The organism is Paraglaciecola mesophila KMM 241, assembly GCF_000315015.1.
GTDB classification, from domain to species: domain Bacteria; phylum Pseudomonadota; class Gammaproteobacteria; order Enterobacterales; family Alteromonadaceae; genus Paraglaciecola; species Paraglaciecola mesophila.
Map to the genome: position 1 here is coordinate 1 of NZ_BAEP01000077.1, position 57,671 is coordinate 57,671.

At 45.1% G+C, this 57,671-nt stretch carries 53 protein-coding genes and 1 pseudogene (1 of these 54 running past the window's edge); 26 read left to right on the forward strand and 28 right to left on the reverse strand.

Translation table 11 applies throughout. The annotated features are described in order from the left end of the window. The 3 genes and pseudogenes from GMES_RS22890 to GMES_RS19540 form a co-directional block, all read right to left on the reverse strand. Nucleotides 1–279: pseudogene (locus tag GMES_RS22890) on the reverse strand (hypothetical protein); the annotation flags it as partial. A gap of 27 nt (nt 280–306) precedes the next feature. Then, nucleotides 307–1,275 carry an MBL fold metallo-hydrolase gene (locus GMES_RS19535; protein ID WP_006994536.1) on the reverse strand — a complete coding sequence of 323 codons (969 nt, stop codon included), beginning with the start codon at nt 1,273–1,275 and terminating at the stop codon, nt 307–309. Nucleotides 1,276–1,460: 185 nt separating this feature from the next. Further along, nucleotides 1,461–2,186: a CPBP family intramembrane glutamic endopeptidase gene (locus GMES_RS19540; protein WP_006994537.1), complete on the reverse strand. Its 726-nt coding sequence runs from the start codon at nt 2,184–2,186 to the stop codon at nt 1,461–1,463. 112 nt (nt 2,187–2,298) lie between these two features. Between GMES_RS19540 and GMES_RS19545 the strand changes: the two genes are divergently transcribed. From GMES_RS19545 to GMES_RS19555, 3 genes are all read left to right on the forward strand, one after another. Next, nucleotides 2,299–3,198: a LysR family transcriptional regulator gene (locus GMES_RS19545; protein ID WP_006994538.1), complete on the forward strand. Its 900-nt coding sequence runs from the start codon at nt 2,299–2,301 to the stop codon at nt 3,196–3,198. Between the two features lie 690 nt (nt 3,199–3,888). Further along, nucleotides 3,889–7,023 carry a PKD domain-containing protein gene (locus GMES_RS19550; RefSeq protein ID WP_006994540.1) on the forward strand — a complete coding sequence of 1,045 codons (3,135 nt, stop codon included), beginning with the start codon at nt 3,889–3,891 and terminating at the stop codon, nt 7,021–7,023. 116 nt (nt 7,024–7,139) lie between these two features. Continuing rightward, nucleotides 7,140–7,751, forward strand: a complete 612-nt coding sequence (locus GMES_RS19555; RefSeq protein ID WP_006994541.1) for a hypothetical protein — start codon at nt 7,140–7,142, stop codon at nt 7,749–7,751. Nucleotides 7,752–7,829: 78 nt separating this feature from the next. Here GMES_RS19555 and GMES_RS19560 read toward each other — a convergent pair whose 3' ends face one another. Continuing rightward, nucleotides 7,830–10,073 (reverse strand): tetratricopeptide repeat protein, encoded by a 2,244-nt coding sequence (locus GMES_RS19560; RefSeq protein ID WP_193363004.1) that lies wholly within the window; start codon nt 10,071–10,073, stop codon nt 7,830–7,832. A 273-nt stretch (nt 10,074–10,346) separates the two neighbouring features. Between GMES_RS19560 and GMES_RS19565 the strand changes: the two genes are divergently transcribed. The 3 genes from GMES_RS19565 to GMES_RS19575 are packed head-to-tail and all read left to right on the forward strand — an operon-like array spanning nt 10,347 to nt 13,119. Beyond that, nucleotides 10,347–10,649, forward strand: coding sequence for a DUF1330 domain-containing protein (locus GMES_RS19565; RefSeq protein WP_006994543.1), 303 nt, complete (start codon nt 10,347–10,349; stop codon nt 10,647–10,649). Nucleotides 10,650–10,652: 3 nt separating this feature from the next. Beyond that, nucleotides 10,653–11,708, forward strand: a complete 1,056-nt coding sequence (locus GMES_RS19570; protein WP_006994544.1) for a nitrilase-related carbon-nitrogen hydrolase — start codon at nt 10,653–10,655, stop codon at nt 11,706–11,708. Continuing rightward, nucleotides 11,701–13,119, forward strand: a complete 1,419-nt coding sequence (locus tag GMES_RS19575) for an aldehyde dehydrogenase family protein (protein WP_039987866.1) — start codon at nt 11,701–11,703, stop codon at nt 13,117–13,119. The genes GMES_RS19570 and GMES_RS19575 overlap by 8 nt, the downstream gene beginning before the upstream one ends. A gap of 372 nt (nt 13,120–13,491) precedes the next feature. On the opposite strand, the gene GMES_RS19580 is transcribed toward GMES_RS19575, so the two are convergent. The 3 genes from GMES_RS19580 to GMES_RS19590 all read right to left on the reverse strand — a co-directional run bounded on the left by GMES_RS19580 (nt 13,492) and on the right by GMES_RS19590 (nt 15,913). Then, nucleotides 13,492–14,757, reverse strand: a complete 1,266-nt coding sequence (locus GMES_RS19580; protein WP_006994546.1) for an MFS transporter — start codon at nt 14,755–14,757, stop codon at nt 13,492–13,494. Nucleotides 14,758–14,840: 83 nt separating this feature from the next. Further along, nucleotides 14,841–15,146 carry a YciI family protein gene (locus GMES_RS19585; RefSeq protein ID WP_006994547.1) on the reverse strand — a complete coding sequence of 102 codons (306 nt, stop codon included), beginning with the start codon at nt 15,144–15,146 and terminating at the stop codon, nt 14,841–14,843. 11 nt (nt 15,147–15,157) lie between these two features. Next, on the reverse strand, nt 15,158–15,913 hold the full coding sequence (locus tag GMES_RS19590; RefSeq protein WP_006994548.1) for a GntR family transcriptional regulator: 756 nt from the start codon (nt 15,911–15,913) through the stop codon (nt 15,158–15,160). 92 nt (nt 15,914–16,005) lie between these two features. Between GMES_RS19590 and GMES_RS19595 the strand changes: the two genes are divergently transcribed. Genes GMES_RS19595 through GMES_RS19610 form a run of 4 tightly spaced genes read left to right on the forward strand, consistent with a single transcriptional unit; the run spans nt 16,006 to nt 21,573 of the window. Then, nucleotides 16,006–17,355, forward strand: coding sequence for an MmgE/PrpD family protein (locus GMES_RS19595; RefSeq protein ID WP_193363005.1), 1,350 nt, complete (start codon nt 16,006–16,008; stop codon nt 17,353–17,355). A gap of 12 nt (nt 17,356–17,367) precedes the next feature. Next, the gene (locus GMES_RS19600) at nt 17,368–18,747 is read left to right on the forward strand and encodes an MmgE/PrpD family protein (RefSeq protein WP_226990348.1); all 1,380 of its coding nucleotides are present in this window, start codon (nt 17,368–17,370) and stop codon (nt 18,745–18,747) included. A gap of 4 nt (nt 18,748–18,751) precedes the next feature. Next, nucleotides 18,752–20,227 (forward strand): phenylacetate--CoA ligase family protein, encoded by a 1,476-nt coding sequence (locus tag GMES_RS19605; RefSeq protein ID WP_006994551.1) that lies wholly within the window; start codon nt 18,752–18,754, stop codon nt 20,225–20,227. Continuing rightward, on the forward strand, nt 20,227–21,573 hold the full coding sequence (locus tag GMES_RS19610) for an amidase (protein WP_006994552.1): 1,347 nt from the start codon (nt 20,227–20,229) through the stop codon (nt 21,571–21,573). The genes GMES_RS19605 and GMES_RS19610 overlap by 1 nt, the downstream gene beginning before the upstream one ends. A 367-nt stretch (nt 21,574–21,940) precedes the next feature. Here GMES_RS19610 and GMES_RS19615 read toward each other — a convergent pair whose 3' ends face one another. From GMES_RS19615 to GMES_RS19640, 6 genes are all read right to left on the reverse strand, one after another. Further along, complete coding sequence (locus tag GMES_RS19615) at nt 21,941–22,405, reverse strand: GNAT family N-acetyltransferase (RefSeq protein WP_006994555.1); 465 nt, start codon at nt 22,403–22,405, stop codon at nt 21,941–21,943. 186 nt (nt 22,406–22,591) lie between these two features. Further along, nucleotides 22,592–24,145: an amidohydrolase gene (locus GMES_RS19620; protein ID WP_006994556.1), complete on the reverse strand. Its 1,554-nt coding sequence runs from the start codon at nt 24,143–24,145 to the stop codon at nt 22,592–22,594. Continuing rightward, on the reverse strand, nt 24,129–25,295 hold the full coding sequence (locus tag GMES_RS19625) for a M14 family metallopeptidase (protein ID WP_006994557.1): 1,167 nt from the start codon (nt 25,293–25,295) through the stop codon (nt 24,129–24,131). The genes GMES_RS19620 and GMES_RS19625 overlap by 17 nt, the downstream gene beginning before the upstream one ends. A gap of 75 nt (nt 25,296–25,370) precedes the next feature. Beyond that, the gene (locus GMES_RS19630; RefSeq protein ID WP_006994558.1) at nt 25,371–28,547 is read right to left on the reverse strand and encodes a TonB-dependent receptor; all 3,177 of its coding nucleotides are present in this window, start codon (nt 28,545–28,547) and stop codon (nt 25,371–25,373) included. An 86-nt stretch (nt 28,548–28,633) separates the two neighbouring features. After that, the gene (locus GMES_RS19635; RefSeq protein WP_006994559.1) at nt 28,634–29,626 is read right to left on the reverse strand and encodes a FecR family protein; all 993 of its coding nucleotides are present in this window, start codon (nt 29,624–29,626) and stop codon (nt 28,634–28,636) included. Further along, nucleotides 29,623–30,192, reverse strand: coding sequence for an RNA polymerase sigma factor (locus tag GMES_RS19640; protein ID WP_006994560.1), 570 nt, complete (start codon nt 30,190–30,192; stop codon nt 29,623–29,625). The genes GMES_RS19635 and GMES_RS19640 overlap by 4 nt, the downstream gene beginning before the upstream one ends. Before the next feature lie 171 nt (nt 30,193–30,363). Between GMES_RS19640 and GMES_RS19645 the strand changes: the two genes are divergently transcribed. Beyond that, on the forward strand, nt 30,364–30,906 hold the full coding sequence (locus GMES_RS19645) for an NUDIX domain-containing protein (RefSeq protein WP_006994561.1): 543 nt from the start codon (nt 30,364–30,366) through the stop codon (nt 30,904–30,906). 210 nt (nt 30,907–31,116) lie between these two features. Continuing rightward, entirely contained in the window at nt 31,117–31,779 is a 663-nt protein-coding gene (gene tmpT / locus GMES_RS19650) for a thiopurine S-methyltransferase (protein WP_006994562.1), read from the forward strand. Nucleotides 31,780–31,818: 39 nt separating this feature from the next. On the opposite strand, the gene GMES_RS19655 is transcribed toward tmpT, so the two are convergent. The 4 genes from GMES_RS19655 to GMES_RS19670 all read right to left on the reverse strand — a co-directional run bounded on the left by GMES_RS19655 (nt 31,819) and on the right by GMES_RS19670 (nt 35,474). Next, nucleotides 31,819–32,136, reverse strand: coding sequence for a hypothetical protein (locus GMES_RS19655; protein WP_153811092.1), 318 nt, complete (start codon nt 32,134–32,136; stop codon nt 31,819–31,821). After that, nucleotides 32,133–33,194, reverse strand: coding sequence for a YHYH protein (locus GMES_RS19660; RefSeq protein ID WP_006994564.1), 1,062 nt, complete (start codon nt 33,192–33,194; stop codon nt 32,133–32,135). The genes GMES_RS19655 and GMES_RS19660 overlap by 4 nt, the downstream gene beginning before the upstream one ends. Before the next feature lie 136 nt (nt 33,195–33,330). Beyond that, the gene (locus tag GMES_RS19665) at nt 33,331–34,026 is read right to left on the reverse strand and encodes a response regulator (RefSeq protein ID WP_006994565.1); all 696 of its coding nucleotides are present in this window, start codon (nt 34,024–34,026) and stop codon (nt 33,331–33,333) included. Then, nucleotides 34,023–35,474 (reverse strand): ATP-binding protein, encoded by a 1,452-nt coding sequence (locus GMES_RS19670; protein WP_006994566.1) that lies wholly within the window; start codon nt 35,472–35,474, stop codon nt 34,023–34,025. Before GMES_RS19670 ends, GMES_RS19665 begins: the two co-directional genes overlap by 4 nt. 137 nt (nt 35,475–35,611) lie before the next feature. Here GMES_RS19670 and GMES_RS19675 point away from each other — a divergent pair, with 137 nt between their 5' ends. Both GMES_RS19675 and GMES_RS19680 read left to right on the forward strand, forming a co-directional pair. Then, a complete protein-coding gene (locus tag GMES_RS19675) occupies nt 35,612–35,860 on the forward strand; it encodes a hypothetical protein (protein ID WP_006994567.1) in 249 nt (82 codons plus the stop codon). Nucleotides 35,861–35,896: 36 nt separating this feature from the next. Next, nucleotides 35,897–36,241, forward strand: a complete 345-nt coding sequence (locus tag GMES_RS19680) for a hypothetical protein (RefSeq protein WP_006994568.1) — start codon at nt 35,897–35,899, stop codon at nt 36,239–36,241. A gap of 186 nt (nt 36,242–36,427) precedes the next feature. Here GMES_RS19680 and GMES_RS19685 read toward each other — a convergent pair whose 3' ends face one another. Continuing rightward, the gene (locus tag GMES_RS19685; protein WP_006994569.1) at nt 36,428–37,201 is read right to left on the reverse strand and encodes a Rossmann-fold NAD(P)-binding domain-containing protein; all 774 of its coding nucleotides are present in this window, start codon (nt 37,199–37,201) and stop codon (nt 36,428–36,430) included. 299 nt (nt 37,202–37,500) lie between these two features. On the opposite strand from GMES_RS19685, the gene GMES_RS19690 reads away from it, so the two are divergent. Then, on the forward strand, nt 37,501–38,046 hold the full coding sequence (locus GMES_RS19690) for a heme NO-binding domain-containing protein (protein WP_006994570.1): 546 nt from the start codon (nt 37,501–37,503) through the stop codon (nt 38,044–38,046). Then, nucleotides 38,039–39,532 carry a sensor histidine kinase gene (locus GMES_RS19695; RefSeq protein ID WP_006994571.1) on the forward strand — a complete coding sequence of 498 codons (1,494 nt, stop codon included), beginning with the start codon at nt 38,039–38,041 and terminating at the stop codon, nt 39,530–39,532. Before GMES_RS19690 ends, GMES_RS19695 begins: the two co-directional genes overlap by 8 nt. Here GMES_RS19695 and GMES_RS19700 read toward each other — a convergent pair. The 4 genes from GMES_RS19700 to GMES_RS19715 form a co-directional block, all read right to left on the reverse strand. Then, nucleotides 39,510–40,829 (reverse strand): response regulator c-di-GMP phosphodiesterase, NosR family, encoded by a 1,320-nt coding sequence (locus GMES_RS19700; protein ID WP_006994572.1) that lies wholly within the window; start codon nt 40,827–40,829, stop codon nt 39,510–39,512. The genes GMES_RS19695 and GMES_RS19700 overlap by 23 nt on opposite strands. A gap of 34 nt (nt 40,830–40,863) precedes the next feature. Next, nucleotides 40,864–42,579 carry a sensor histidine kinase gene (locus GMES_RS19705; protein ID WP_006994573.1) on the reverse strand — a complete coding sequence of 572 codons (1,716 nt, stop codon included), beginning with the start codon at nt 42,577–42,579 and terminating at the stop codon, nt 40,864–40,866. A gap of 49 nt (nt 42,580–42,628) precedes the next feature. Further along, entirely contained in the window at nt 42,629–43,453 is an 825-nt protein-coding gene (locus GMES_RS19710; RefSeq protein ID WP_006994574.1) for a phosphate/phosphite/phosphonate ABC transporter substrate-binding protein, read from the reverse strand. Nucleotides 43,454–43,528: 75 nt separating this feature from the next. Then, nucleotides 43,529–44,086, reverse strand: coding sequence for a response regulator (locus tag GMES_RS19715; RefSeq protein WP_006994575.1), 558 nt, complete (start codon nt 44,084–44,086; stop codon nt 43,529–43,531). A 153-nt stretch (nt 44,087–44,239) separates the two neighbouring features. Between GMES_RS19715 and GMES_RS19720 the strand changes: the two genes are divergently transcribed. Then, a complete protein-coding gene (locus tag GMES_RS19720) occupies nt 44,240–45,289 on the forward strand; it encodes a putative porin (RefSeq protein WP_006994576.1) in 1,050 nt (349 codons plus the stop codon). 109 nt (nt 45,290–45,398) lie between these two features. Next, complete coding sequence (locus GMES_RS19725) at nt 45,399–47,090, forward strand: EAL domain-containing response regulator (RefSeq protein WP_006994577.1); 1,692 nt, start codon at nt 45,399–45,401, stop codon at nt 47,088–47,090. Here GMES_RS19725 and smrB read toward each other — a convergent pair. After that, nucleotides 47,087–47,647 (reverse strand): endonuclease SmrB, encoded by a 561-nt coding sequence (gene smrB, locus GMES_RS19730; protein WP_006994578.1) that lies wholly within the window; start codon nt 47,645–47,647, stop codon nt 47,087–47,089. The genes GMES_RS19725 and smrB overlap by 4 nt on opposite strands. Before the next feature lie 112 nt (nt 47,648–47,759). Between smrB and prmB the strand changes: the two genes are divergently transcribed. From prmB to cspE, 4 genes are all read left to right on the forward strand, one after another. Beyond that, on the forward strand, nt 47,760–48,689 hold the full coding sequence (gene prmB / locus GMES_RS19735; RefSeq protein ID WP_006994579.1) for a 50S ribosomal protein L3 N(5)-glutamine methyltransferase: 930 nt from the start codon (nt 47,760–47,762) through the stop codon (nt 48,687–48,689). Between the two features lie 70 nt (nt 48,690–48,759). Continuing rightward, the gene (aroC, locus tag GMES_RS19740) at nt 48,760–49,860 is read left to right on the forward strand and encodes a chorismate synthase (protein ID WP_006994580.1); all 1,101 of its coding nucleotides are present in this window, start codon (nt 48,760–48,762) and stop codon (nt 49,858–49,860) included. 8 nt (nt 49,861–49,868) lie between these two features. Continuing rightward, a complete protein-coding gene (locus tag GMES_RS19745; protein ID WP_081974929.1) occupies nt 49,869–51,044 on the forward strand; it encodes an MFS transporter in 1,176 nt (391 codons plus the stop codon). 322 nt (nt 51,045–51,366) lie between these two features. Continuing rightward, on the forward strand, nt 51,367–51,573 hold the full coding sequence (cspE, locus tag GMES_RS19750; RefSeq protein WP_006994582.1) for a transcription antiterminator/RNA stability regulator CspE: 207 nt from the start codon (nt 51,367–51,369) through the stop codon (nt 51,571–51,573). A 126-nt stretch (nt 51,574–51,699) separates the two neighbouring features. Here the strand turns inward: cspE and ansA are convergent, their stop codons facing one another. The 3 genes from ansA to GMES_RS19765 all read right to left on the reverse strand — a co-directional run bounded on the left by ansA (nt 51,700) and on the right by GMES_RS19765 (nt 54,539). After that, nucleotides 51,700–52,707 (reverse strand): asparaginase, encoded by a 1,008-nt coding sequence (gene ansA, locus GMES_RS19755; protein WP_006994583.1) that lies wholly within the window; start codon nt 52,705–52,707, stop codon nt 51,700–51,702. A gap of 101 nt (nt 52,708–52,808) precedes the next feature. Continuing rightward, nucleotides 52,809–53,795, reverse strand: coding sequence for a hypothetical protein (locus GMES_RS22330; protein WP_006994584.1), 987 nt, complete (start codon nt 53,793–53,795; stop codon nt 52,809–52,811). A gap of 6 nt (nt 53,796–53,801) precedes the next feature. Further along, nucleotides 53,802–54,539, reverse strand: coding sequence for a dienelactone hydrolase family protein (locus GMES_RS19765; protein WP_006994585.1), 738 nt, complete (start codon nt 54,537–54,539; stop codon nt 53,802–53,804). A 147-nt stretch (nt 54,540–54,686) separates the two neighbouring features. Here GMES_RS19765 and ppnP point away from each other — a divergent pair, with 147 nt between their 5' ends. The 4 genes from ppnP (at nt 54,687) to GMES_RS22335 (ending at nt 56,848) form a co-directional block, all read left to right on the forward strand. Beyond that, nucleotides 54,687–54,968, forward strand: a complete 282-nt coding sequence (gene ppnP / locus GMES_RS19770) for a pyrimidine/purine nucleoside phosphorylase (RefSeq protein ID WP_006994586.1) — start codon at nt 54,687–54,689, stop codon at nt 54,966–54,968. 40 nt (nt 54,969–55,008) lie between these two features. Next, the gene (locus tag GMES_RS19775; protein WP_006994587.1) at nt 55,009–55,356 is read left to right on the forward strand and encodes a hypothetical protein; all 348 of its coding nucleotides are present in this window, start codon (nt 55,009–55,011) and stop codon (nt 55,354–55,356) included. A gap of 22 nt (nt 55,357–55,378) precedes the next feature. After that, a complete protein-coding gene (locus GMES_RS19780; RefSeq protein ID WP_006994588.1) occupies nt 55,379–56,431 on the forward strand; it encodes a GGDEF domain-containing protein in 1,053 nt (350 codons plus the stop codon). Between the two features lie 93 nt (nt 56,432–56,524). After that, nucleotides 56,525–56,848, forward strand: coding sequence for a hypothetical protein (locus tag GMES_RS22335; RefSeq protein WP_006994589.1), 324 nt, complete (start codon nt 56,525–56,527; stop codon nt 56,846–56,848). Between the two features lie 23 nt (nt 56,849–56,871). On the opposite strand, the gene GMES_RS19790 is transcribed toward GMES_RS22335, so the two are convergent. Continuing rightward, nucleotides 56,872–57,396: a cupin domain-containing protein gene (locus GMES_RS19790; protein ID WP_193363006.1), complete on the reverse strand. Its 525-nt coding sequence runs from the start codon at nt 57,394–57,396 to the stop codon at nt 56,872–56,874. Between the two features lie 188 nt (nt 57,397–57,584). After that, nucleotides 57,585–57,671, reverse strand: the final stretch of a protein-coding gene (locus tag GMES_RS19795; protein WP_006994591.1) for a hypothetical protein. 198 nt of this gene lie beyond the right edge of the window; the window shows 87 of its 285 coding nt (coding positions 199–285); its start codon lies off the right edge, out of view — the gene reads right to left on this strand; its stop codon occupies nt 57,585–57,587.

A 57,671-nucleotide genomic window follows, 5' to 3' on the forward strand; every position in this document is an offset into this window, starting at 1 on the left:
GCTCTGGCCAGAATATTTATCTACTCCGCATAAGAAAGACTGACGCACACAGCGGGACACACAATGGTAATAGGGCGTATCGATTAAACTAATTTGGCTTTTTCGAGGTTGAGGCATAATCCATCTACCTGACAGAATGAAAGACAAATCAAGTGTAGTCCAGCCCTGAAAATTGACCATTTTTATCATGGGTGTCTTTTTTTTCTTTATTTTTATCATGGGTGTCTTTTTTTTCTTTATTTTTTTTCTTTTTTTCTTTTTGCTTTCTTTTTGATTCAAAGAGGAACCGCTTTTACGACTTGTTTCCTATTGCGTGAACCATCGCGCAACATTACTGATAGATTTTTGCAGTAAGCCCATTGGCTGAATCTTAAATTCGTCAAAATCTATTTTTTCGGCTTTGGATGAGCGTTGCAGGGCGGCATTTAGTTTATGTAGATGTGACACTGCTAAATCCAGTTGAGCCTCATTAGGCTGATAAATTGAACCTATTTGATAAATCTTGCCGGGGTTAGCGGTCATTTCTATATGCGCGCCCAAAATGGCACTTATTTTGTGTGACTTTGAGAATTTATCTAGTCTGTCGATGCTAAGTTTATATTCGTCCCAATTTTTTATATAAATCATCCCAGGATACAAAGTATCCCCTGTCAGCAACCATTTGTTTTGGTGATCATAGATAGTTATAGACTCTTCTTGATGTCCGGGGGTTGGTATTATTGTCAACTTGCGGTTACCGAGGTCGATGGTGCTTTGCCCCATAGGCCATTCATTAAAGCCAAAATAGCTCTTCATTTCTTTAGCTGACGGGCCAACCAAAGTTACATTTGACTGATCAGCAAATTGCTCGTCACCTTGATAATGATCACTGTGTCCATGAGAGTGAATGACCAATATATCTCTTTTGGATATAACCTCAGCCCCAGCCGCTTTTTTAATTTCTTCATAAAGAGAAAAACCGTCAGTGTCAGACATTGCTCCGGTATCAAAGACTAGGATCTTTCGTTCACCAACAAGCACATATATAAAGGGAGCTTCAAAGGTTAGACACTTATTTTGACGAAGTATAAAGCTCGATTGATCATGCCTATATACATCAACAGATGCGTCTTGGTTGGTTTTACAATCAACAGAGCCGTGAATCCATTTTTCTTTATTTAATAGGGAGTGACGTTGTGCTGGTGAAGTACTTAAGTTCTCATTCGCGTTGACACCCGCTTCAATAGTACATCCGGATATCAATACCAGTAAAACTGAAACAAGCTTGATTTTCATGTGTAGCCTCTTGAGCAGCTAATGCTGCAATCTAACGAATTTGCTCATAATGTGTAGCAGAAACAAGAATAATGACAAGCGAAGCATTATTCGACGCCTTTTGGCTTACACTATTCCACGTTCAATATTGATTATGTTCATCAGTAACGGAAGCACTAAAATAGCAGCCACTAAATCCTAGAGCGTCAGACTTTCGCATTAAGCAATGGATTATCGTCAGTAGTGCGAAACACTAGGTAGGCTAGCAGTCCTCCATACATATCTATGAGAGCATGCAACGCAATCGCAATCCATATACTTTCTGTAAGCCACGATACCAGCCCTAGCGCTATTCCCATGACACCTGTGCGCAGCACGTGAGGCCATCCTTGGTAATAATGCGCCACACCAAATAGGATACTAGACAACAAAAGTGCAGGCCAAAGCCCTAAAATTGGTGTAAGAAGTTGCCAAAGAAACCCTCGAAAAAGGAGTTCTTCACATATACCGGCAGACAGTGAAAGGCCCCCAGTAAATAACGTTAGCTCTTTCAGGTTTCGCGGCATTAGCCACGCGACGTGGTCTAGTTGTAATCTAATGTTCTGGTGCGTTTCTTTTGTTTTCATCACTGAAAATAGACTAAAGGCAAAATAGCCCATTATCAGTAATAGCCCCGTTGCACCTAACCAGTTGTTGAGACTACCAGCCCACACTAATGAAAGGTCGGCAGAATTCACTTTACCCAAACTCATGCCTGTCAATAAATATAAGGTAGGTATCCACAGCAGGACTATGGTGGAAACATATGCACCCAGCCTTGTTTGTTTACCTGATATAACATCTTGTTGCGCCTTATTGCCTTCCCATAAGCAGTAAATTGGAACGGCTAGGATGACAATCGTCATTGAGAGCGTCCAAATATGTACAGTCATAGATATTTCTCATAGTAGGTAAGAGTGGTGCAAATCGTATTTCACTGACTAAGATAAATAAATAAGTTAATATATAAATATAGATAAACTAAAAGTTTACGGTAATTTCCTTATGCAACTAAGAGAGCTACAGACCTTTGAGCTTGTCGCTCAAGAACGAAATATGACCCGAGTCGCTGTAAAAATGTCTAAAAGCGTCATGGCAGTTAGTAAGCAAATTGCTAATCTTGAGCAGAGTGTTGGCCAAGCTCTCTTTATTCGAACTCGACGAGAACTAAAACTGACTGAATATGGCAGGGAGTTTCTTAAGCGTTGCACCGCATTGAATAACCAACACCGTCAATTGCAGCAGTGGGTGCGATCAACGGAGTTCGAAGTTTCAGGTGAGATCCGTATTCTAACGCAAGCAAATGAAGTCATTACAGAGAATTTCACGCCATGGATAGGCGAGTTTTTACGACAATTTCCTCTTCTCAATGTCGTGTTTGATGTGAAGGAATCCTTGGTTGATATTGCACAGGATGAATATGATGTTTACTGGGGGGTTGGTTCATATTTAGGAGATCGCTTCACCGGATTGAAACGGCGGTCTTTGTACAATGAACGCTATGGTATTTTTGCTTCTCCTGATTATCTGAATACCAAGGGGATCCCAAATACGCCAGATGATCTGGACACACACGATGTGATTGGTTATCTCTATAATGAGCCAAGCAACGTTCTGGTGTTACAGGCTCTTACAGGACAAGTCATACATAAAACGTTAAACTCTCGGGTAAAAGCGGTGGCAGGAATGATCGAGTGTGCACAATCAGGTCTAGGGCTGATAAATGCATTACCTAAGGCAAAACAGATAGAAAACGCCATTGCAGATGGCTCACTTGTGCCAGTAATGGAAGACTATTGGTGGGATCGTGCCGAAGCCTTCATTTACTATCACCAAACTGTTGTTGTTGAACCAAAAGTGCGGGCTTTTATCGATTTCTTTCTTAATAAACGACCACAGTGGTAGTAAAATCTAAAGTTCCGCAACAGCTTTTTTAGAATACGGTCAATTGTCAGCTCGGCGAAAGTCATTTTTAGTTTGTCTGATATTTAAGCTCAGTTCCTTTTCTAATAATTGTCTCTATAACGTGTATTTAGCATCTACGCTTTTTCGGCGCATTAATAAACCGATAGCCGAAAATTCATTCCAGCTAGGAGTGGGTAAGCATTGCAAAACACTTAAACTCACAAGGGCCGCTTCTCGCCTATTTTCGCTATGATTATTTTGCCACATAGAGTTGCTGTTAGTGACCCTAAGCCGCTGCCGGACTTGTTTCAGCCGTAACGGCAGAAAACATAAGGCTTAACTCCGCCATTCTTTAATTCAGAACTATGTGGAGACGAATGGCATCAGCTGCAATCGGCTAATCCACTTGCTGATACAGCATAAAAATTCCCACTGATTCAGTTAAATCCAATGTATTCAGTTTTACTCAATTGCGCCCACTTCCATTCATTTAAAACGATGAATGATTCACTTTGCTTCACTTAAGTCTTAGGGGTGTTTCTTAGGCGATTTATTCTGTGTCACTGTGTTAATTCGGCGTTAGTCAATTTCAGAGGCAGCAAAAAACCCTATCCCACCTTGTGAATAAATACACGCGGTCACGCACGTTGTATAGCGGAACCACTCTATCGAACATGTTAAGGAAAGATCATGGATACTAGAATCGTTACGTACAATCAGCGAGAGCCTGATGCTCAGACTGGGCATTCACCTGTCCCCCGCTTTTTTCGAAAATTGCAGCGTGACTGCTGGAAGCGCTATTGGCTTATGCTGTGTAGCATATTCATACTGGGCGCGAGTCAAGTTCATGCCGCAGATTTGATTAACGGCGGTTCAGTCTCAGGCGCTATTTCGGTAGCAGGTGAGGAAGATACCTGGACCTTTAGCGCCACCGCGGGAGAGCGGATCAATCTTCAAGTGGTGGATCTAGAGCGAAACGATTTAATTCCTCATGTCACGCTATATGCACCTGATGGCACAGCGGTAACGTCGGCAAGTAATCATACGGTAGCGAATATTTATAATGCTGACGCTTCTCAAACCGGTATCTACTCCGTTGTTGTACGAGATGGAACAAGCGGACGAGCCCAAACCGCCAATTACGAGATTCACTTTGCCAAATCACTGGGTGCTAATGAAAATGGCACGCTGATAAATGGCAGCTCCGTCAGCGGTGATATCACCTTAGGTGACTTAGATACCTGGACGTTTGAAGCCACCGCTGGCGAGTTGTTAAATATTCAGCTAGTAGATTTGGACGACGGAGGATTCTTCCCGCTGATGGCGCTTTATGCACCAGATGGCAGCCGAGTGGGGCATGTTAGCAATTATACGGTGGCGAATTTTTATAACACTTCTGCTTCACAAACAGGCACGTATACCTTGATGGTGCAAGATGGAACAAGCCGACGGGAGCAGGTGGGTAATTATGAGATTCACTTTGTTAAATCACAGGGTGCTAATGAACATGGCTCGCTGATAAATGGTGGGTCCGTAAGCGGTGATATCACCTTAGGCGACTTAGATACCTGGACATTTAGCGCGAGTGCAGGTGAACGTTTACATATCCAATTGTCGGATGTGGATCGGAATAACTATTTTCCATGGATGGTGCTTTATTCACCTGAAGGGAAGAGACTGAGTCAGGCCGGTAATTACTCTGTGGCGAGTATAAGAAATCTTCTCGCTACGCAGACCGGCACTTACACATTATTAGTACAAGATGGAACAAGTCGACGTGATCAAACCGCTGATTATGAAATTCACTTCGCTAAATCACTCGGTGCGAATGAGCACGGGAAGTTGAGTGGTGCTGGCTCCTATTTTGAAACGGTGACTCAAGGTGATTTGGACACGTTCACCTTTGATGGGGCTGTGGGAGATGAAGTAACGTTAGTCATGCGTGAAATTGACGCCGTAAACTTATACCCCTTTATGACTGTACATAGTCCCGATGGAAGCTACCTTACGAACGCAGGCGACTATTCCAGCGCTGGACTTTATAATTTAAGCCTGCCAATGGATGGCACATATACACTGGTGCTAAGTGATGGGACATCAGGCAAAGATCAGATTGGCGACTACGTCCTAGAGTTTAATTTGCCTACCGCGGCCCCTGATCCGCAAAAACCTATTGCGTCAGCGTCTTCTGCGCCAACGGTATATAAAGATCAGGTTATTCAACTCAATGGTTCGGGTTCTTTTGACCCCGACGACGCACCAGAGCCACTCTCGTATAGCTGGGCATTGGTCTCTACCCCTGATCTCAGTGGTTTTACACAAGCTGATATCACCAATGCACAAAGCCCAAATGCCACGGTTCAGCCAGACGTATATGGAGAGTATAGATTTGAGCTTGAAGTGAACGACGGCTTACTTACAGACAGCGCTATTGTTACGGTGACAGTGGTGAACCGGACACCCACCGCCCATGCCGGTGCCGATCAAAACGCTGAGCTAAACGCGCTTACACAACTCGATGGCAGTGCATCTAGTGATCCAGACGGGGATTTACTGACTTACGTTTGGACTGTCGCTTCTGTGCCCTCAGGCAGCGCTGTTACAGTGCTGCAAGATAGCACCAGTGTAAACCCTAGCTTTACGCCTGATGTGGCGGGTGACTATGTATTCAACCTTGTAGTAGATGATGGCGAAAATAGCAGTACAGGTGATTCAGTCGTGGTACGGGTCGCTGAAGCAAATGTAGCGCCGCAAGCAGATGTTCAAGTAAGCGGTGAAATGCTAGCTGGTACGCAAGTTACCCTTGATGGCAGTGCCAGTGTTGATAACGACAATGGGCCTCAGGCATTGACCTACAGCTGGCAAGTGCTCGGTGTGCCAACAGGTAGTGCAGTTTCCAGTGGCAGTTTGGTTAATCAAGGAACCCCCATCACGAGTTTTACCGCCGATGTAGCGGGTAGCTATAGCATACAATTGTTGATTTCAGACGGCGAACTAACAGATGTAGTGGCAGTCACTGTGGTTATCAATGAAATCGTAATAAACCAGCCGCCCGTCGCTGACGCCGGAAATGATCAGCAATTCGAAATTGGCGACAGCGTCCAGGTTGATGCTTCTGCCAGCTTTGACCCAGACGAAGGCCCAGCCACACTGTCGTTCGAATGGGTGTTTGTGTCGGTGCCACAAGGTAGCTTACTAAATAGCGAGAGTATTCAAACCACCTCAACCGGATCAGCTATGTTTGTGCCAGATGTATCGGGGGCTTATACGCTAATGGTTTCAGTGAGTGACGGTGAACTGAGCGATTCTGATTCAGTTGTGGTTACCGTCAGTGAAAACCAAATACCAGTAGCAAATGCAGGAGAGGATCAAACAGTTGATGCTGGTGCAAGTGTGGTGCTGGATGGCTCTCTGAGTTTTGATCCTGATTCAGGCCCTCAATCACTGTCTTACCTATGGCAAATTGCTTCACGCCCCCAGAATAGTGTGGCTACTATCGTTAATCAAAATAATGTGGTTGCCTTTATCGACCCCGACTTAGCTGGTTTGTATACCTTACGCTTAGTGGTTAGCGATGGGCAGGCGAGTGACTTCGACGAGGTACTCATTGATGTCATAGCGCAGGTCGAACCTAAGATGTGTGATGTTGATGGCAATGACTTTGTTGATAGCTTGGACATTCGCGCTATTGCTAGACGTCGAAATGCAACGGCAGAAGAAAATGATGTTGCAGATTGGGACCAAAATGGCGTGATTAATGTGCTCGACGCCAGAGGATGTGCACTAGAGTGTGACCTACCGCGTTGCTTGTCGAGACCCGATTAATACCAGCAAGATAAGCACAAGGATGTGCTGCTTTATCTCATATGATTATCTCGATCATGACAGTGACATAAGAGTTAGAAATTACTGCAAATTCAATATATAGATAAGGAATATTCATGTTGATCAAAACCAATATCGCTCATACGTTAAAACGCATAGTTCTTGGAGCAACTTTGCTTATTGGGGTTAATCAAACGGTAAGTGCATTGCCAATACTATCGTTTAACAACGCGCAAAGTAGCGTAAACGAAACCGTTAATATCGGCGATACAGTGTCACTTGAATTATGGTTTTCCGGGTTAGAAACCGACGATGTAGGCGGGTTTGAATTTTTGCTTGGGTTCAATAACGTTGTGAGCTCTATAAATTCAGCGGTGGGCAACATCGCGTTAGATGAATTTGATATTTTTGACGTATTCGCGAACGTTAATAATATCGACGTATATGCAGTCTCTTTTGTTGGCGATTTATCAGCTCAAGCTGATGAGTTCATGTTTGCTACGCTGACGTTTATGGCGAGTAATGTAGGTGTTAGTCAGCTTAGTTTTAGCAATCTTATTGTGTCTGATGAGAATGCGAGCGCGTTAGATATAAGCGTATTTGACGCTCAAATTACGGTGGTCGATGATACGAACAACATGCCGGTGCCAACACCAACATCGTGGGGCTTATTCTTAGTGGCAGTTGTAGGCCTAGCGTATCGATACAAGGCGCACAAACCAAGCTGATAAATTGTTCGGCCATGGTAATGCGCTCTTTGAGCGGCGTATTAGAAACCGAGGGGCAAAACGCTTGTTGCAGCGGTTTTAAGTCTCTCTTTGGGGGCCCCAAGTTTTTTGCTCTAGGGCGTTAAAGTCAGGTGAAGCAGCGAACCCTGGGCAAATAGCCCTTAGTTTATCGCGGTAGTGGCGGGCTTTATCTTCATCACCTAAGTGCAACCAACTTAAAGCAAGTTGATGTAAAGATACTGGGTCCGCCGCTGCATTGAGTGCCTCGGCTTGTTCTTTCAATGAGGCTAAAAGCGGTTCGGTTTGTAATTCAGGTGAAAGCTCAGTAACTAAAATATACATAGCCAAACGAGATGCTTTTTGCATCACGTTTGCTTCCCCTTGGCTAACCTCACGGTCAAGTTCAGACATGGCGTTACGATACGCTTGAAGTGCCTTTTTGATGTGACCTTGCGTGCGGTACACGTCTGCTACATTCGACCAAAGTTGGTATAGCCCAGGCCCACCTTCTTCAGTGATGAGCTTGATTTGCGGCTCAAAAATATCCAACGCTTGTTGGTTCTCTCCGAGGTAAAAATGCAGCACTGCAATATTCGACAACAATACGGTGTGCTTTGGTTTAAGGGTTAAAGCTTGCTGATAATGTGCTTTAGCATTTTGCAAGTCACCAACACAAAACTCCAACGCCCCTAGATTGTTTAGCGTTTGGTAGTTAACAGACAACTCTGCTGCTTGGCTGAAATAATCGATAGCGCCCAATTGATCGCCTTTAAAATAGTGAGCACGGCCTTGGGTATAAGGGATTTTCCAGTTGTTAGGTTCAAGCTCAGCTGCATGCTCCAGTTGAGATAAAATTTGCGAAAAAAGTTCAGGGTCACGGCTTTTCAAGAAGATGCGCATTTGGCTTTCAGCCATCTTTTGCAAAGCCGTGACATCATTAGGGTCCGCATGTAAGGCTTGTTCAAAATGTGCGTTTGCAATCAAGTAATCGCCTTTGACACGGGCCAGATTCCCAAGTGCATTTTGAATAAAAACAGAATTCGGCTCGATTTCTAAGCCAGCTGAGCAATATTTAGATGCTTCTTCAAGATTGTTTTTATCACTGGTTTGAAGGTTTTGTTCCACTAAAGCGGCACACATGCCAGCGTATCCGTGGACCAAATCCGGGGCACTGCTAATCACCCGCTGAAAATCAGCCATTGCGCGCAAAATGACTTGCTCTGAACGCTCACCTTCAAAATGCTGCATGCCATTTAAGAACCGTTGTAGGCTATACCAGTCGGCTATGTCTGCAATGGGGCGTTTCGTGAGCAAGGTGTTCAACCCATTTTTAAGCTGCAATTCAAGATACTGTTGTGAAGAAGACTTGCTGAAAACTCCAGACCACACTTGCTGCATATCCTCATCTCGAGATAAAAATAAGCGAACCGCAATGTAGCGACCTATCTCAATCAGCTCTCCGCTAATCACCAAGTCCGCTTTTTTACTGCGTAATAACTCTTGAGGGCTTTGTACGCCAGCATGAAGCGCTGAGCTACCCACAATCAGCTCAGTGGGGCCTGCCAGTAATTGCTCAATGCTACGCGTTATGTCTGCCCCTCTTCGGCCTTTAATCGGCATCACTGCGACCACTTTGTTATCAATATCAACAATGCCCGCTAGAGTACTACCTGACGAATTTGCATTATCCATCGGCCAAAATCGGTCAATGACTAATACGCCTAGCAGTACTATTAGGGTGACTACCAAAAACGGCATGCGTTTATTTTTTTGTTGCGCTTGATGTGCTTGCTCTGGGGCACTTGGTTGAGAAGGGCCGTTATTCCCATCACTGTGGCTATCATCCACTGAGTGCTCTTCAACGCTCAGGGGTTGATCAAGGCTTGGCTCTGCCTGAGGAGCTTTTTGTATTTCACCGTTTGTTGGCGTTTGCATTTGGGTGGGTTGCGTGCCGGGCGAGAGGAGACCTTGGTTTGCATGACTGCCATGAGGCTCATCATTCTCGGGAGCATCGTTACTGGATTGATGTTCGACTTCAGCTGAATCTAAATACAGCGCCCAAGCTTGTACATCGAGCGCTTTTGCTACTCGCTCAATACTCAATGGGTCGACTGATTCGCCACGAAATACCCGGCTTACCAGAGAGCGCGGCGCTTTCTTTAAGCCCTCAATCTGTTGAATTTTATCAACCACCTCCGCCTGAGACTTAAATCCAGCGGCTAACTGCGCTGTACGCAGCTTTTGCTGGGATGCTCGAATTCCTCGGGAGCGAGGTTTGTTAGAAGGGCTATCTGTGTGTTGTCCTTTTGTCACAGTTGTCATCCACTTTGTTAACGTTGTTTTTGGGGATCTAACCCAGTCATTATTAAACTAAAGTGCTAGAAAGTTAATCGATTTATGGGGGTTTTTTGATCAATTCTTAAGGTTCACCGCTGCCGCATTCTACATAAAGCATGCAATATCCCTTTAGTTAATACTGACCTAGGCAAGGTATCCATTGCCAAATATCAAACAATGAACGAACTAAAAGTTCTTTCACTTCAATATGTTGTGGCATTTGCTAAAGTAAGCAAAATTCAATAAAAGAGTTGTGCTATGAGTGCGTATTTGATTATCCAAGCTACCGTTCATGATTGGGATAAATTTAAGCTCTATACCCAAGCCGTCCCTCCATTAATCAAAAAATTCGGCGGGCATTATATCGCCATGGGCGCACCAGAACTAATTGAAGGTAAGCGCGCGCCGAAAAGTATCGTGATGTCTCAATGGCCCAGCTGTGAAGCCGCGCACGCATTTTGGGACTCGCCAGAATACGCAGAAGCAAAAAAACTCCGAGAAGGCACTGGTGAGTTCAACATCATGCTGATGGACGGCCTGACTCAAACCCCTTTGGAGTAGAATATGTCTATTGCTTACACCGCAGTTGCTCTGCAAACACGTTGCTTTGCCGTTAATAAATTGAACGTGGCCGATGCTCGTCGGAAGATATTCGATAATATTCGTCGTGTGGGCGGGCACGTGCAAGGCACAAAAGGCTTCGTTGGACCCAGCGTCAAAATGGTTGTGCTGCCAGAGTATTTTCTTACCAGCTTCCCCATGGGTGAATCGTTGGCTCAATGGAAGGAGAAAGGCGCGATTGCTCAAGATGGCAAAGAATATGACATGCTCAGCGAAATCGCTCAAAAAAACCAAGTGTATCTGTCGGGTAATGTGTACGAGTTAGACCCACATTTTAAAGACTTGTATTTTCAAACCTCTTTTATTCTAGCCCCCAACGGTGATTGCATCTTACGTTACCGACGTTTGGTGTCTATGTTTGCGCCCACGCCGCACGACGTGCTGGATAAATACCTAGATGTATACGGCCAAGCGTCTTTGTTTCCGGTGGCGAAAACAGAGCTCGGAAATTTAGCCTGTGTGGCATCTGAAGAAATTCTATATCCGGAAATTAGCCGCTGTTTGGCGATGAATGGTGCCGAGGTGCTGTTGCACAGTAGCTCAGAAGTCGGTTCGGTTGAATTGACTCCTAAAGACATTGCCAAGCGAGCGCGAGCGGTGGAAAACTTAGCCTATGTGGTGTCGGCTAATTCAGCAGGCATTGCCGATATTGATTTTCCCGCTGAGTCCACTGATGGCATGTCTAAACTGGTCGATTTTAAAGGCCGAGTCATGGCTGAAGCGGGAATGGGCGAGAGCATGGTGGCAAATGCTGAGCTTGATATCACCGTCTTGCGTCGTTATCGCAATAAGCCGGGTATGGGCAATATTCTGTCACGCCAGCGAAATGAGTTGTTTAGCCAGCATTACAGCCAAGCGGTTTATCCAGCCAATACCATGCTCGATGAAGCGCAGCAGGTCCACGTGCCGGACCGCAGTCATTTTATAAATACGCAAATGAGCAGCATTGCAAACCTGAAAAAAGCAGGGGTGATTCTACCGGAGCAAGCAGATGAGTAATCACATGCCAACAATGGCGATAATTAACCCGCGCACGGGCCAAGAAGATTTTGATTTACCCGTGTTTAGTAACGAGCAAGTCGCTAGTATCGCCCGTAATTTAAAACAGCAGCAAGCAACATGGTGGGAGAGCGGATTAAACGGGCGAATAATGGCTCTAGAGCAATTGGCGAGTAAAATGGCCGCGCATAAAGCCCAGTTAGTTGCTGCCCTTATCAACGACACAGGCCGTGCGAGTGAATCGGAACTGGAAGTAGATGTCACTATAAACGCGATACATCGCTGGTGTAAGCAAGCCCCAACGCTTTTGGCCAAAGGTGAGCCGTGGGCAGCAGAAATTCCCTTCATTGAATTGCAGCAAGACTACTTGCCTTACTCTTTAGTAGGTGTCATCAGCCCGTGGAACTTCCCGCTGTTGTTATCACTCGTGGATGCCATACCCGCATTGCTTGCTGGTAGTGCCGTGTTAATTAAACCCAGTGAAGTCACGTCACGTTTCGTCGCCCCTTTCAATGAAATGCTTGAAAGCGTACCGGCCTTAAACAAGGTGCTTAGCTTCGTCACTGGCGCAGGGGAAACAGGTCAAGGTGTTATCAATACCGTGGACTCATTGTGTTTCACCGGTAGTGTGGCCACTGGGCGTAATGTGGGTAAAGCATGCGCAGAGCGATTTATTCCTGCCTTTTTAGAGTTGGGCGGTAAAGACCCAGCCGTGGTCTGCCAAGACGCAGACCCGGAGCTCGCTGCTAAAGCGCTGTGTTGGGGCAGCATGGTCAATGCCGGGCAGTCTTGTATGTCACTTGAGCGGGTATATGTGCACAAAGCGATTGCCGATGTGTTTTTAACCAAGTTAGTACAAAACGTCAAAGCCCTTAAACACAACTACCCTGACATTCAGCAAGGACAAATTGGGCCCATCATTTCAGCTAAGCAAGTGGGGATTGTTGAAGCACAACTGCAAGACGCAAAAGACAAAGGGGCGACGATTTTATGTGGTGGTGAGGTGCTCAATTTAGGCGGCGGGCGTTACTGCGCACCCACAGTGCTAACCGATGTGACGCCGGATATGGACATTTTAAGCCAAGAAACCTTCGCGGCTATTTTACCGGTAACGGTAGTCGATAGCGACGAGCAGGGGATTGCCATGGCGAATGACTCCGAGTTTGGTTTATCGGCAGCGGTATTTAGCCAGAATGTGGATTACGCCAAGCAACTGGCTAGCGAGTTAGAGGCTGGCGCGGTGAGTATTAATGATGCTTCATTAACAGCTTTGATCCATGAGGCAGAAAAGCAATCGTTTAAATACTCAGGCCTAGGTGGCTCGCGCATGGGCGCAGAATCAATTAGGCGTTTTACCCGTAAAAAAGCCTATATTCGCAACACTGGCGTACCATCCCCGTGGTGGTTTTAGAGCAATATCTTTGAATTAACGTTATAAAAGAAGCTAAAAGCGAGCCTAATTCATCATTAGGCTCGCTTTTTTTATACTTAGCATTTTGATAAGAACTCTCAGGGGACTAAAACTTCAATAGTCTCTAACTAATCTACTTAATTGCCTAGAAATACAGAAGGCAGCGGCTATACAGGCTGCGAAGAGCCAGAACAAATCATCAGTCGCAAGTAAAGAGACCGAGTGGACTAGAGGTTGTTAACAAATAAAGAGTAGAACTTAGAGTCGAAGTAAGAGTAAAAGTTAAAATAAGAAGAGGAATGCTATTAGGAACAGGAACAGAGAAAAATCCCCAGCGCATTCGAATGATACACCGGGGGCGTTGAAAGGAGTTTAAACGTGTTTTTTTACTTGGCTGATAAGGATCACAGACAAGGCAACCAATACGCAGAAGATCATAAAGGCATTTTGATAGCTACCGTAGGCATCGTATGTTGCGCCTGTGGCATAAATGCCCAGACCACCACCGAATGCATCGAGTACAGTAATGGTGCCCAGCAACTTGCCTGAGGCTTTTAACCCAAAGTTATTCACGGCGTTTAATTGCAGTAATGTGTAAAAACCACCCCACATAAAGCCAATTAATCCAATGGCAATTAGCACGTTATCTTTATCGGCGAATAGCATGCCTATTAAGCCTGTCAGCATCAGTAGCAGGTTTGTATAAAGCACACGCTTTCCAGTAATTTTATCCGCCACTAAACCGAACAAGAATTTACCTATTAGCGCAGGAACAAATAGCACGCTCAGGCCAGCAGCGGCAGATTGCAAGGTAAAGCCCAAGTCCATTAAGTGCAGCACCAAGTTGGCTTGAAAACCCATGATCGTATAAAAGGTAAACATGGCAATAAAGGCAATAGACCAAAAAGATCGGGTTTTTATGGCCTCTTTGTAGGTTAACCCGTGCTGAGATAAATCAGCCTCAGGTGCATGGGCTTCGCCGGAAAAGCCAAAAGGTTTCAGCCCGATGTCTGTTGGGCGATTACGCAGCAAGAACAGCGCTAGTAAGAACAGTGTTGACGGAATCAGCGCGGCCAATTGCATACCTTCGCGCCATGTCATGTCATCGGCCATCCAAGAGCCAAATAACGGAGCCAATACAGCGCCGCCAAGGGATGTGCCCACCACTGCAATACCTATTGCAGTACCGCGTAATTTTACAAACCAGTTAGAAACCAAGATAACGGCCACGTTTAGGCCACACGCCAGCAATACGATTGAAAAGGCAGCATGTATCAAATACAGGTCAGAGATGTCTCTGATATTGCCGTAAGCGTAAAAGCACGCGCTAAGCACGACGGCACCGACCATGACCAGAAATTTCACCCCAATTTTATCGATTAATATACCAACAAAGGGCGCTAGCAAACCGGTAAGGGCTAGTGTGATTAGGCCACGCATTTTCAAATCACCACGGGACCAATCGCTAAATTCTGTCAGCATGGCACTGTCGAATGCCGTGATGCCGGTGATCACCATGCCGTTTGAAATTAATAAACACATCATGGCGATAAAAACGGTTATCCAGTGCATAGGATGTCCCATTCGTTTGCCCTCGTTGGATACTGGGCTGTCACTAGTTTCTGATACTGATTGCATGGGAACTCCTGGTTTTCTTGTTGTTATCTGGAAATGCTCTGGTTTTTCGTTATTAAACTAGGGTGCTTTCTAAGGAAAAGTGTTCATGTTGGCCAATTCTTACCGCCAACCCAATTACCTGCATACGCATTGAATTCGTGGATCGTCACCGTCTGCCAAATGTTGGCGAGATAATAAGGGTCGCTGAATAAAATTGCTTTCGCTTCATCGATACCTTCTGTTGCAAGCACGTATAGCGAACCAACGATTTCACCGTTATCTTTTAACGGGCCTGCGACACAGATGTTTGCCATATTTTCTTCGACCCAAGCAAGGTGTGCGCCTAAGTGCTCAAGCCTTATGTTTTGCATTGAAGATGGGTGATCGATGCAGTTAAATTGCACTAACATGGCGTTTTTGCTCACTTATTGGGATAAAGCACCGACGTAAAGCTAAAACGCTTCGCCGGATATATACTTTGGGCAACTAGGATTAAATCGTCGTCACTTAACGAGTAATAGCGACGGGTGATTTTCATTGCGGCGGAGTCTGCTGTTGCGCCTAATTGTGAAGCGAGAGGCTCGGGCAGTAGACATGCTGAAATTTGCTGTTCAATTTTGCCAATTTTTTTATCGTCTAAGGCTTCAATCACGGCGTAAATCGCCGTTTTGGTATCTTTGAGTTTTTCATCCACTTCATCTTGATGTGGCCGGCGATAGATATTCGAATAACAGATTGGTTTTTTATCATGGGGCTCAAATCGCACACCGCCTATGTGTATGCATTCTTGCCCCGTGACGCTATCGAGTAGCTCAGCCATTTGCTCGTCAAGGGTGATCATGTCACTGACTTGCACTTCAAATCGGGTATTTTGCCCAAAAGCCAACAAGTCTTTCACTGAGTTAATGAACTGATTAATTTGCTCGGGCATGGTGCTGCGTTTTACCAAGGTCCCTGAGCCTTGTTTGCGCTCTACTAGGCCTGTCTTTTCTACATGACGCAGGGCTTCACGAGCTGTATGGCGGCTAATTGAAAACTGCTCACAGAGCTGCTTTTCAGTTGGCAATAGGGTGTTAAGTGCATATTCACCGGCTAAAATTTGGCGGATCAACGTCTCCCCAATATCTTGATATTTAGGCAAAGTATGTTTAGTTGCTAGCGATTTGATTTTAGTCATTTATCCTCAATGGTTATTCGAATAACGGAAAAATACCTGTTATAAATATGTCCGGACAAATCGAAGAGTATAGGAATTAAAGTAACTTGCCAATGACACTTTCACTAAGTAAACAGCTACTAATTGACATTGATCAAATGCCTATCACCCAGCAAGACATTGCCCGCGCCGGTGAGCATGTGCTGGATTGGTTGGCGTGTGCCAGCTTAGGTAAATTGTCTGATGCGGGGCGCGCTTATCAGGGCTTACTTGCCTTAGATGAAGGCGGCAAGTGCACCGCGATCGGTGGGCAAAGAACGACTATGCAAAACGCAGCCCAGCACAACGGTGCCCTAGGTAATGTGTTAGAAATGGACGATATCCACCGTAGCTCAATATTGCATCCAGGGCCGGTTATTATCCCTGCGGCGTTGGCGGTTGCTGAGCAAATGGATTGCACACTAAAATCTTTTTTAACGGCCATCATCAAGGGGTATGAGCTAACCATTTGCATGGGGGAAGCCGTTGGGCGTAGTCATTACCGTTACTTTCATAATACGGCCACCTGTGGTGCGCTCGGCGCGGCTTTAGCATCTTCTTCGATACTTAAACTATCTCAGCAACAAGCGCTTTGGGCGATTGGCAATGCAGGCAGCACCACTGGTGGTTTGTGGCAAATGCGCAATGAAAAGGTGCTTACTAAGCAATGGCATAATGCACAGGCGTGTCGCTCAGGTGTAATGGCGGCGTTTATGGCTAAGCAAAATTTATCTGGCCCTGAATATATTTTTGAGGGGCCTCAGGGGATTTTTAATGCGCTGTCTGATGATGCGTCTCTTGAGCGTTTTCTTGCTAAGCAAGAAAAGTGGCGAATATACGATTGCAGCTTTAAGCCTTGGCCGGCGTGCCGACATGCTCATGGGGCGATGGACGTACTGCTGGAAATTCTCAAAGAAGGTGCAATGGATATAAACGATATCGAGCGCATCGACGTGGGGGTTTATCAAGACGCACAAGTGTTCTGCGACAGGTTAACCCCTAAAACCAGCCTGCAAGCAAAATTCAGTATCCAACACGCCTTAGCCGCTATTTTACTTTGGGGTGAACCTCAGCTTGAGCACTACACGCAAACGGCCTTTGAAGATAAACAGTGCAGTGAGCTGCGGGGGCGTATCAACATACGCGTAGATCAAAATATTGAATCGGTGTATCCCCAGCATTTTGGCGCTAAATGCACAGTGGCTCTTAAAAATGGCCAGCAGATTGTGCGCAGTCAGCAAGATACTTTAGGGGATCCTGAAAAGCCTTTGAGTCAAACCCAACGTCATAAAAAAGCGCATATGCTGCTTAGCCATACTGGAATGTCAGATGACAACATTACTAATTTATGTGCATTCGATTGGTCGCAATCTGCGCCAGTTTCTAGTTTTACCGCGCTGCTGCGCCCATTAGAGAGTCACTAGTCTGTGAGCGATATGCCTATAATAAATGATCCTGATGCTATTCAGTTACTGCTTAAACACATCGAAAGTGTGGGCTTTGAACACCTCCCTGCGTCAAGTGTGAGCGCGGCCAAGACCTTTATTTTGGACTCCATTGGTGTTGGGTTAAGTGGCTCACGGGTGGCAAATGTAGCTAAGATAAAACAAGCGGTGAGCCATTGGGGGCAGGGGCATCAAGCACAAGTGTGGGCCACAGGCGAATGGCTACCTGCGGTATCGGCTGCGGCTATAAATGGCTACCAAATTCATAATCAAGAGTGGGACTGCGTGCATGAGCCGGCGGTGGTTCACCCAATGGCGGTGATTTTGTCATCATTGGTGGCGTATGCCCAGCAACACAATTTGTCCGGTAAACAACTGATTTTAGGTGTGGTCATAGCAGTAGATGTGGCCACATTAATCGGTGAGTGCGTCACCTCTAGCTTAAAGTTTTTCCGCCCGTCGATTTGTGGCTGTTTAGGCGCCACAGCAGGCATGAGTGCCATGCTAGGCATGAAAGGCGAAGCACTGCAAAATGCCCTCGGTATTGCCTACAGCCAAATTAGTGGCACCATGCAATCCCACGTGGAAGGCTCGCCTATGCTGGCTATGCAAATAGGTATCAACGCCTCTGCCGCTATTCGCGCCATTGATATGGCACAAGCAGGGTTTGCAGGCCCTAAAGATATTCTACAAGGCCCCTATGGTTACTTTCATCTATTCGAAGACAGTTTTGATATCCAGCCTTTAATACAAAAACTTGGCCGCGAGTATCAAATAGAACGTGTCAGTCATAAACCTTTCCCTACAGGACGAGCAGGCCACGGCACTATTGATGGATTGCAGCAGCTGCAAAAGCAGCATGGTTTTTCAGCGAAAGATATTGCCCGCGTAGATATGTACGGTACGCCTTTGATTAACAAATTAGTCGGCCGGCCCATCAAAGAGGGTATGGATACAAGCTACGCTAAATTGTGTAACGGCTATATTGCCGCCAGTGCGTTGCTAAATGGCAGTGTGGGTGTAGCAGATTTCGAAAAATCATGCTTACAAGATTCAGAACGATTAGCGTTAGGCAGTAAAGTGCACACCCATTTGAATGATGTCAGCGATGTAAACGCATTAGCGCCCGTCAGCATTGAGGTGACCCTGAATTCTGGCGCTAAGCACAGGGTCGATTTGCAACACGTATTGGGCAGCCCGCAAAATCCACTAAGCCGTGGAGCGCAATTAAGTAAATTTAGCGCTGCTTGCAACAGCGCCATTGTGCCTTTTAGCGAGTCAGATATTGCCTTTTTGATAAAACGCATAGACCAACTTGAGCAGATCACGAATATTAATAACTTAGTTGAAGCACTCGTCAGTAATAGGTAATGAAATGAATAATATGGTTGATACAGCACCAAGCGCAGAAAACAAAGCCCCTAATCGTTCATCAAGGAACGTAAAAAAGGCCACATACCCGACCTATTTCGAATCATTCGATTACACCCAAATGCTACGTGATTACCCTTTGGGTGATGCCGTGTTTGAGCAATTTGAAGGGATGAGTAAGAACGCGCTAAAAGCACTGCAGAATGAGCGTTTTATGCATGTGGTGAAACGCGCCTGGGAGATCCCCTTCTACCAACGTATTTGGGGCAATGCTGGGGTGAAACCTACGGATATTCAAAGCCTTGATGACATTGAAAAGCTGCCTCTTATTTCAAAATCAGACATCATGGACAGTGTTGAGAAGTACCCGCCGATTGGTGACTTTCACGGGCTTGACGACATACCGCCTGAGCAGCGACCGCCTTTGGTATTTCATACCACTAGCGGCACTACAGGTACTCCGCAACCTTTGTTGTTTGGGCCAAAAAGCCGAGAAATTCAATCGTTATTAGTGGCGCGCTCATACCGTTTTATGGGGCTTAAACCAGCAGCAACCATTCAGTCTTGTTACGGTCACGGCATGATCAACGGCGGTCATTACATTCGAGAAGCCGTCACTAAATACACTAATTCAATGTTTCTATCAGCAGGTACAGGGGTTGAAACACGCTCAGTTCAGCAAGTAAATTTAATGAAAACTTTTGGCGTAAATGTGCTTGTGGGGTTTGTTGATTATATAAAGCGCCTCGCGGATGTAGCCAAAGAAGAAGGCTTGGTGCCGGGTAAAGATATAAAAATCGATATGATCATTGGTCATTTAGGGATGGAAAGCCGTGAAAGTATTGCCAAAACCTGGGGTAACCCAGAGTTATTTGATTGGTATGGAGTAGGTGATACCGGCACCATCGCCGCAGAAGGCCCAGATCACAGCGGCATGTACGTGTGGGAAGATGCTCAGTATTTGGAGTTGCTTGATACTGATACCAATAAACCCGTCGCGCTAGGTGAAACGGGCAACATGGTGGTGACCTGCCTGTACAAAGACGATGTGTATCCTATTATCCGCTTTAACACCCATGACATCACCCAAGAAGTGGTTGGCGATAACAGCCTAAATTTACCGTTTAAGCGCATCAAAGGCTTTATGGGCCGCTCAGATAATATGGTCAAGCTGCGCGGTATTAATATCTACCCACAAGGCGTTGGCCCAATGCTCGACGAGCGATCTGAATTTCTGGGGGAGTTTATTTGCGAAGCTGTGCGCGATGAAAGTGGACGTGACGAGATGATTGTGACCGCTGAAGTGTCTACTCCTCTTGGCGAGCGGGATGCCTTATTGCCTGCCTATGCTGATCTGCTAAAGCGTAAAATAGGCATTGAAGTCAAAGTGGCCATGGTGGGGGAGGGGGAGCTGACCCCATTAACTCAAGTAGACATAAGGCAGAAACCCATACGTTTAATCGACAGCAGGTTTAAATAATGGATATCGCACTGCTCAGTCAAGACGTGAGTACGCATATTGCACTCATCAAAGATAAACAAATCTCAGCTCAAGAGTTAGCAACCGAGCAATATCGCTTAATTGAACGTGTAAACCCGTCGATAAATGCCTTTATTAGCTATGCTATGCCGAACTTTGAGCAAAGCACTTCTTTTGATAAGTCCTTGTTTCAAGGGATTTGTATTGGCGTGAAAGACAATATTGATGTGCAAGGTTTTGCTACCACAGCGGGCATGGCAACGCGAGTAGGGCGCCAAGCTAAACAAGATGCTTTTGTAGTGAGCCGTTTAAAGCAAACTGGCGTGCAGGTGATGGGTAAACTTAATATGCACGAGGGCGCGCTCGGTGCCACCAATCAAAACGAGCATTTTGGTGATTGTCACAACCCCCATAAGCATGGATATACACCGGGCGGTTCATCTGGCGGCTCGGCCGCCGCTGTCGCCTCTGGTATGGTGGGCCTGTCATTAGGCACAGATACCATGGGCTCGGTGCGCATTCCCGCGGCGTATTGCGGAATATTTGGTTTCAAACCCAGTCGCGGTGCTGTGAGTAATCACGGCACAGTTGTTTGTAGCCGAGTGATGGACAATATCGGCCCACTTGCCCGCTCAGCAAAAGACTTAATCTTAGCGCTTAGTGTGATGAAAGCCTTTGATGACGGCTGTGCAGCGTCTATAGATTTCACTGCGTTTAATCGCCTGTCTTACACAGACAATAAAGTATTGCTGGTACCTGAAAACCTTGAAAAGTTGGGCGTTGCACCTGACATCGTCGCTGACTTTGCCGACAATTTAACCGCGTTCACCGACTTGGGCTTTAGTATTCAGTATTTTGATTTTTCACAATACGACTTTGGCGCAGCCCGAAGAGCGGGGTTGCTGCTGTGCGAAGCTGATATGCGTATTGAGCATCAAGACGATTGGGCAAATAACCAGCATAAATTTTCAGAATATATGCGCGGCATGCTGACGTATATCGAGGGAAAATCCCCCATGGATATGATGCAGTCTGAAAGGGTGCTAGATAACGCGAAAGTATTTGCGCGCCAATTGTTCAAGCAAGGCTGCGCTATATTGATGCCTACTGTTTTACAGCGCGCGTTTTCGTTCGAAGAGTCAGTGCCAGCGAATCAAGCAGACTTAACCAGTTTCGCCAATCAAGCGGGTTTACCAGCAGTGTCTTTGCCTATGTTGAGTGATAAAGCCCTTCCTGCAGGAATGCAAATTGTCGGGCCACTGGGTAGTGACAACCAACTATTGCAGCTGGCAGAGCGTTGGCAAGAGCACACGCAATTTCGCTATACCTTGCCTAGCGCGGATTAACTGGGAGAGAGGTGAAAAACGGTTAGGTAAATGATCATCAGAAAGCCAAGGGCAGGTAAAAAGTGCGTTAGGTGGCGGGCAATCAAACAGCGAATACAGCATGCTCAGCTGAAATAAACCTGATTGAGCGTTCAGTAGAATACGTAGACTCCCATAATGTAAAATATAGCTACGATTATTTCTAGTTTCACAATGCAAGCTTCCTCTTTAGGCACTAAGATAATTTCTGGTCTAAATGATTGATGGTTTTTACTAGAATATTGAGCGTTGAGGAAGGGAATGGCGCGCAAATTCAGTTTTTAGGCAAGGGGCAACGCTGCAAGATACGCATGGACTGTGTTTTTCTAATAGGGCGATAAGAACAGCATTAGCCCAAATCGCTAACCATATAAATGCAGCCTGCTAAGGGCATATTAGTTGGGTATTTACTTTGTTCAAAACCTAATTTTTGATAAGCACGGATCGCGTGAGTATTGTCTACAAAAACGAACAATGAACATGTTTTTACCTTCAGGTGGCCTTTTCCTTTTACAGCTAATCGCGCAACAAGCGTGGCCACAATGCCTTGGCCTCGTTTTGACGGATTAACGACTAATCGTCCTAAATGACACCTTTTTTCGCGCAAGTAATATTGGCCAAATGCCAGTAACTCACCTTGTTGCGATACCAGTGAAAAGGACGGCAGGCTCGTTAGTTTCAAATCTTCTTTGAATGTCACTGAATCAAATGGATAGCGAAATCCCGGCCCTGACCAAGTCGCCAATTGCGTTTCATCTTTAAACCAGCTCATCAACTCAACTAGGTGTGCGTCACTCGGTTCTATTAGCTTCATACGTTCCCTTGGCGTAGCTCTGTACTTAATGGCACAGAGGATATTAGTACTGCTACATAACCGCGTTAAGCTGGTTGATACGGTTGGGGCGAAAACACAATTTTCACAGGCGTAAAGCGTGTTTCCCTTAGTTTATTTACCTTATTTTGGCCCGATTATGATGCATAAACTAATAGCTGAATAACACTATTTCGGGGTGATTGCTGGCGCGCGATCGCCAATTTGTGACTGGTATTTCACATTTCCTACTCGTGTTTTCCACTCTATTTTTGCTTTTTCAATCAGTGCCGGTTGTTGAAATAACCGTATGGCACTTAGCGCGAGCGTTTTGCTGGCTAAGTGCATGCCCTTGTGACCAATACTCATGCCTCCAGCAGCAACCGCTTGCCATGTATGAGGCGCTGTGCCTGGCACCCATGTCGCGGCTACAAAACCTGCTGTGGGTACGTTCCAGCTAATATCCCCCACATCGGTGGATGCAGTAGCGTGGTAAATTTTATCTGTAAAGGGTTGAATGATTTGCTCGTTGCCTACTTGGTTGATTGCACGCTTATTTAGTGTTGGGCGCAACTCTTCAGCAAACGTCTGCTCATTAGAAGAGTATTCAATACCACCGAAGCGCTGCATAGCATCAAACGTCACCTTCGCTAGCGTGGCGTTAGGCAGTGTACTCCACACGCCTGACATGATTTCCCAATCCACCTTAGTTTGTGTACCTAGCGCAGCTGCTTGTGCGGTTTGCTCTAAGCGTTCCCATAGCTCGGGTAGATTGCTTGCTGTTGGGGTGCGCAGGTAGTAATAGACTTCAGCAAACTCAGGTACTATGTTGGGAGCTACCCCGCCGTTGGTGATGACATAGTGAATGCGGGTGTCAGAAGGTACATGTTCACGCATCATGTTCACCATGTAATTCATGGCTTCTACGGCATCGAGTGCTGAACGGCCTCGTTCTGGTGCAGCAGCGGCGTGTGAGGCAATGCCATAAAAGCGAAATTTAGCGGTTTTATTGGCCAGTGTCGTCATGGGCTGAGTCGTGTTTTGCCCGCCAGGGTGCCAATGCAATACGGCATCGACATCATTGAACAAACCCTTTCGCACCATATACACTTTGCCTGAGCCACCTTCTTCGGCTGGAGTGCCGTATAAACGAATTTCGCCCTTTACCTTGTTCAGAACCAGCCAGTTTTTAACCGCTATTGCAGCCTCAAGTGAGCCTGCGCCAAACAGATGATGACCACAAGCATGACCTGCGGCTTTGCCTGCAATGGGGGATTGGTGAGGAACCGCTCCTTGAGATAAGCCGGGCAGGGCGTCCATCTCTGCCAAAATGGCGATCACTGGCCCTGTAACTTGGCTTGCTGAGCTAAGATGCTTCGAAGCAGTACCTAAACGATAACGAGCGACAAATGCGGTGGGCATATCTGCCACGCCGACATCGACTTCAAAGCCATGCTCAATGAGGATGTCTTGCATGGCTTGACTGCTTTTTTGTTCCTCAAAGCGGGTTTCAGCCCAGTGCCACATATTGTCAGCAAGGGTATTGCTCATTGTTTGCTGTTGGTTAACCTGCTGTTCAACAAATGCCGCAGCATCGCTGTTGGGGTTTAACGGGTTAGCTTTGACCAACGTCGCGCATGAGTAAACGCAAGTCATGGCCACCAGGCTAGCTGTGCTTAATGAGTAAACACGCCCTGCGTGTGCGCGTAATAGTGCCGTTAGGCCGTTATTTTTGGTCAACATAAAATGCTTCTGGTTCCACGTCTAGTAGGTTTTCTACCAAGGCTTTGGCTGCTTGCTTTGCAACGTAAGGAATAAGTTGGCGATTGGTGTTGTCACCCACTTCGTATGTAACCCCGTGAACTTTGTAATGATCAGCGATGTACTGCTTAAAGATGCCGCGATCTGGTGATGAGGCCGACTTATTCACGGTTTTAAAAACCCAACCTGTCTCGGCATCTAAATCGGACAACCAGCCTGTCATTAAAGGGATAGGCGCTAAATCGTGGTCGTCCGGCATGGTGTAAAAGACATCATGAAAGGTAGAGTGAAAATCTACTGCAAATACAATTTTACCGCCGTTTTGCACTATGCTGGCCATTTTGTCTCGCACCAGCCGTGTTTCCGCCTGCGCGAAGTTTTTCCAATCGCGGTTTAGATCAATGCCATTAGCGTTATGCCGCCAGTTGCCGGTTTCAACACCGTCTGGGTTCAAATCCGGCACCATTAGCACATTAAAGCGCTCGAAGAACGGGGTGCTCAATGCGTCATCTAACAATAAGGCTTCACTGAAAGCAAATAGCGCCATGGCACCAGTGACTTCTGGCGGATGTTGACGGCCTATGATCACGAGCCATTCTTTATTCTTTGCTGATTGCTTCACTAAGGCTTTTATCGGACGGCCTTTTTCTGATAGTCCTAGCGTTTCAATCTCAAGAGTAGGCTGCTGATTTTTGAGGCTGGCTAGCCAATTGTCATACTCTTGATTATCAATGACTTCTTGGGCTGAAACCCAAATTGGCTCTTTGCCCGTGTTTAGGCTTATCCACATTTCTTTGCCTTTAGTGTCAAACGGAATGTTTTGCCACTGTGTGCCATCCGTACTGAGTTTTGGCAAGTAACGGGGGGTGTTCCCATTGAACGTCAGCTTTATTTTTATCTGTGCATTTTGTTCTGATTGCACCTTAAAACCAAACCAAGGGCTAGGGTTGACCGGCTCATTTTCCGGCAAAATTCCGATATGGTATTCATGTTTCGCTAATCGTTCGCAAATACTTAAACGCGCAGTGCTAAAGTCGTCATGAAAAGTTACATCGTCAAACTGGCAGTCATTGGCCTGACTAAACGCTGAAAAAGTTGTGAGTACCACTAAGGGGAAAAAATATTTAAGCATGGTGCTGGCATTCCATTCTTTTTAGGTAAAAAAAAGCCAATCAGCGTATCCGTGATTGGCTGTGTCTTTAAGGGATTAAAACTTCTTGTTTAAGGTCATGTACAAGTAGCGCCCTGCTGAAGAGTGAACACTGCTTTCATAGCCAAATGTGCCAGAGGTGAAAGGTGGTTCTTTGTCACCAATATTACGTGCACCTACGGTTAGTTTGGTGTTGTCTAGCAAGCTATTCTGTTCTTTGAACGAGTACGAAGCGTAGGCATCAACTGTAGACCAATCGTCGATTTGTTGATAAATCAAATCACCGGCATCATCAAAGTAAGATAAGAAGACGTTTTCTAGCTCGCTGATGTATTTGTACTTAACCCCAGCGCCCCAGTTGTCTTTTTGCCACTTAATGCCGATATTGCTGCGCCATTCGGGGCGACCATTTTTAGTGAGTAAATCACCAGCTGAACCAGGGATACCAACCGATTCACCATTAAATAGCACCGCTTCGTTACCACTTTCTTGGGCAGAGACGACCTGCTGAGTGACGGAGTCTAATCCTTGGTCGAACTGGGTTAAATTCGCGGCATTGGCGGTGAAGGTGAAATTGCCTAATTCAGTATTCATCTTGTAAAAAATGCTGTAATCGACGCCTTTAATTTCACGAGGCAGCAGGTTGGTATAGTCATTCGTAACATACAAAATTTCATTGTTTTCATCACGAATAACGTTGGTATTGCTGCCACCATTGGCACGAAGTAGCGTATCGTACAAAATCTGTGTTTGACTGCTTAAAATTCCTACTACGTCTTTTTGCTTTATGTGCCACCAGTCTGCGGTTAACGTTAGGTTTTTCATGGGGGTAAACACAATGCCAGCAAAGGTGTTGGTGCTGGTTTCAGGTTTTAAATCATCGCTACCATTACGAATTTCAAGGGTGCCTTGGCGAATGCCTGATATAGGATCAGAGCGGGTGTTTGAACGTGATACGTCAACCGCGGTCGTTTGCGGTAACCCCGGGGCTTTAAAGCCTTCGGCATAGGCAGCACGAAGCTGAACCATGTCATTAACTTGCCAAGCGAGGGATATTTTTGGCTTGGTAATATCACCTACGTCAGAAAAGCGTTCATAACGAGCAGCCAATTGCATGTTTAAGCTTTTTACCAGAGGTAAATCCGCTAGCAAAGGCACAGCAAATTCTACATACGTTGAAAACACATTACGACTCCCAGAAGAATCTGGCGTTGGGCTACTGCCTAGCACTGTACTGGCAAGAGCCGATGGATTGCCGGTGACCACATCAATAAAACTGTCAGTGCCATTTAGTGCATCACTGCGGGCGTCAGAAAAACTTTCGTAGCGGTATTCGATACCCACTGCCATGCCGACGTCCCCAGCGGGTAACGCGAAAATGTCAGGGCGGGATATTTTAAAGTCATACAGGGCGAGCTCGGTTTCTGATTCGCGCTCGATATTAAACATAAAGCTATCAATAACATCTTGGTCGTTACCTGTGTCATCGCCAATGTTTGGTAAGGTTAAGCTGCCACCGTTAAACAGGTCATAGGCTGTGCTTTGATCCGTGCTGTTCACTGCTTGCTGAAACAAAGTAGTATTCACTCGATTCGCCGAGTCTAGGGTATGCGCTTTTGAATAAAGCAGTGCGGTGTCCCAATCCCAATCTTGATAGTAACCTCGTATACCAGTTAATAAGCGGTAGGAGTAATCTTCAACATTGATCTTACGCGGTCCTGTATCAATAGGGCGATAGCGTCTAACGGTAATGTCTTCGCCGAATGGATTGTAAAATGCATCACTGGCGACAGTGAAGCGCTGAGCTGTTAAGTTTCCGCTTTGTTCGCGCAGGCGGTCAGCTTCAGCTTGGTAATACAGAGCTTCGCCATACAATTCGACTTCATCGGTCAGGTTATGGGTGAGTAATGCATATAAATTCACGCGACTCACTTCTGAGCTTAATGAGCGTTCTGAATTTGAATCGTAACGCAACTCACGATCTAAGCTGCCGCCGTCTGCGCATATGCCATTGCCAAGCGCTACTTCACACCCATCGAATGTATCTGGCTGAATGTGAAATGTGCCTAGGCTGTCTGAGCTTAACTCTGCCCAAGGCGTTGAAGTAGTGCGACCATCTAGCGAAGTATTGCCGACAAATTCAGGGTTCAAACCTGGATAATTACGGGTATCTGAACTGGCTGCATATTCTCGCTCAGATGCCATGAGCATGTCTTGCTCATACACGCTCGCGCTGAGTGTCAGGTGGGTTTGTTCGTTGTTAAAAAACCAGCCGCCAGAGCCAGACAAATTGAAGGTGTCTTTGTCAGTGCCATCATTTTTACCGTACTGGAACTGCAAGTCGCCACCGGTGTTTTTGTCTTTAAGAACATAATTAATAACGCCCGCTATGGCATCTGTACCGTATATTGCAGCGGCACCGTCGCGTAATACTTCGACGCGTTTAAGGCCGCGTACAGGTAGGGCATTTGAGTTGACTGTGGTAACGGGCACTAAGTCTTCTGCTTGGGTACCTGGGTGCAATACTAAGCGCCGGCCGTTTAACAGAGTTAAGCTATAACCCGTACCTATACCGCGCAGATTGACTGAGGACACATCGCCACGGGCATCGTTTACACCGCCCACAACTCGCTCACTGTTAAAGCTGACTTCTCCTTGCTGGGGCAATTCGGCCAGCAAATCTGCACCGCTAGTAATGCCTAAATCCTCGAAGTCTTCTGCACTGAATGTGCTGATAGGCAATGCGCCAGAGTCTTGGTTAACGCGGATATTTGAGCCCACAACTTTGATGCGCTCAACACTGGCTTCGCCGTCAGCCTTTTTTGCTGGTGTACCTGCCGCGCTTTTTACTGGCTCAATAGGTGCTATAGGTGCAATAGTATCTTGCGTACTGGAGCTTGATGAGGTGCTCTTGCTTTTGTCGCGAATGATAAACGTACCCGCAGAGCGTTTGACGAACTCTAATGAGGTGTTTTCAAGTAAAATCTTTAAGGCTTCTTCTACCGTTAGCGTGGCTGATATTCCGCGAGTAGTAATGTTTGGGGTTATGGCAGAAGAAAACAAAATTTGCGTTTCACTTTCCTCGGCGAGTTCGAGTAATGCCGCAGCGAGTTTTTGTGCGGGTATGTCAATGTTTTGTTGCTGTGTTTGAGCTGCAAAACTGCTCCCTGTTTGCAGCATGAGCATAATGCTGCAAGCGAGGGAGCTGCGTTTAAACGACTGATGTAATTTCATATGTGTGCCTCTATTATTATTAGAAATGACTGTTCCTATTAGAGGTATACGCAAGGCAGTAAATGATCCTCCACAAAAAGTGAAAATTAGTTTCTTGCGCTCAATTCTATGTACTCAGGATAGCGGTCAATCTCAACAGGTAGCGCTGCTTCTAGGGCGGACAAAATACTGTCTCCGTCTTTTAACTTAAATACCCCACTTATTTTTAGTTTGCCAAGAGCTCGATTTTGAAGGGTGATTTTCTTCAAGCGATAGCGATTAAATTCAGTGATAACATTCCCCAGCGGTTCATTGTTGAAACGAAATATCCCTTGTCGCCATTGTTGGTTGGCCAGCACTTCCTTAGAGGTTACATGGGTAATTACTTCACTGGTGCCGTTAAAAGCGCCGACCGAGCCTGCGGGGAGAAGGGTTTCTGCATCTTCAAAATCTATAGGCTCACGTGAAGGTATAGACGATGACAGTATTGCTACTAAACCTTCTGTCACCGATACTTTTAACGTTGCATCAGACTTTCGCACATTAAATTTTGTACCAATGACACGAATGGTTTTCTCGCCGGTGTTAATGCTAAATATCCGATTTTCGTTTTTCGCTACATCAAAAAACGCTTCGCCGCGCTCTAACCATACTCGGCGCTGTTGACCCGTGAAATCTATTCTAATCGCACTGTCGGTGTTGAGTGTTACGACACTGCCATCAGGCAAGCCCACCGTACTTAATTCACCTACGGCAGTGTGATAGATATTTGGCTTAGGGATAGACGCTTGATACAACGGCGCGGGGGCTGGGTTAGCTAAATACCACATCGCTAGCACGCTACACATTAAGCTTGCAGCAATGCCCGTTAACCAGTAAGCGTTTTTCTTTTTCTTCTTTGGTTGTGCAGTTTGAAACAGTTGATTGCTGGCGTCCCAAATGGCAAGCATAGAGTCAAACTCCTGCTGGTGCTCAGGAGACCTATCGCACCAAGCGTAAATTTGCATTTCTTCTTCCGCACTAAGCTCACCTGAATACAACCGGGCTACGTAAGTCGCTGCCTGCTTTTGTATTACTTCTTGATTCATATTGCTATTCATACGGGAGATACCTTCACTCTGATGGCAAGTAACGCCGCTGAAATGTACTTTTCTACTGTGCTGACTGATACACCTAATGCGTCACTGATTTCCCGGTAACTCATGCCTTCTACTCTGTTTAACATAAATGCCTGTTTGTGGCTGGTTTTAATCTCTGCTAATGCCGTCTCTATTTCCCGCAACTGCTTTCTGTTTTGCAGTGCTCGCTCCGGAGAAAATAAGGATGAAAAAATAGCCGTGTCTTGATCGCTTATATGGGCGTCTTTGCAGCGCACTTTAGCGCGGCGGTCACGGTCGATTAATATATGGGTGGCAATTTGAAATAGATAATTACGCACGGTATCCATTCTACCTGACAGTTTTTGAGGTAAATCGTCGAGCTTCAACAGGCGCTCATATACTTCTTGCATAACATCTTCACAATCGTTTTCACTCAATCGTGAACGTACACGAATAAACCGGCGCAATGCACTGCCATATTCATCGTACAGTTGTTTTACTAGCTGGCTGTTTTCATCTCTGGCAATGAGCTGCTTTTTTGCTCGATGTAGTTGGATGACTTTCACGCCTTACCCATTAAATAATCTCATGTTACTACGTATACGCAACGAAATTAAAATACCTCAATAAATCTCGGAATTACTTTTCTATTCGATGCAAAAATATTGATACTTTTACGCTAGGATAGGTCCACTCAGTGCAGCGCGATCTAACGATTAATCTACTAGGATGAGCAAATGAGCGATGAAATAAAGACATTAACCAGCACGGTTGTTTATGAAAATAAATGGATGCGCTTAAAAGAAGATGAAATTCGCCGCAGCAGTGGCAACGAAGGAATTTATAGTGTGGTTGAAAAACCCGACTTTGTTGTGATTTTAGCTGTTCAAGACGGTTTTATTCATTTAGTTGAACAATATCGCTATCCCATTAAAAAACGCTGTTGGGAATTACCCCAAGGCGCGTGGGAGGAAAACCCTGACGCTGACCACGCATTATTAGCAGCTGGGGAATTAAAAGAGGAAACTGGGTTGGTAGCAAACAAAATGCATTATCTGGGGGAGCAGTACTTAGCTTATGGATTTTGCAATCAGATGTACCATATCTATCTTGCCACTGATCTTACCTTTACCGAAATCAATTTGGATCCAGAGGAAGAGGGGCTAATCTCCAAAAAGGTGCGACTAACTGAGTTCGAACAAATGATTTTATCTGGTGAAATTAAAGACGCATCTACGGTGAATGCTTACGGGTTGGCCAAACTAAAAGGAATGCTTTAATTTAAATGGGCTAAATAACTTCTTTGCGATCACGTTTGAGATATCTCGCTAGGCGCTTTGATTGCGTCAAAAAAATCTTGACCTAAAGTGGACTTTAAGTGTCATGATGGTGTTTGTTTTATTCATAAGAATGTATGAAGGTTGTATAACGTTTTTACAAAGTATTGATAAGAAGTAGCAAGACTATTTAAGCGAAGTAATGGAGAAAATATGCAAGCAAGTTATTGGCATGAGAAGTGGCAAAAAGGTGAGACTGCTTTTCATCAATTTAAAGGGAGCCCTTTGTTAAAGGCACATTTTTCTGAGTTAGGATTACCTAAGTTGAGCCGTCTATTGGTGCCTCTGTGCGGTAAAACCAGAGATATTGCTTGGCTTGTTGCACATGGCCATCATGTGGTTGCCGCCGAGTTGCATGAGCCCGCTGTTATTCAACTGTTTAACGATATGGAAATTGAGCCCAAGGTCATGCATTTAGGTGAATTTGACCTCATTCATTATCAGGCAATAGTCGACGAGCTGAGAATTGATGTGTACGTGGGGGATATTTTTCAACTAAACCCAGCTTTGGTCGGTCGAGTTGATGGGATATACGATCGTGCAGCGCTGGTGGCATTGCCATTTGATATGCGTGAAAAGTATACATCACACATGCGCGAATTGACCGGTGCAGCTCCGCAATTATTGATTAGCTTTGATTATGAACAACATTTGTTACCTGGCCCACCTTATTGCGTAGATGCTGGTGAAGTTGTCAGCCATTATGGGGAGCACTATGATATTTCGCAGCTAGCAAGTGAAGATGTAGCGGGAGGGCTAAAAGGTAAGCTAAAGGCGAACGAAGAGGTTTGGTTGTTACAAAAATCTGAGCCGTAACATGACTCTGGGAGCCTTATCATAAGGCTCCCTTGGCAACTAACGATCTAGCGGTTCGAGCACGATGGTTTTAATGGGCTGATTACGCACACAGAGCTTATTGTGAGATATCTTCTGGCAATACCCGCTATAGAGCTTGGCCGTTTTATCGCCTGTTTCTTTCACGTATTCACATGATTCACGCAAGGCTTTCTCTGTGCACGCCAGCTGGGCGTCTTTATCAATGTGGCCTTCGTGAGCAATGGTTGCTGCCGAAATAGTATATAGCACAGTACATAAAACAGCGATTAACGACCTTGAAACCAGCAGTACCTGATGCAGAGTCTTTGGTTTTATGTTTACTACTAGATTAGTCATTCGCTACCCAACCATTCGCCTTGCTCGCCGTGAAAACAGCCAATAAACATATTTTCACCTGGGCTTGCCACATGATAGTGGTAGCCTCTTGCGTCATCCGTGTGACCTCGGCACTCGTCTAAGTCCGTTTCTTCGAAGCCACTGGTGTCTAACATGGCATAAATACTGTAACCGTCCAGTGCGTACCCAATCTGGTTGGCATGTCCATCTTCTTGGTCAACACCAGTAGAGCACCCCGTGGCAGCGTGGTAATGATAGCCATCAAACGGGTTAATATGTCCACCACAATCGTCAAACGCGGCGATCGTGTAGTTGCTCAATATGGCATCTACGGGGGCTTGGGCCGCTAAGATCACGCCGTTCAACGACACCCCCATATTGGCATTGACATAACTGGGGTTAGATAACGGCACTGGTGTAACTGGTAGTAAAACGGTTTCACTCACACCACCGCCGTAATAATCCAAATCACATTGCACGCAGTAATTTTGATATGCTGGGTCGACATTCGGTCGAGCAGCGGCTTCGCATGCCTCTTGAGTATCAGTGATATTTACTTCACCTGTGCTCAAATCATATAGCTGCCAGCCATCACCGTAAAGCTGGTCTAAATTACTGATAAATTCACCGTCTATGTCATACACCTCACCAGAGCCATCAAACCAAATACCCCCTTGGGAGGCATCAGAGGTGATTGTGGGTGGGCAAAATGGGCCTATTTCGTCAACGGCGGGCTCGCCCGCTAGAGTAATGCGATAACAGGTTGTTTGAGTACCGCCCGATAATGTGCAGCTTTGTGTTGTGATGGACTCGACAACCGCATCGTCGAAGAAGAATAAGTCGCTAGCAACAACTGTTGTATCGGTTTGTGTTTCGCTATCGTTGTCAGCGTCAGCGTCAGCGTCAGTGTCAGTGTCAGTGTCAGTGTCCGAGCCGGAGCTAGTGGTTGCGCTATCGCTCGTTGTATCCGTTTGTGTGTCGCTGCCGCCGCACGCATAGAGTGTCAATGCTAGAGTGAATAGCAAAATAAGATGGGTGTTGCCTAGGGTCGTATTCATGGCTTGTCTTTTTTTGTTAACCAGCTCTCACTGTAAAAAAATAAAACGCAGAAACGGTGCAGTTATTAAGGATTTAGTGCGCAAAACGAGGTGTTGCGTGCTAACAGACTTTGCTGCGTGTTCGGCAATATGCCTTTTACATCAGTTTATAACCAACGCCATAGACAGACTGCAAAATAGGTTGCGGGTCATTAGCAAGTGCGACTTTATTGCGCAGGTTTTTCATGTGGCTGTCGATAGTACGATTGCTCACAATTCTGGCGTCTTCATAACAACTCTGCATCAGACTCTCTCTAGAAAAAACCTTACCTGGTCGACTCATCAGTGTTTTGAGCAGGCGAAACTCAACGGGGGTAAGCTCGGTCACTTGCTCATTGATGACACACTCAAAGCGCTCAATGTTCAAGCTGATATGTTTGAAGGTTAAAATACTTGTGTTAAATGAAGATGAGGGCGCTGTAAGGGCGGATCTGCGCAAAATGGCTTGTATTCGCGCTACTACTTCTCGCGGCGAAAAAGGTTTACAAACATAGTCGTCAGCACCGAAACCCAAACCCATCAACCGGTCAATTTCATCTACCCTAGCGGTGAGCATAATAATCGGCACTTGCGAAAATTTGCGCACGTCCTTGCATATGCTTAAACCGTCTTTACCGGGTAGCATTAAATCGAGGATGACGCAGTCAGGCGTTTTCGTTCTGATGGCATCTTCCGCTTCATCACCACTATGAATGACCTGTGTGGCAAAGCCTTCTATGGTCAGAAAATCGACCAGTATCTGGGCGATTTTGGGCTCATCTTCTACGATCAGTATCTGTTGTTGACTGCTCATATTTTATCCTTGGTTAACCTAAGCTCAACGCGCGCACATAGCCCCCCTAGGGTTGACGGTGACGCAGTAATACTGCCTTTGTGGGCAATAACGATATTCTTGCATATGGTTAGGCCTAATCCAGCTCCTGCAGCAGAGCGATTTCGTGAGGTGCTTTGCCGGTATAATGGGTCGAATAATTTGTCACAATCCTCTTCCGGTACACTGGGTAAAGTATCATTGATCTCGAAGACTGCCGAGTGGGCATTCTGAGACAGCGACACCTGTATTTCACCGCCTTGTTGAGTGTACAAAATGGCATTGTTTAGCAGGTTGATAAATAATTGCTCAATTCGTTGAGGGTCCGCTAGGCAGGTGACCTTATCTTGGATTTGAGTCGTTAACTGTAACCCTTTTTGCTGGGCTTTGCTTGCCAAAGCACTGCACACGTTATGGCAAATTTTGCTGATGTCGATTTGGTTAAAGTGGTACTTCAAGCCGCCTACGTCAGACAGAGAGAGTTGATAGAGATCGTCCACCAATCGATGCAATAGCAAAGCTTCTTGCTGTAAGGATTCAATCTGCTTAGGCCCAAACGGTCGAATACCCGCTTCCAAAGCATCCAGCTCGCCCAGTAAAATAGTCAAGGGAGTGCGTAGTTCGTGGGAAATGTCGGCAAACCATCGATTTTTTGCACTGCGGTTTTCACTTAATATATGACTTAAGCCATTTAAGTTTCGCATGAGAATACCCAATTCATCGGCTCTTGTTGGGTTCAGTGATAGGTCATAGTGACCTAGACTTAAACGCTCAACACCATGGATGACTTGTTTGACTGGCGAAGTCAGCTTTGTGGCCAGTAACCAAGATGCGATCCCTGCCAAAAGCAGGCATAACAGACCAATAGCAATGCTAGCATACCGTTGCTGTGTGGAAAATGACGAGGCGAGCTCGCTTTGGGGCACCGAGTCTAACCAGCTGCGTAGCTCACCGACTTTCTCACCTTGTAAGTAAATACTGAAACTGACCATATCGTTTGCATCTGAACGAGGTTTTGCTCCCACTAACCATTTACCTTGGGGGTCAAATAAAGCCGTTGGCGGCGCGGCATCTTGCCGGTTACGTCTAGGGTGAGGCGGAGCAGCCCGATTACCTGGAGAGTCTAGATCTTTGCCTAGATGCCTTAGGGGGCTGGGTTGATGCAACGCGGGTGGGCGACCCTTAATATGCATCGCAGGAGTGCTCGCATAGTGCTCTAAGCCGGATTTAATCACAGCGTCCCATGTTTTATCACGTGAATAAACTGCGCTAAGGGTGACACTAAGTTCTCCCAAGCGCTGCTGCTCTAGGCCTGCGACAAAATCAAGAAACCCTTGGTCAAAGCTCCAACGAGCAAGCCCTAAGGTGATTAGAAGAGTGATGGCGGTCAAGCCTAAAAAAGATAAGAAAACTTTACGGAATATATTCATCGCTCAAGTATACCTGTACAAAAGTTCGCTTCACCAGTGAAGGGCAGCAATTTAACCGACTTCTCCATGCAATCTCCACTATTTCTGCACATTTGCTTGATACTATTTGTTGTAGACTAAATCTGGAGTAAAAAAATATGCCATCATCAAAAATGTTTATCGTCGCTAGTGTTTTTGCACTTAGCAGTCTTACAGCATGTGCACAAGAAGGTCGTGGGCAAGGCGGCGAGCGCCGCCCGCCTCCTGAAGCATTTGAAGCCTATGAAGGACAATCAGAGGGTGACTCTGTCAGCGTAGAAACCAGACGAGGAGACTCAATGAGTGCGACTTGTCAGATGATTGACGACTCCTTGGTTGCCGTACCTGATAAGGACAAAAGAGACTAAGGCGTTAAAATTTCAACCTAAAAAAGGATAACTGAAATGCAAATAAATGCAGCTAATCAATCCATGAACCCGCTGGCATCGTCAGATGTTGGTCGCCCAAAAGGGCCGCCCCCACCTCCGCCAGAAGGAGGTGTACCACCAGGCATGGAGTCTGCTGTATCGACTTTGTCGAGTGAAGAGCAAAATGCTGTCACCGATATGTTGTCCAGCTTGAGCAAGGATCAACAGTCATCATTGAAATCACAGTTGGACAGTTTACGTGATAGCGCCAGCAGTATGTCTGAAGATGAACTTGGCGCAGCATTTAAAGATATGCTGACGTCGTTGACTGGCAACCAGTCGAGCACATCATCCGTTAATCAAGTGGATACCTACGCGTAAATATGAGTATTGCGCAATAGCGTTAATATGTTGCGGCTAGACTCAGTTTTATAATCCAGAAAGGCGCGAGTAATATCGGATTTTCACCGAATTATTTGCGCTTTTTTTTCATTGTAACTGCGTAATAACAAATAAGTACGTACACCAACGCCATCCTAGTAGGGCAATTATTTAATGGCATAGGTATTACCAGCTTATGCGCCTAATACTCGCTTTGAATCCGTTAAATAATTGCTCGGTCATTTGGCAGCTCTGCTTATCCATAAACTGAATAGTTAACTGTGCAGGTTGATAAAACTCCTTAATGCTGCGGGTCTTCTGACTACTGCTTTGCACTGACGTGACACCAAATGCTTCAGAGACTCTTTTGCCACTTTGGTTTTCTAAAATGGGAACGAGGACATCCTTGACCAAATCCGATGCTATCTGTTGGCAGAAGACGATATTGTGATAATGCTCCTTATATCTCAGGCTAAGGCCAATCTGCTCGCAGATAATTTTGAGTTTATCGATGCTAACGGACGTCGTGTTGTCCGTATCGTCGTTCACGTAAATCAGAGAATAATCAGAGCGCTTAACGGCATTAAAACCATCATCGGTTGCAACTAAGTTGCAAAATGTTCCGATTTGGGACAGTAATTCTGGCAAACCATCTTCCTCTGAGAACGTTCGGCCTTGGTTAAGCGCGTTAATGCGCCGTTGATCTAAATCGACGCCTATTACCCTGTGCCCAATGGCCGCCATGCAAATAGCCGAAAGTGCACCTTTATGGCCAAGACCAAACACACTAATGCGCTTGCTATTGCGGCACTTTGGTAGTTGATAGCCTTGCGCGCTGCCGTCACTGAAGGCGACGATGCGATTAAAACCACGGGTATTGTCTACTGCAAATTGTGGTTTGTTGCTATAAGAATAGGCGTGATGATCATGTGAATTATCGAACCGCTGAGAATCAAACATTTAATTGTCCTTATATTAATAATGTTGTTCCCAAGTAACTTGTTAGGTGCAACATTCATTTATTCCCAAGTTAGCAGTTCTTGTTCCAATCTTTATATATATAATTATATCAATAGCTTATGTGTGGTTTGTAATGCGTGCGCGTGCTCGAATGTTGCATATTTAAGACAGAATTACACGCAAAGGTAGACTAATTTACGTTGAGGTTAGAGGTCAAAATCGACTATCTTGGAATGGAACATTATTTGTTAGTCAATGTTGGCTAGTTGTCGAGAATGTAACGCAGCGGAGAATAGCTTATGAAAGGCATTATTTTTGTAAAGTTGAATCAGTTTGTTGATGAATTATGGGGCGATGAGTTTTGGGACGAATTGTTGCAAGATGCAGAGTTACCCAGCGACGGCATATACACTTCGGTTGCGACCTACGATGACGCAGAACTGTTTACCCTAGTGGGTTTAATCATGGAAAAGAAGGGCCTAACAGGCCAACAGGCTCAGATGGCGTTTGGCCAATGGATGTTCAAACAATTATTAGAAGCCGCTCCTCCAGAAGCGCATAAATTTACCGACGTATTCAGCTTTCTTTATGGGGTACAAGACGTTATCCATGTGGAGGTGAAAAAGCTGAATCCAGAAGCAATTTTACCAGAATTCGAGTTTATCGAAGAAACAGAGAACTCTCTGAGTTTTCATTATCTCTCTCCGCGAAAAATGTGTTACTTCTGTGAAGGGATAATAGAGGGTTTGGCTGATCACACAGGCCAAAAAGTGGCAATTGAACAAACAGAATGCGAGCACGAAGGCGACGCACGATGTGTGATAAAGGTTACCAAAGTTGGCTAAGTCAAACGAGGAATTAGAGGCAAGGATCGCCGTTTTAGAGCGTAAGATAGAGCGAGAGAAAAAAGCGCGAGTGATGTCTGAACAGCACTTAGAGGTGCACTCTCGCGCACTCTATGAAACCAATCAGTCGTTGCAAACGTCCTTGGCGATGGCCAAGAAAAAGCAAGCTGAGCTGGAGTTTTTACGCCAAACCTCAGGTGACGTCTCCTCGGATATATCCTTACAAGAGCTGATAACGAATACGGTGGAATTGACCGGGCAGTTTTTCTCGGTGGAATGTGGCATGTTTATCGTTACACAAAATGGACAAGCGCTAGAATCTAAAGTTGATAATATTTGGCGGGCGCCAAATGAGTGGGTCTCTGACAAAGCATTTCTAAAGCAAGCGACGCAGTTTTTACCCATTCAACAGCAAGAATGCTTGAGCATGTGGTTGGTCTCAGCTATTGATGAGCAATCTAGCCACGCATTGTCCGGATTCAAATGGATCGTGTTTGTTAATTTTGAGTTACTAGGAAATAAAATTGCATGGCTGGCGTTTTTTAGCCGGGCGGAGTACTTAGACGAAGAAGCGCTTTCTGTGCTCAGCACCGCCAGAGAACACCTTTTAAGCGGCATCACGCGGCGCATTACTGACGTTAGCATTCGAAAGCGCACGGTGGAATTGCAAGACACCGTTAATCGGTTAGAGCAGGCTAAGAGGCAGCTGATCCAATCAGAGAAGATGGCCTCTTTAGGTCAGCTTGCGGCTGGTGTTGCACATGAAATTAATAATCCTGTGGGTTTTATTCGTTCGAATTTAGAGATGCTTGAAGAATACCTACAAGATTATCAGCAACTACATGAGTTAATTTCAAAGCAAATTGGTATCTCGGGGCAATTGGATGCAGCTCAATACCAGTCGTTATGTGAAAACATCGACTTGGTTTACATACAGCAGGATTCTGAGGACTTACTGGCTTCTAATTTAGAGGGGCTTGACAGAGTTAAAGAGATCGTAGAGAACTTAAAAACTTTCTCTCACAGCGGTGACGGCAAGTTAGACAAAATAGATATTAAAGCGTGCATAGAAGGCGCACTCAAAATTGCGTGGAACGCCCTAAAGTATGAACACATAGTAGATAACTTGTTGCCTGATGATTTACCAGAAGTACTTGGGAACATAGGGCAGTTGCAACAAGTTTTTGTGAACTTATTTGTGAATGCCGCTTACGCTATGTTAAAGGGGGGAAAGCTAACGATTAAATCAAAACTGACCCCTAGGGTATTATTAGTAGAGGTAATTGATAACGGCTGTGGTATGGACCAAAAAACCCTAGACCAATTGTTTACACCGTTTTTTACCACTAAGCCTATAGGGGTAGGGACAGGCCTAGGGTTGTCGGTGTCATATGCTATTCTCGAATCGCATAACGTGCATACACAGGTTCAATCTACAGTAGGTAAAGGGACTCAATTCTCACTTAGTTTTCCTCTACCTCAGTAGCGTCTGGCGCGGTTTCTGCGGGATGCACATGGATAGCAAAAGACTGGCTTTTTTGCTTTTCATAGTTGGCAAGATGGCGAATGGAAGCATCAGAAAAGACATGGCCTTTAGGCAGCACCAATATGTGATTTTCCGTCAGAATATCTTCTTTTAAACGCATACCGTCTCGTAACTCGTTGACCTGTATTGCCGCCGCAATAAACTGGCCACTAATGATGTCTGAGTTTTTGATTAAAATATCGAGGACTTTTGCGGCATATCGCAGTCCACGGTATTTCTTCAACTCATTTATTGCTTCACTATTGGACAGAGGCGTTTTACCTATACGCCCTAATTTATAGCGCCAGAAATCCCTCGCGACTGCTAAAATTTGTGCGCCTAGGGGGATTTGCTCAAGACAAAGCTTGTTAGGACCAGTGCCATCTACATACTCGAACTGACACGTAATAATGTCTAATTCGTCTCGAAGATGAGTTGCGGGACTTAAAATCTGTTCAGCAAATTTAGTTTGGTGCATAAAAATATCTTGCTGATTGTAATTAAGCTCGCAAAAAGGTTTAGCGTAAAGGGCGGTGTCTAATCCTAATAATCCGATTTCGCAAAGCAATGATGCAAAAGTAACTTGGTTGTGCTCTTTTTCAGGTAGAGACATTTGGTCGGCAATTTTACCCGCTAAATGGCTCACACTTTGTGCAAACCCACCATCAAGATGGGGATTAATACTGATGAAATTATACAGGACCCGCTGGGTGGCATGGGTATTACGCTCTAACTTGCGCATCGCTAGAATTATTTGTTTGCTGCGCAGTTTTACTTTTTCATCTAAGTTGTGATTCAAATCCTTCAACAAGGTATTTTGCTTGTTAACTAGGCTATTTAAACGCTTGTTCTCAAGCTTAAGCTTAATTTTTGCCAGCCCGTCGTTGACCGTGGTAATGAGCTCGTTGTTATCCCATGGTTTTTGCAAGTAACGGTCGATGTCTCCTTTGTTTACGGCGTCAATGGTTGATGACATATCAGAATACCCCGTGAGCAGGATACGATAGCAGTCGGGAACAATGTCAGTACTTTTCTGCAAAAACTCGGCGCCTGACATATTTGGCATTCTCATGTCTGAAACAATAACCTGAACGGTTTCTTGTTTGAGAATCTCTAAAGCTTGTGCACCACTTTCAGCTGTGATCAATTTGAAATCTTGTCTGTGAAGAACCCGTTTGATGGCTTTGAGAATATTGACTTCATCATCGACACATAAAACCGTAAAAGTGGTTGTTTCGTTTTCAGATAAAGTTTTCATATACTTACTCCTATTTTATGGGTTGCAAGAGGCGTTACACGGCTTCTGTGGGTAGGGTGGCTGCGGGCAAGCTTAAGGTAAAGCGACTGCCTTTATGTTCTTCGCTAAATACACTCAGATCACCGCCATGCTCTTGAGCGATGCCAAAGGAAATGGCTAAACCAAGTCCCGTGCCTTGCCCTTCGGGTTTGGTTGTAAAAAAGGGATCAAACAAACGGTTTAGGTTTTCTGCAGGAATGCCATGCCCAGTGTCGCTAACCACCACATAAACCACATCATGATGATAATAGGTTTCAATGGTGATGACGCCTTGTGGGGCAATACCTTTTGAGGCGCTACTTTGCTGGACGCTATCTCGTCGACTGATATTTTGTTGGGAAGTACCTTGTTGGCCAATGGCTTGACCAGCATTGATGAATAGGTTGGTTAGCACCTGACAAATTTTACCCACATTGATGTCAACCTGAGGCACGTCTTGCAGGTGCGTGACGATGTCGCAGTGATACTTAAGTTCATTGCTGACCATACTCAACGTGGTTTTAACACAGTCATTGATATCAAAACACTGACGCTCTTTACTGTCAGCTCGAGAAAATTGTTTCAGTCCTGACACGATGTCTATAACCCGAGTTAGGCCTTCACTCGATTCACTGATTAACGCTTGAATGTCTTCTTGTATAAACGTTAAGTCTTCGCTTTGAATAAATGCGATTAAGCTGTTTTGGCACTTTTCGCGCTCTTCACGCGATTCGCTTGATTGCCAATCTGTGATTTGTTGGCCAAGCTTGATGTACACATCTGCGTACTCTGAAAGAGACGTTAAGTTACTGTTTACAAAGCCTATTGGGTTGTTAATTTCATGAGCTACCCCAGCTGCTAATTGCCCAAGAGAGGCCATTTTTTCTGCTTGTACTAGTTGTTCTTGAGTACTTTTTAGTTCGAAGTTGATAAGGCTTAGTTGCGCATTTTTATCTTCAAGTAGCTGTGTTCTTGCTACCACTCGTTTTTCCAGTGTTTGATTTAAATGCTCTAGTTCTTGTTGATATTTTTTTACTCGGACGGATTCCGCTTCTAGGGTTTCGACCATTTGATTGAACGCATGGGCGACCTCGCCAAGCTCGTCGTGGGTTTTTATTGCAATGCGGGTGTTGCTAAAATCACCCGAGAGCACGCTTTGCGATATTTTTTTCGCCCCTCGTGTGAGTAGACCAAGTTGCCGCGTTAAATAATGACCTAATGCATAGGAAAATAGCGCAACAAGAATCAACTCGACAATGGCGATCGAGGTAGTCCATTGTTTTATTTTTGCGATAGAAGTCACAGCGTGACTTGTACTCATGCCGATTTCTACGCGGCCGTAGGTTGTTTCACCCTCAATAATGTCGGCGTACGTGTCAAAGATACCATCGGTGACGTCAGACATATGCTCATCTGCGTTGAATGCTCGGGCCAATGCTGGAGCGGAGCCTTTTTGCGATAAAATACCATCAGTGCTGCTAATGACGCGGGCATACTCAATTCCAGGATTTTTAAGTGCTTCAGAAACAAAATCATCCAATGACGCAAGATCGTACGACAGCACTGCGTCTTTAGTGGTGGTTGAAAACAAGGTCGCTGTGGTAAAGGCGTGCTTTACCAAATCGTTGTTCACGGCTTGGCTAAGAAACGTGACGGCTGTAACAATCAACGAGAGCAACAACACGGCCTCTATACTGGCAATACCAATAATTGTTTTTCGACGTAAAGACATGTGCTGCTCCCGCTGCGACGTACAAGGCGTCCGTGTGTTAAAAAGCCTGCTAAAGCGTATTAATGCCCAAGGCTCGAATATCATCCCAATCACTGTCTTTTGCGTGTTCAAATGCGCCAAAATTAATGGCTTTCAACAGCGCTCTTCCTTGTTCTGTTTCGTGCAAGCTGAGGAGGCTCTGCTGTACTTTTTCACGAGACAGGGTTGACACCTTTGCGCCGCTAGCAATGGCATGAGGGGTATGCGCTTTGGTTTTCCATAGAATTCTTAACTTATCCCTGACTTGAGCAGGCACGTTATTAAATGTGCGCATAATTCCCCCCCCAGCAGGCAATAAGCCCCGTGCTACAGCAAGGTAAACTGAATCGTGAGAGGATACGTAGCGGCTTTCAATCGGAATATTTTGGGCTTGTAAGTCAGCTTTAGGCAAAAGCGTGGCAGCAAATGCCGCAGGGGCGGGAAATGCCAAAGTCATGTTTTCTAACTGTTGCAGGGTCGTGATAGGGGAATCTTGTTTGACCACAATGATCCCCTGAATGAATTTGTCTTTTTGTTTAGCCATGGCTTTATAGCCAGCGGTGTGGTTGTAAACAATAAAGTGATAGGGATTCATATATGCAAAATCGTAATCCCCTTGGCTCAAACGTTGCTCAAATGTAGGAATATTCGGTGCGGTAGTAAAAGCTAAATTTACCCCACTGGTTTCACTTATTTGCTTTAAAAGTGGTGTCCACAACTTGGCCAGCTTTTTCGCTGATTGTTGAGGCACAACAGCAAAGGTTAATATTTGTGGTGTCTGCTTTTCCGCGGCCAATGTTGGCTGTGTGGGTAAAGCGCAGAATAAAAAAATACAGCTTAGAAAACGTTTTTTCATCTTGTACTCCTATCAGTGTTCAAAAAGCGAACAAAAAAATAATCGGAAAGAGACCAACAAGTATTTCGCTTGAGGTTATTTAACTAGCAGGCTCTCAATCGTGTTGAGTAATTCTTTGTTTGAGAATGGTTTTGGCAGTGACATATCAGCGCCCAAATCTAACGCCTGTTGACGTTGCTCTTCTCCTAGGGCTGAAATAATTAGTATCTTCAACGATTTATCGTCGTAATCATGGCGTGCAAATTTAACGATGTCGTAACCGTTAACCCCAGGCATGCTCAAATCGAGTGTCATTAACTGTGGCTTGAAACTGGTCAGCAACGCACCTGCCATAAAAGGGTCTGTTGCAATAACGCTTTTGAAACCGGCGCGAGTGGTTACACGGCTAATGGCTTTTGCCACTTGTAATTCATCGTCAACTATCAATACGCGTGTTTCTTTTGATTGAAAATCAGCAGGGATAGGTAGCTCGTTATCTTGCAAAAATGCGAGAAAATCTTCTTCTTTGACGCGGTTATTACCGCCGCCAGGCAGTTTGTAGCCTTTGAGTCTGCCGCTATCAATCCAGCGGATAACCGTGCGCAAATTAACGTCACAGTACTTCGCTATTTCACCGGAGGTTAATGTTTTCATTGATTTCTCTTGGCTGACATTACGTATGACTAGTTTATACCATTTATGACTAAAATGACAAATAGGACTAAAGTGTAATATGTGACAATGACGACATTGTGTAATTATTAATCTCACAAATTTAACGTTATCTGTGATGGCAAGGAGTTTTCGATGGGAAAGTTTATGTTGCGAGTGTTCATAGCACTCAGTGCAGTACCCAGTGTAGCGATTGCCAGTGATCTGGATGTATTTGGCAATATGATTCTGAGATACGAACATGAAAGCCAGCACAATAATTTGCCAGACCGGGAGCGTCTACGCTTGATTGCCCGTTTAGGGCTTAAGGGCGACATAAACCAGCATTGGTCAGCTCAGGGGCGCTTGAGCACAGGACTAAAAAATAAGCAGAATGTGCCGGCGATCACTATCGCTAAATTTAATACACAGCCTCAGCCAGATAACGACGTGTATGTAGAGCGCCTGTTTATGACTGGCAAATTTAATCTAGGAAAATCCAGCCAAGCTCAGCTTTATATCGGCAAAATTCCGTGGCAATCGAAGCAAGTTACTGACATATTTTGGGATAGAAATTTACACCCTATTGGCGTTCATCTGAATTATCAGTTCAATGAACAGCATCAACTGCAATTCGCATCACTAAAACCTCTGGATGGGAATAGCGATGTAATAGGTTTGATGCACATCATGCAATGGAATATGAACTATGATTTTAGAGGGATAAAGCTGAGGATTTCACCTTGGCTGGTGGACTACCACGGTCAGCAGGGCGCAAGGTATGCGAAAAAAGACACTGAGCTAGATAACCGTTCGATACGCTTGTCTACGAGTGTTAACTATAAAGGATATAAATTGGGCGTAGATGTGGGGCATTCGCTGGAAAGCTTCTCACAGTTTGACCAGTTTAATGATCAGAAAACCAGCCTTGCTGTGCAATTTAGCCAAGGTACCTTAAAGCAAATGGGCAATTATGCTTGGCATATAAGGTACCTGCGGGTCGAACGTTTTGGTGTGATTAATGAGTTTGCACAAAACGGCACCGCTAGGTTTGCTACCTCAAATTTGCAAGGGTTTGATATTAGGTTGCGCCGAAAAATGAACCATAACTGGTGGTTAGGTGCCCGCGTGAGCGACATTAGAACCATTAAAGGCAAAGACGAACAAGGTGTTCGAGTTCGAATTGAGGGGCAGTATCAGTTTTGAACATTAACTCGATACAACTCAGTAATTCATTACTTAGTATTTTATTGCTCAATACTTCATTACTTAACACTGTCTTAATTAACATTATAATGCTTAGGGGCTTACGCAAATGAACAGCCAGCAATTACATGCCACTCCAGCAACAGGTAAGCTTTTAGTTGTGGACGATGAACCGAATATTTTATCGTCATTAAAACGCTGTTTAGTGAAAACGCCATTTGAAGTCTTTATGGCCAATAGCGCTCAAGAAGGGCTAGCGATAATGCAAGAGCACAAGATTCAAGTGGTGCTGTCGGATTTTCGCATGCCACAAATGTCGGGTGCTGAGTTTCTTGAACAAATTAAGCAACATCACCCTGATGTGATTTCCATGGTACTCAGTGGTTTTGCAGATTTTGATTCAGCTATCGGGTTATTAAACAGTGGTGCGGCACACAAATTTTTGCGCAAGCCTTGGAATAACCAACAGTTAATAGAAGAAGTCGACGGTGCTTTTGTTGAATATCACGCCAGAAAAATGAATCGGCGCGTATTGGAAGGCGAGCACAATCCTGAATATTACGCTTTTGAACAAGCGGTGCGCGACCAGTTTGAGATGCAACAAGAATTTTGCCTCGTGTCGCTGAAAATTAAAGATTACGACTATTTAGAGCAACATGCTGGACCGGGGATTTTTACCGGACTGCTAACTGAAATTAGAGGACTAGTCAGTAGCGAGCTGCCACAAGGCAGTAAAACGTTTGCCTTTGACAGCGGTAAGATTTTCATCATCATTCCTGATTTTGAAAGTGAAGAGGTGATCCGTCGTCGTTTATCAGCCATTAATCACAAATTAAACGAGCCCAATACCCAGCGGAAAGGCTGCGTGAAAATAAACTGCGTTATGGGGTACGCATTGGCCCCCACTGATGGTGAAGACCCAAGCAGTTTAATGGAAAACTTACGGTGTGCGTTTTCAGTCGATAATTCAGACAGAGAAAGATTATGCCGCTTTGATTCAGCCTTGCGTGATTTGCAACAACGCCAGCTTAAAATAAAAAACTCCATTAATGGTGCGCTACGTGATAACCAGTTCTTCTTACACTTTCAGCCGAAAGTGCACTTACCCGATCAGCAAATTGATAGCGCAGAGATCCTTATCCGTTGGCAACATAATGAATTAGGATGGATCCCGCCCAATGAGTTTATCAACCTGAGCGAACTAGATGGGCAAATTGAGCAAATCGGAGAATGGCTGATAGATCAAAGCGTGAAAAAAATTGCTGAGCTTCACCATTTTACTCCTGACATAAAGCGTGTAGCGATAAACATTTCCTCGAGACAGCTCGCTAATCACAGCGTAGTGGAGCAATTCGAACATCTATTAGATAAGTACGCATTGCCGCCGTCACTCATTGAGCTGGAAATTACTGAGTCATGCTTGATCCAAGATTTTGAACAAACGTTGGCGATTTTATGGGAGCTTAAAGAGCTTGGAGTGAGTATCGCTATGGATGATTTTGGCACCGGATATTCTTCTTTCGCTTATCTGGCAAAATTACCTATTGATGTGCTAAAGCTAGATAAAGTACTGGTGGATGGTATTGAAGGCTGCAAGGAGATTCAGAGCATGATTGGCGGTTTGATTGCTATGTGTCATGAATTAGGTATTGATGTGGTTGCTGAAGGGGTTGAATTGGAGGGGCAAGTTGCGTTACTGAAGCAACTCAACTGTGATTACATTCAAGGGTATTATTTTAGTAAAGCATTGCCCAAACCTGAGTTTGAAAAACTGTTATTACAACAGCCGTTTATGCACTAATATTTGCTATGCACTTGGGGGAGGTCTATCAACACTAATACGGCGCCTTGACCACCCCATTCCAATGGTGCCTGATGAAAGCCTTTTACGCTGGGGTGCTGAATCAACCAGTTTGGTACATTCTTTTTCAGCACATAACTGCCGATACCATGGACGATACAAACACAGTGGTAATGTTGTTTTTGGGCCGCGTAAATGAGGGCGGCAATTTCTAATTTCGCCTGTTCTTTATTCAACCCATGTAGATCTAAAATGAGGTCAGGTGGGTATTCACCGCGACGTAAACGTTTCACTTCAAAAGAGTCGGCCCCGGGCTGCACGTATTTGAGTGGCTGTTGGCTATCAAAGTGACCCTCAAATCCGTCAGAGAATTGAAAAGTTGCATTTCGCTGCTTAACGTCATTAAGGCGATCGAGCTTTTTAGCTAAATCCGCGGATTTATGCTTGCTGGAAAGGCGTTGAGGCGGTATTTTGTCCTGCTTTATTGGCTTTACATCAGTAAACTCACTTCGAAATAGTGCCGTATCAGATGGTTCAGGGGTGGGCGTTTTTTTCATAGCGTTGAATAGCGGACTTGATGTAAGGCAATCATTACGCTTAGTTTAGCAAAATCTGGGTAGTGAAACTACGTAGAGCAGTTGATTAAGCAAAACAAATTTTAGGGTGAAAATGAATAACAGCGTGGATACAGAACAAGCCGTGAATGATTTGCACACAATGCTGGATATGGTGCGTTGGTCGGTCAGTCAATTTAATCAAGCCGGTTTGTTTTATGGCCATGGTACTGATAACTCTTGGGATGAAGCGGTGTGTTTGGTGCTACATACCTTAAATTTGCCCCAAGATATGCTGCAACAAACAGGTGAACAGTTGTTTCAAGCTCGCCTAACCCAGACCGAAAAGCGTGATATCGCAGCACTGGTTCAGCGCCGAGCAGAAGAGCGGATCCCGTTACCGTATTTAATGCACCAAGCATGGTTCTGCGGCTTACCATTTTATGTTGATGAGCGCGTATTGATACCGCGTTCGCCTATTGCTGAGTTGATTGATGATAAATTTGCGAACTGGGTATCAGCACCTCCTACGCATATTCTCGACCTGTGTACCGGCGGTGGCTGCATCGCTATCGCGTTGGCATACGCGTTTGAAGGCGCGACAGTGGACGCGGTTGATATCAGCCCTGAGGCGCTTGAAGTAGCTGAAATGAATATTAATGAGCATCAATTGAGCGATAGAGTATACCCTATTCAATCCGATTTAATGGCCGCGCTAGAAGGGCAAAAATACGACTTAATCATCAGTAATCCGCCCTATGTTGACGCAGAAGACATGGCTGACTTACCCGAAGAATTTCATCATGAGCCAGAGCTTGCATTAGCCGCAGGCGACGATGGATTAGACTTAGTGCATAAAATGTTGCGCCAAGCACCAGCGCATCTAACTGACGACGGTTGGTTATTTGTTGAGGTAGGTAATAGCCAGTTCCATATGGAGCATGTGTACCCTGACCTAGCGCTGCAATGGGTTGAATTTAACCGAGGTGGTCACGGTGTGTTTGCAATCAGTAAAAGCGATTTAGAGGCATATTTTGCCCAATAAATGACGCAAGCATATCTTAAGCAATTATTATTAAGTATTAGAAACTACCGAATACGAGGAATATAACACTATGGCTGGCAATACCTTTGGCAAGCTCTTTACTTTAAGTACCTTTGGCGAGAGTCATGGCATTGCTATCGGCGGTGTTATCGATGGTTGTCCTCCTGGTTTAGAAATCAGTGAAGCGGACTTACAAGTCGATTTGGACAGGCGTAAACCAGGTACCTCACGCTACACCACAGCACGACGTGAAGAAGATGAAGTGCAAATTCTCTCTGGTGTGTTCGAAGGTAAAACCACGGGTACCAGTATTGGTTTGCTGATTAAGAATACCGATCAGCGCAGTAATGATTATTCAAAAATCAAAGATACGTTTAGGCCTGGTCATGCTGATTACACCTATCAGCAAAAGTACGGGTTACGAGATTATCGCGGGGGAGGTCGTTCTTCTGCACGTGAAACCGCAATACGGGTGGCCGCAGGTGGGGTAGCAAAAAAATTCCTTAAGACCCATTTAGGGATTGAGGTGCGGGGATATTTATCACAGCTCGGTCCGATTAAAATCGATAAAGTGGATCACAGTGTCACTAACACGAATGCATTCTTTTGTCCTGATGAGAGCAAGTTAGAAGCGTTAGATGAATATATGCGTGACCTAAAAAAACAAGGTGATTCGATTGGCGCGAAGGTGTCTGTGGTTGCGACCAACATGCCAGTAGGATTGGGTGAGCCCATTTTTGACCGCCTAGATGCTGATTTAGCCCATGCCATGATGGGCATCAACGCGGTAAAAGGCGTTGAAGTGGGGGATGGTTTTGCCACGGTTGAACAAAAGGGCAGTGAGCATCGTGATTTAATGTCTGCTGATGGTTTCAAATCAAACCGTTCTGGGGGCGTGTTAGGCGGTATTTCAAGCGGCCAGGATTTAGTGGTGCATATGGCGCTTAAACCTACGTCAAGTATTAGCGTACCGGGAGAAAGCATTGACATTAATGGCGAAGCAGCAGAGGTAGTCACTAAAGGACGTCACGACCCGTGCGTGGGTATTCGGGCGGTGCCTATAGCTGAAGCCATGATGGCCCTAGTGTTGATGGATCATTATTTACGTCACCGCGGCCAAAACGCGGATGTGCAATCGATCACGCCAGTTATTCCTGCCCAAAGTAAATAAGCGGTTACGTGGTAGCGACTCAGGCAGCATTTTCCAGGGGCAATCTGGTGATGCTGTCTTTAACTTTCTTTTTGTATTTTGGTCAACTCGGTGTACTGGTCCCTTACCTAGGCGTCTTCCTTGACGGCCGAGGATTTAGCTCACAAGAGATCGGTGAGTTATTTGCGCTTATTACCCTGATGCGCATCATCGGGCCAAATTTGTTTGCTGCTTTTGCTGACAAATCAGGCAAGTCTCTGCGTATTTTACAGTTCGGCGCGTTTCTTACTTTTGCTACATTTTGTTCCATCTTCTGGTTAAACAGCTTTTGGGGACTCACAGTCGCGTTTGGTCTGATGATGCTATTTTTTACCGCGATCGCACCGCAAACGGAAGTGATTACCCTGGGCAGTGTGCGTGGAGACGCGACAAAATATAGTCATGTGCGCTTATGGGGAAGCATAGGGTTTATTGTACTGACAGTGTTGGCCGGTAAGCTTATCGATGTGTTCTCGAGTGAGGCGCCTATCTATATTAGTGGTGCTGTGCTGCTAGGATTGTTTTTGGTCACGCTTGGCCTAAAAGAAGCGAGCGCTAGTGAGCGCACGCTGACTGGCGGTGAATCGATTTGGAAAAAAGTGCGCACGAAAGTGTTTATTGGCTTTATTGTGTCCTCGACGTTGATCCAAGTAAGCTTTGGCCCTTATTACGGTTTTTTTGCATTGTACGCCAGAGATTTAGCTTACACAGGCCAGGAAACGGGAGCCTTAATCGCCTTAGGTGTGGCCGCAGAAGTGATCATATTTTTACTTGCTGGGAAGCTGATTAGCCGCTTTGGTGTTAAGAGGACGCTGTTAGTCAGTATGCTTCTTACTGCATTACGCTGGCATTTGTTGGCTGTTGCTGCACAGCATTGGCCTGCATTGGTGGTCAGTCAGATGCTCCACGCATTTAGCTTTGGGCTGATACATGCCGCTTCAATTAACTTTATTCACCATTATTTTGGTCATCAGTTTCGTAGCCAAGGTCAAGCTTTATACACCAGTATCGGATTTGGCGTAGGGGGAGCGGCAGGTAACTTCGGGGCTGGATTGATATGGGATCAAGGGCAAGGGGCCGAAATCGCTTTTACAATCGCCACCGTATTCGCGTTATTAGGTGCTGGCATGGTCGCCTTTATTCCTAGCCGGTATATGCCAAAATAGTGACTCTTTGGGCGCGGTGGTCTGTGCTGTTTCAAGCCTCACTATTAACATGATTTTTACATGTGTCTGTGAGCGTATGTAATTGATTTAATATCGATAAAGAAGAGCTCGTAAGACCAGTGAAATTGATAATAATGGTTGACGTTACTGTGAGGGGTGTTATTCTAATCGCGCTTGAAAGTACGTTTGATATTTATGCACACTGTTTCGATGTTCCATTGTAGTACCTCGTCTTGTATATCATAAGTAATAGCAACACGCTTCAGCAAACCTCGCCTTGAAAAAGGTTTTTTTATTACTCTTGAAAATTATAGGAAAGACTATGTCTACTACTACTGGTACAGTTAAATGGTTCAACGAATCTAAAGGTTTTGGTTTCATTCAGCAAGAAAATGGTCCTGACGTATTTGCTCACTTCCGTGCAATTACTGGTACTGGCTTCAAAACACTAGCTGAAGGCCAAAAAGTTGAGTTCACTGTAACTCAAGGCCAAAAAGGTCCTCAAGCAGAGAATATCGTAGTACTTTAATTCAAGCTTGCTTGATTAAATACGAATTCCAAAAAAAGGCAAACTTTTAGTTTGCCTTTTTTTATTGCCTGAAATTCAGTTTTTTAGCATAAGTCGACCTCTATAGAATCGACTTATCCTTGGCTGCTAGACAGTCAGCTCACCCTTAAGGTTACTGGTGAGACTTTGCTTCATCTCTGGCACACTTAAGGTTTTACTCAGAAGATAATGCAGTTTCGCTAGAGCAGCTTCTGGTGTCATGTCTCCTCCTGAAAGCACGCCCACATCCTGTAGAACATTACCATTGGCATAACCGGACATATTGACCTTGCCGCGTAAGCATTGGGTACAGTTAACGATTAAAATACCGTTGTCGTTGGCCTGCTTTAGTTCATTCAATAACGCTGGATTTTGCGGCGCATTGCCTACACCGTAGCTAAGCAGAATAAGGGCTTTAACTGGCTGTTGCAGAATATTGCGGATCACTTCTGCGCTGATCCCTGGATATAAACTAACCACCCCCACTGGTTGAGGTGTCACGCTGCTCACGACCAGAGGTTGTTGATCAATCGGCGTGACTTTGCCTGCTTTTACCTCAATGTTAATACCGGCTTTAAGCAGCATAGGAAAATTGGGTGAGCCAAATGCATCGAAACCGTCAGCGTCTAACTTACGACTACGATTACCGCGAAACAGCTTATTGTTGAAGTACAAGCTCACTTCAGGAATCGGGTAGTTAGCTGCTAAATAAAGGGCGTTTAATAGGTTCTCTTGGCCATCAGAGCGCAGTTGCGCTAACGGTATTTGCGAGCCAGTGACGATAACGGGTTTACCTAGGTTTTCCAGCATAAACGACAGCACCGAAGCTGTATATGCCATGGTATCTGTGCCGTGTAGAATGATAAAACCGTCATAGTCTTGATAATTTTGCTTTATGTCATCCGCTATTTGTTGCCAATCTTTCGGGCTCATGTCCGCAGAATCGATCAAGCTCTGATATTCATTGATGGTGAAATCAGGCATTTCTTGACGATGAAACTCAGGCATTTTGGCAATGGTTTCAGATAAGAATCCAGCTGCGGGCACATAACCTTTTGATGAGGGGCGCATGCCGATAGTGCCACCCGTATAAGCAACATAGATTTGTTTTTTCACTTTAGAACTCGTATGACCTAATTTAATTGGATTGTAACCCAATGACTGGGCAAAAATCTTTAGAGGAAAGCGCTTAATACAAACCGATTAGCACAAAGTGCTTATGGCAATGCGTCAACACTCTCTGTTGGCGTGACATTGCTTGAAAATGCTTGGGGATAAAGCTGACGTGCTGGCGAGTTTTCAAATGAAGCAAGCAGCTCAGTGAAGACAGGTGCTCCGAGTAATCCATCTAGATCATTCATAACTTGACCAGCGCTAGCGTATCGTTCATTACAGCAAAATTGATACTGACTAATCAATTTGCTGAGCCGAGTATGATGCTTTTCAGCGAGTATTTTATCTGCAAGTATGAAAAAATAAGCACTGCCCCAATAAGCGGCAGGGTATTGTTTTTGGCTCATTAACCGCCTAGCAATTGAAGCTGGGGTTAAGTCGCTGTTGAACCATTTTAAATGAGGGGCTATTTTATTTTGGTAATTTTGTTCCAATGAACCCTCAAGTATCCCTGCGTTTGCCATGATTTGATATTGCATAAAACTAGCGAATCCCTCGGCAAGCCAAGCATAGTTTCCACCCAGATAGGGGAGCGCTAAATGGCTTATTTCGTGATAGATCGTCCAATCGCGAATGAATTTCTCTTGCTGAAAACGGCTGTCTACATGTAAATAAATACGCTGAGGTTTATCCCGTCGCGTGTAAGCCCAAGGGACAGGTTGATTAGATTTTCTAGGCACAAGATGAAATATTAAGCGTGATGGGTACACCCCTAGGGTATCTCGGGTGGCGTTGACGCCCGTTTTCACCCAGTGCTTTAATTTCCCTTTGTCAGCGGCATTGAAACGCTTAAATCCGTGGATCTCAAACTGATCGAATTGACCTGTATTTATTTGTCTTACTCTGCTTTCAACCCGCTCTACGCGCGCCCTCTGGGTATCCTCTGGCAAGGGGGCGGTTATTGCTTGGGTATGAAACAAAACAACCAATAGGAGCATATTAATTCGCAACGAGCGGCGTCGAGAACTGCGAATGACCCGCGTGGGGTTGGGGGCGTGGCCCCCTGAAATCATCTTTGCAGCGGCTAGCATTGAAAATCAGCTGAGGCAGCGGTTGAACATTTGTATCGCCATTTGGTAACACATAAGTGCTAAAGCAGAATCGTATCTGTCACCTTCATCGCGCATAAATGCATGCTGGGCATTGAGCTCATGCCAAGTGAAGTTGAGGTTATGATCTTGCATTGTGGCGTTGATCAGTTCTCTTCCTTCTCGGGACACGTGTGGGTCTTGTTTCCCAAATATCATGCACAGCTCAGCTTTAATTTTGGGGCATTGGCTCAAGGAGTCATTGCCATGGGCACAGGGTAAGGTGTTGGAGTGAATGTCTGTAGGATATAAACAAAAAGCGCCGTCTACTCTTGGGTTCAACGCTGCCCTAAATGCAAGGTGCCCCCCAATACACACGCCCATAGAGCCCACTTTTCCATTGCAGTAGGCCTGTGAATCAATGAAGTTGATCATGCTTTGGGTATCGCTATCGTGTTGCTCCAAAGGCTTGGCGAATTTATCCGCATTGCCTTTGTCTTTACCTATATCATCATAGGCAAGTACGGTACCTGCTGGATTTAATTCATGAAACACCTCTGGCACTAGCACAACAAATCCGTGGCCTGCGAGCAGTTTGGCGCTGCGGGTAATTGGCGCCGTTTCTTGAAATATCTCAGAATAAAAGACGATGCTGGGGTAAGCGCCCGCTCTAACAGGTCTATAAATTGACGTTTGCATATTGCCACTGGGCGTAGAAATAACGACTTGGTGAGATTGAATGATCATAGCTGATTGAAGTCACTGAATGAGGGTAGGGGTTAAGAGTAAATCAAGGAAGGCAATCTTTGAAGAAAAAGATAGTCTCGGCTGTGCAGGTGGCCAGTAAAGCTGCTACATTAACGCCCGCAAAAATAATCTAATTGGAGTAGAACGATGTTTAACGTAAATGAATATTTTGAAGGTAAAGTAAAATCTATCGCATTTGACACAGCAGTGGGTAACTCTACGTTAGGTGTTATGTCGCCTGGTGAGTATGAGTTTGCAACCTCACAGCATGAAACCATGAGCGTAGTCAGCGGTGCAATGACCGTTTTATTACCAGGCGAAAGTGAGTGGAAAACCCTTACCGCCGGCCAAGTGTTCACAGTAGATGCTAACGTAAAATTCAAAGCGCAAGTGTCAGTGAATACTGCTTACCTTTGTGACTATGTATAGTTGCTAACAAATTAACAGTAGGTAAAGGCGAATAACGAACATGCAAAAAACGGTTAAGAAGCTCGATAACAATGTGATAAAAGCGCTAACCATTGTTTGCGAGCAAGCCAAACGCGAGGTGCCAGGCTTTGAATGGATTACCCATACAGCTAGCTACGACCGCTTTCCTGGTAGTTTAGCGGTAATTTGCGTGTTTGATACTCAGGCCTCGTTAGAACAAGCGCAAATGCATGAACAGGATGTGTATTTGCGCCGCCAAATTCAAGCGCAATTACTAAAGGTGGGGATCAAGTTAAAAGATGCCCGTCATCATGTGCGTTACGACAGCGAGCAAGCCTGTGAAGCACAAAATAACGGTAATTGGCAGCAGCGTTTAAAACTACATTAAGACCATTTGGCCACAAAAAATTATGCTGAGATTTTGGTTTAAAGAGTTCCCTCAATATCCTTGTGATCATACGGATTATTGGCGTACGCGCTTAATTTCCTATGCGTTACTTGTGACGACAAGTTATTTCTTAATCCTTACCGTCATTAATATTGTGACGTTCAGCGATTTTTACTTAGCCTTGTTAGATGGCACTGGGCTGCTATTTTCATTGGGAATTGTTGCATGGTTCAGGGCAACAGGTAATGTGACAGTTACCTCGTGGGCCGTGACCATCATGGTGACCGCGCTCATACTGTTATTCATTGTTACTTCCCAAGGGTATTCTCATTCCCTATATTGGGCCACCCTTGTACCTCCTTTTGCTTTTTTCTTACTAGGGCGAACGTCAGGTACAGGGATGAGTACCTTTACCTTTTTCATTTGTGCGCTTGTCGTTTTTGACCAAATGGAAACGCAGCAGCCTGCATTCTTTGCATTTGGCTCACTACTGAATGTGATAGAGGTGAGCATCGCGCATATATTACTATTTCGTTTTTATGAAGAGGCTCGCTCGTCTGCTTACGATACATTGGCGATTAGAAACGTTGAGATTTTACGGCTAGCCGAGACGGACAAGCTGACGGGCTTATACAATAGAGAAAAATTAGAAAGTACCCTGATATCCTTACTCTCGGCGGTCGATGAGCAGCCCCCACTAAGCGTAATGTTGTTGGATATTGACTACTTCAAAAAAATTAATGATCAATATGGTCATTTTGAAGGTGATAAGGTGTTGCGAGCGCTAGCCAAAAAACTAAAAGATCTCATGCGTGAAGAAGATATAGTCGCTCGCTGGGGCGGGGAAGAGTTTGTTGTAATATGTACTGACACATCACTTGAAGCAGCAATGCAGTTTGCCCATCGCATCCGGGAAGACATCGCCAAGCAAGTCATTTCGGAGCATGCGTTAACGGTAAGCGTAGGTGTCGCGCAATATGTGCCTAGCGATACCGCTGAATCTTTATTAGTTCGTGCTGACGTGGGCCTATACGAAGCGAAAAATAAAGGGCGTAATAGCGTTATTGCAGCCTAGCTGTATCAACCATGCTGTACCTTATACTACTAATGTTTAGCTAAGTATGACGTAATCGCACCGGTTTATTCACATGCAGAAAAGAGGTAAACAATGAGCAAACCAAGTGCAACGTTTCGGTTTTTAGATTTAAACAAAATGCAGGCGTTTACCCTACAAAAAGAAGTCGATGGCGCTTATTATTCAGCATCAAAGAGGGAAGGGCGGTTTGTCGGCAGTGTTGAATTGTGTGAGTACAGGTTTGACGAATTAAATATATTTTTCGTTCGCCAACAAATCGATATAACCCAGTGTGATATCCATATTGTCGCTAAGCTTGAACAACCCAACCAACTGGTTGTTGTACCAGTGATTGTCAACAAGTTGCTCAAGCATATTGACTGCCAACTCACTTTTTCAGTTATAAAAGGTGACTAAGCGTAAAGGGATTTACTGTTGACTTAATGAGATTCCTTATTCGCTAAGCGGTCGATTATCCCTTTATGCTCGGGGAATTTTTTGAGCAGTTCTGCATGGCTTACATCTATCATATCTTCTTTTTCCCAGCCAGGGGCTACCGCTTCACTTACTAAACCGTAAATGCCAACAGGCAATTCAGCCGCTTTATAGGTCCCACCGGGGACGGCGAGTTGTAACTGCTGACCGTTTTGGATGTCAGGCCCAACAACCACTTTCTCGTATCGCCCATCAGGGTAAATCATGTGATACGTGATTGGCGCACCCATATGATAAAACTCAATGCCATCTGAGTGCTTGGTGTGAAAATGATCGATGTTATTGTCGTCGGTCAGCATATAGAAAATAGCCGTCATAGTGGTTCTGTCACCTCGTGGGGTTGTGACTTTATCTCTGTGATTGGCTTTGAATGTTTGGCGAAAATACCCTCCTTCAAAATGATGAGATAAATTGAGCTGAGATATGACTTGCTCTTTGCTCAACTCGGCGACGGGGGGATTTGCTGCCATTAGTTCTGAGGTAAAGATGGTGCTGCTTAGAAAACCAAGTGTTATCAAAGATTTTTTGATCCTGAGAATGGCTGTTGTTTTCGTTTTAGACGTTGCGTTGAACTGCATGTTATTGTTTTTATCCTGGCTGTATACGTTTATTGTATGTGGGTTATCTGGGGAGCCGCCTAAACCTAGCGCCTGTCAGGTCAAGATAGAGGGTGGACTGTTTCATCCAAGGTCACTGTTTTGGCATCGACTCTATCAATTATTTTGATAATGGTGGTTTGTACGGT

Excerpts from the sequence above, each read along its gene's own strand:
- GMES_RS19535 (WP_006994536.1), bottom strand. The coding sequence starts at position 1,275 with ATGAAAATCAAGCTTGTTTCAGTTTTACTGGTATTGATATCCGGATGT.
- GMES_RS19540 (WP_006994537.1), bottom strand. The coding sequence starts at position 2,186 with ATGACTGTACATATTTGGACGCTCTCAATGACGATTGTCATCCTAGCC.
- GMES_RS19545 (WP_006994538.1), top strand. The coding sequence starts at position 2,299 with ATGCAACTAAGAGAGCTACAGACCTTTGAGCTTGTCGCTCAAGAACGA.
- GMES_RS19550 (WP_006994540.1), top strand. The coding sequence starts at position 3,889 with ATGGATACTAGAATCGTTACGTACAATCAGCGAGAGCCTGATGCTCAG.
- GMES_RS19555 (WP_006994541.1), top strand. The coding sequence starts at position 7,140 with ATGTTGATCAAAACCAATATCGCTCATACGTTAAAACGCATAGTTCTT.
- GMES_RS19560 (WP_193363004.1), bottom strand. The coding sequence starts at position 10,073 with ATGACAACTGTGACAAAAGGACAACACACAGATAGCCCTTCTAACAAA.
- GMES_RS19565 (WP_006994543.1), top strand. The coding sequence starts at position 10,347 with ATGAGTGCGTATTTGATTATCCAAGCTACCGTTCATGATTGGGATAAA.
- GMES_RS19570 (WP_006994544.1), top strand. The coding sequence starts at position 10,653 with ATGTCTATTGCTTACACCGCAGTTGCTCTGCAAACACGTTGCTTTGCC.
- GMES_RS19575 (WP_039987866.1), top strand. The coding sequence starts at position 11,701 with ATGAGTAATCACATGCCAACAATGGCGATAATTAACCCGCGCACGGGC.
- GMES_RS19580 (WP_006994546.1), bottom strand. The coding sequence starts at position 14,757 with ATGCAATCAGTATCAGAAACTAGTGACAGCCCAGTATCCAACGAGGGC.
- GMES_RS19585 (WP_006994547.1), bottom strand. The coding sequence starts at position 15,146 with ATGTTAGTGCAATTTAACTGCATCGATCACCCATCTTCAATGCAAAAC.
- GMES_RS19590 (WP_006994548.1), bottom strand. The coding sequence starts at position 15,913 with ATGACTAAAATCAAATCGCTAGCAACTAAACATACTTTGCCTAAATAT.
- GMES_RS19595 (WP_193363005.1), top strand. The coding sequence starts at position 16,006 with ATGACACTTTCACTAAGTAAACAGCTACTAATTGACATTGATCAAATG.
- GMES_RS19600 (WP_226990348.1), top strand. The coding sequence starts at position 17,368 with ATGCCTATAATAAATGATCCTGATGCTATTCAGTTACTGCTTAAACAC.
- GMES_RS19605 (WP_006994551.1), top strand. The coding sequence starts at position 18,752 with ATGAATAATATGGTTGATACAGCACCAAGCGCAGAAAACAAAGCCCCT.
- GMES_RS19610 (WP_006994552.1), top strand. The coding sequence starts at position 20,227 with ATGGATATCGCACTGCTCAGTCAAGACGTGAGTACGCATATTGCACTC.
- GMES_RS19615 (WP_006994555.1), bottom strand. The coding sequence starts at position 22,405 with ATGAAGCTAATAGAACCGAGTGACGCACACCTAGTTGAGTTGATGAGC.
- GMES_RS19620 (WP_006994556.1), bottom strand. The coding sequence starts at position 24,145 with ATGTTGACCAAAAATAACGGCCTAACGGCACTATTACGCGCACACGCA.
- GMES_RS19625 (WP_006994557.1), bottom strand. The coding sequence starts at position 25,295 with ATGCTTAAATATTTTTTCCCCTTAGTGGTACTCACAACTTTTTCAGCG.
- GMES_RS19630 (WP_006994558.1), bottom strand. The coding sequence starts at position 28,547 with ATGAAATTACATCAGTCGTTTAAACGCAGCTCCCTCGCTTGCAGCATT.
- GMES_RS19635 (WP_006994559.1), bottom strand. The coding sequence starts at position 29,626 with ATGAATAGCAATATGAATCAAGAAGTAATACAAAAGCAGGCAGCGACT.
- GMES_RS19645 (WP_006994561.1), top strand. The coding sequence starts at position 30,364 with ATGAGCGATGAAATAAAGACATTAACCAGCACGGTTGTTTATGAAAAT.
- tmpT (WP_006994562.1), top strand. The coding sequence starts at position 31,117 with ATGCAAGCAAGTTATTGGCATGAGAAGTGGCAAAAAGGTGAGACTGCT.
- GMES_RS19655 (WP_153811092.1), bottom strand. The coding sequence starts at position 32,136 with ATGACTAATCTAGTAGTAAACATAAAACCAAAGACTCTGCATCAGGTA.
- GMES_RS19660 (WP_006994564.1), bottom strand. The coding sequence starts at position 33,194 with ATGAATACGACCCTAGGCAACACCCATCTTATTTTGCTATTCACTCTA.
- GMES_RS19665 (WP_006994565.1), bottom strand. The coding sequence starts at position 34,026 with ATGAGCAGTCAACAACAGATACTGATCGTAGAAGATGAGCCCAAAATC.
- GMES_RS19670 (WP_006994566.1), bottom strand. The coding sequence starts at position 35,474 with ATGAATATATTCCGTAAAGTTTTCTTATCTTTTTTAGGCTTGACCGCC.
- GMES_RS19675 (WP_006994567.1), top strand. The coding sequence starts at position 35,612 with ATGCCATCATCAAAAATGTTTATCGTCGCTAGTGTTTTTGCACTTAGC.
- GMES_RS19680 (WP_006994568.1), top strand. The coding sequence starts at position 35,897 with ATGCAAATAAATGCAGCTAATCAATCCATGAACCCGCTGGCATCGTCA.
- GMES_RS19685 (WP_006994569.1), bottom strand. The coding sequence starts at position 37,201 with ATGTTTGATTCTCAGCGGTTCGATAATTCACATGATCATCACGCCTAT.
- GMES_RS19690 (WP_006994570.1), top strand. The coding sequence starts at position 37,501 with ATGAAAGGCATTATTTTTGTAAAGTTGAATCAGTTTGTTGATGAATTA.
- GMES_RS19700 (WP_006994572.1), bottom strand. The coding sequence starts at position 40,829 with ATGAAAACTTTATCTGAAAACGAAACAACCACTTTTACGGTTTTATGT.
- GMES_RS19705 (WP_006994573.1), bottom strand. The coding sequence starts at position 42,579 with ATGTCTTTACGTCGAAAAACAATTATTGGTATTGCCAGTATAGAGGCC.
- GMES_RS19710 (WP_006994574.1), bottom strand. The coding sequence starts at position 43,453 with ATGAAAAAACGTTTTCTAAGCTGTATTTTTTTATTCTGCGCTTTACCC.
- GMES_RS19715 (WP_006994575.1), bottom strand. The coding sequence starts at position 44,086 with ATGAAAACATTAACCTCCGGTGAAATAGCGAAGTACTGTGACGTTAAT.
- GMES_RS19720 (WP_006994576.1), top strand. The coding sequence starts at position 44,240 with ATGGGAAAGTTTATGTTGCGAGTGTTCATAGCACTCAGTGCAGTACCC.
- GMES_RS19725 (WP_006994577.1), top strand. The coding sequence starts at position 45,399 with ATGAACAGCCAGCAATTACATGCCACTCCAGCAACAGGTAAGCTTTTA.
- smrB (WP_006994578.1), bottom strand. The coding sequence starts at position 47,647 with ATGAAAAAAACGCCCACCCCTGAACCATCTGATACGGCACTATTTCGA.
- prmB (WP_006994579.1), top strand. The coding sequence starts at position 47,760 with ATGAATAACAGCGTGGATACAGAACAAGCCGTGAATGATTTGCACACA.
- aroC (WP_006994580.1), top strand. The coding sequence starts at position 48,760 with ATGGCTGGCAATACCTTTGGCAAGCTCTTTACTTTAAGTACCTTTGGC.
- cspE (WP_006994582.1), top strand. The coding sequence starts at position 51,367 with ATGTCTACTACTACTGGTACAGTTAAATGGTTCAACGAATCTAAAGGT.
- GMES_RS22330 (WP_006994584.1), bottom strand. The coding sequence starts at position 53,795 with ATGCTAGCCGCTGCAAAGATGATTTCAGGGGGCCACGCCCCCAACCCC.
- GMES_RS19765 (WP_006994585.1), bottom strand. The coding sequence starts at position 54,539 with ATGATCATTCAATCTCACCAAGTCGTTATTTCTACGCCCAGTGGCAAT.
- ppnP (WP_006994586.1), top strand. The coding sequence starts at position 54,687 with ATGTTTAACGTAAATGAATATTTTGAAGGTAAAGTAAAATCTATCGCA.
- GMES_RS19775 (WP_006994587.1), top strand. The coding sequence starts at position 55,009 with ATGCAAAAAACGGTTAAGAAGCTCGATAACAATGTGATAAAAGCGCTA.
- GMES_RS19780 (WP_006994588.1), top strand. The coding sequence starts at position 55,379 with ATGCTGAGATTTTGGTTTAAAGAGTTCCCTCAATATCCTTGTGATCAT.
- GMES_RS22335 (WP_006994589.1), top strand. The coding sequence starts at position 56,525 with ATGAGCAAACCAAGTGCAACGTTTCGGTTTTTAGATTTAAACAAAATG.
- GMES_RS19790 (WP_193363006.1), bottom strand. The coding sequence starts at position 57,396 with ATGGCAGCAAATCCCCCCGTCGCCGAGTTGAGCAAAGAGCAAGTCATA.